The sequence below is a fragment of the Desulfobacterales bacterium genome (genome assembly GCA_034520365.1).
Classification (GTDB): Bacteria; Desulfobacterota; Desulfobacteria; order Desulfobacterales; family Desulfosalsimonadaceae; genus M55B175.
The window spans coordinates 746974-804644 of the sequence record JAXHNP010000003.1; the positions used below are offsets into that span (position 1 = coordinate 746974).

A 57671-nucleotide genomic window follows, 5' to 3' on the forward strand; every position below is an offset into this window, starting at 1 on the left:
ACGGCGGCGGTTAGGTTGGCTTCCTGGATCAGTCCTTTTTCGCTTAAAGTATAATAACCCACCGGGGCCAGGTCATAGAGGTCGAAATAGCGCGCCCGCGATTCTTCGATCTCCGCCTGTGCCTTGCGAAGCTCTTCATTCTGCATCTCCAGCTCGATCTGGTGCACCCGCAGTTCGTGAAGCGTTTCACGGATTTCTTCAGGCGAGAGGGCCGCGATGTCTTGTAGTGTCCGGTCGGTCCGTTTCCGGGCAAGTGCTTCGGCCTCCTGTCGTAGATCCGCAGCGCCTTTGGGGCGGTTCTCCTTGTTTGTCATGGGTTATCCCCTTCATTTGAAGATGGCAAAGTCCCGTTTGTTCCGGAATCCGTCCGCTCCCCGCCCTGTTGCCCGGAAACATCCAGCTGGGCGCAGGTGATCCCGACCACGGCGCCGGCGGCATCGTGCAGTGGTTCGACGGTCAGGTCATAGTCAACAGTCTTGCCTGCAATGGTAAGCCGGACGTTTTGCCGCGTGCCTTTTCCGCTTTCCAGCACCTTTTGCTTGATAGCCGTCAGTGCGGCGGCATCCTGTTCCCCCAGAAGGTCGGCGTCGGTCTTGCCGATAATCTCTTCCGCTGCAAATCCCAAATTCGGGTTTTGAATCCAAGTGTAGCTAAGGCGTACGTCCTGAGTGAAAACACAAATGGAAGCAACGCTGAGGGCGACCCGCAGCCGCTCCTTGTTTGCCCGCAACACCTCGCGAAGCTTTCGCGACTCCGTGATATCCACAAAGGTGAGTACCGCGCCCTCGATGACGTTATTCAGGGTGCGGTAAGGCTGAATGTGCATGCGGTACCAAAACCCCTCGGCGGTCTGAACCTCGGCCTCCTTGGGAACCAGGGTGTCGAGCACTTCCTGCGTGTCTTCCTTCAGGTTGCTGTAGCCGGGCAGGTTGGAGACGATGTGGGATACCGGCCTGCCGATGTCGCTCTGGATCAGGTTGATAATCTTGGTGGCGGAGGGGGTAAAACGCAGGATGCGAAGTTGGTGATCCACAAAGACGGTGGCTATGCCGGTGCCGGCCAGCAGATTGTTCATGTCGTTGTTGGCCAGTGACAGGGCAGCCACCTTGGCCTCCAGCTCGGAGTTGACCGTAGACAGTTCCTCGTTCACCGATTGCAGCTCCTCTTTGGAGGTTTCAAGCTCCTCGTTGGTGGACTGCAGTTCTTCGTTTATGGACTGCATCTCTTCGTTGGAGGATTTTAACTCTTCATTGGAGGTCTCCAGTTCTTCGGTGGTGGACTGGAGATACTCCTCCTTGGCCCGCAGCTCCTGCTTGAGTTCGGCGATACGGGTGTCGGCATTTTCACTGTCTGTTTCTGATGACGGTTTGTTCTCCTGTCCATCAGGCAATGATAATTTATCACTGACCAGGGGCTCCTGATTCTGCGCCAGAATAACCAGATACAAGGAGGGATCGGGCGAGGCGGCAGGAGCGGCGGCCACGGGTCGGACAGTCAGGTTGACGGTGGTAACGTCGCCGTTGGTCTTGACCCGCAGTCCCGGGCAGCGAACGGTTGCCCCGGTCCCCGCGGCTTTGCGCAGTGTGATAGCCAGGTCGCGATGCAGCCCTTCCCGGGCCATCTTCAAAATATTGTAGATCCCGCTCTCCCCGGGGGCAGGTTCCAGGTACAGGCCGGTGCGGCCGTGGAGGTAGAGAATATCGCCCTGGGCGTTGACCAGAGCCCCTGCCTGGACGATCTCCTGCAGCAGGGTTTGTTCGGTCAGCTCCCGCAGCGATAGTTTCCCGGTATGGGCGGTCTTTTCGGCGGTACGCGGGGATTTTGTATCCGGGGCCGTCATGGGCGGCAAAAATTGATCCGGTCCCGGGCGCTGGGCGCTTGCGAGATCGTCCTTGCGCCGATACAGTTTCCGCTTGCGGTCCAGCGTGGAAAAAAGGTTCTGAAATTCGCCCACGGTTTCAGAGGTGCCAAGAAAAAGAAACCCGCCCGGGTTCAAAGCATAGTGAAAGAGGGGAATGAGCTTTTTCTGCAGTTCCCCGCCCATGTAGATGAGCAGGTTGCGGCAACTGATCAGGTCCAGCCTGGAGAAAGGCGGGTCCTTGATCACGTCCTGCTCGGAGAAGACCAGCATGTCGCGGATGCTCTTTTGGATGCGAAATGAGCTGTCTCCGGGTTCGGGCGAAAAGAACCGCGCCAGCCGTTCCGGCGTTAGATCAGTGGCGATGGAGGCCGGATAAATGCCGGCACGGGCTGTGGCAATGGCATGACTGTCAATGTCCGTGGCAAAGATCTGCACCTTGAAATTCTGCTTCAGGGCCTCCTGGCGCTCGGCCAGCAGGATGGCAAGGGAATAGGCCTCGTCGCCGGTAGAGCACCCGGGCACCCAGATCCGAATTTCGGCATCCGCGTGACTGGCGGCAAAGAGCTTGGGGATGATCTGCTCTTCCAGGGCGCTGAAGGCTTCGGGGTCGCGGAAAAAACTGGTCACGCCGATCAGCATATCGCGAAACAGCGCATCCACCTCCTGGGGTGCCTGCTGGATGAACTTGACATAACCGTCCATGCTTTCGATTTGATGCACGGCCATGCGCCGTTCGATGCGGCGTTGGATTGTCGAGGGCTTATACTGAGAAAAATCGTGGCCGGTCTGGGTGCGCAGCAGAACCAATATCTTTTTCAGGGCATTCTCGGCCTTGGGCGTCGGGGTCACTGGCCGGGGGGGCTTGCCGAAGGCATGGGTTACATAGACGACGAGTTGGGCTGGCATTTCGGCCGGGGGCAGTTCGTAATCCACGAGCCCCGTGCTGATGGCGCTGCGCGGCATACCGTCGTGTTCGGCGGACTCAGGGTTCTGGACCATTACCATGCCGCCCTCGCCTTTGATGGCCCGCACCCCCAGACTGCCGTCGCTGCCGGTGCCCGAAAGCACAACGCCGATGGCCCGCTCATGCTGGTCATCGGCCAGGGACCGGAAAAAGAAATCAATGGGCAGACGCCGGCCACGCGGTTCAGCCGGCTCCAGCAGTTGCAGCGCACCGTTCATTAACGACATGTCGCGGCCCGGTGGGATGATATAAGCACAATTAGGCTGAACCTCCATACCGTCCTCGACCTCAAAGACCTGCATACGCGTGTATCGCCGGATCAGATCGGTCAGGATGCTCTTATGGTCCGGTGCCAGGTGCTGGACCAGCACAAAGGCCATGCCGGGATCAACGTCCGCGGGCATGCCGGAAAAGAAGGCCTCAAACGCCGCCAGCCCCCCGGCCGAAGCGCCGATGCCCACGATGGGGAAGCTGCCGGCTGTCTGGTCCGTCGCTGTCCGGTCCGTCTTTGACTGCTCGTCAACGGCGCTGCCGGAGTGCTCCGGCGGCGTGAAGGTTTTTGTTTTCCCCTGGTGCGTTACGGCCGGCTTGTTCCTGTCTTTTTTTCTCTCTGTCATGGCAATCTCTTCCATTTGAATGGGCAGGGTCTTTTCTGACACCAAAGATAATTGGGAATGCAGACTACGGCTATGCCCCGGCAGTATTGTGAATTTCAGCCCGGAGCACATTGGTGGTTTCAATGTACATATTTCAAGATGCCCGGGGATACTGCATTTGCAGGCAAGAAGTCTACACTCGTACCCCATGATAGGTCATATGCCTACTCCTGCTCAATCGCCTCCCTCACTTTAACCGCAAGATCATTGAACGAGAATGGCTTCTAAATGAATTGAACTCCTTCATCAAGAACCCCGTGATGGACGATCACATTTGCGGTGTAGCCGGATATGAACAACACCTTGATATCTGAATGGTTACGGATGCTTTTTGGTTTTTCGTGGCCAATACGGTTTGGCAGCCAGCACCGCAGGAGCACAGCCACGACACCGAGTGCCGTCGGAGGTCAGCCTGCGGCGGGCAGGATAAACCAGAAGATGCTGCCTTTACCGACCTCGCTGTCCACGCCGATCCGCCCGCCTTGGGCCTCGACTGCGAGTTTGCAGAACGTCAATCCAAGCCCAGTGGAATACTTGTGCCCTTCCTTGCTTGTCGTCATCTGACCGAACTTGTCAAAGATGCGTTCGTAATACTCCGGGGGGATGCCCGGGCCGTTGTCGCAGAACGTGACCCCGACGCCCTCCGATATGCGATTCAGGTCGATACGCACTTCGCCGCCGCTTCCGGTGAACTTGACGGCGTTGGCGATCAGATTGCCAACGACCCGCCGGACGACCTCGGGATCACAGACGGCAACCACTGCGTCAGCTGGCCGCTCGAACAGGACTGTCGAATCGTTGACGAGCGCGCCCAGCGAGATTATGGCGCTGGCAACGATTTCGCGAAGGTCGCACGCCTCCTTTTCCAGAGGCATCTCATTGGATTCCATGCGACTGATGTCGAGCAACGTCGTGACCATGTCCCGCAGGCTACCGCCCGTTGCCAAAATTTCCCCGGCATATGTCGCCAGTTCGTCATGCCCCAGATTCTTCAGTTCCTCCACCAGAAGTTCAGCGTATCCGAGAACCCCCATCAGTGGTGAACGCATATCATGCACGATCATGTGGACCAGATTGTCGCGCAGTTCTTCGAGTTCGCGCAGGCGGTCGTAGTCCTCCTGAATCTGCCTCTTCTGCACTTCGACCTGCAACTGCTGCCGGCGAAGATCAAGGTGGGTCTTAACCCGCGCCAGCACCTCTTCTTCCTGGAAGGGCTTGGTCACGTAATCCAGGCCGCCCGCGGAAAAGGCCTTGATTTTATCGTTGGGACCGTCCAACGCACTGATGAAAAGCACCGGGATGTCCTTCAGGCTCTCATCGGACTTGAGCCGCCGGCAGACCTCAAACCCGTCCATCTCGGGCATCAGGATGTCCAGCAGAATCAAATCCGGCGGATTTTGGGCCGCGGCCTTCAGTGCCATGGCACCGCGCGGGAACTGCACTACGCGGTAGCCCCGACTCTGAAGCATCTCATCCAGTAGCTTGAGGTTGGCCGGGGTGTCATCAACCACCATGATGGTAGTGGTTGAATTCTCGTTATTCATCGGGTTTCCCTTCTGCTTCATTTTGATTTATCAATATCTGTGATAGCGTTTCATAGTCGTACCGGTCGGCCAGGTTCCTCAGCTTGCGTGCCGCTTCAGCGTCTTTCTCGTCGATCTGGGCGATCAGCGCGTGCAGTCCGGCCATATCCCCCTCATTAACGGCTTGGCGCATGGCCTGCCGCAACGACTCCGGCAGTGCCGCCAGATCCTCGCGGGTGAGGGGCTGAACGCCGGCCTGTTCCGGGGCTTGCCCGGCAGTTTCGGCATAGACATAGCGCAGCCCGAGGCATTCCCCCAGCACGGCGAAAATCTCCTCCGTCCTGAAGGGCTTGCGCACATAACCGTCCACGCCCCTGGCCAGAACCTCTTTTTCGGCATCACCAAAGACGCTGGCCGTCACCGCGATGACCGGGGTGGTGCGGCCTTGTTCGGTGGCCTTGATCCGCCGTGTGGCCTCGTAGCCGTCCATCACCGGCATAACTATGTCCATGAGTACCGCATGGGGCGACCAGGCCTCAAAGACGTCTATCGCCTCCTGCCCGTTGACCGCCTCCCTGATCTCGAAATCCAGAGGCGCCAGCAGGGCGGCAAGCAGGTCGCGGTTATCTTTCTGGTCGTCCACAATGAGGATGCGCAAGGGGCCTGCGCCCGGCTCCAGTCCGACCACCTGCCACGCCTTTTGCTCCTTCTCTTGCGGCGCCCCCTCGACCGGCGTCACAAGCACGTCGAAGCGGAAGCAGGAGCCCTTGCCCACCCGGCTCTTCACCGTGAGGCTGCCGTCCATCAGTTTCACAAGATGCTGGCTCAAGGCCAGGCCCAGGCCCGTACCGCCGGCCTCCCGCCCCACTTCCGATTGCCGGAAGGGCTCGAAAATGCGGTCCAAATCCTCCTCGGCAATCCCGGGACCGCTGTCCTCCACCTCCACCACCAGACGAACCCCATTCGCATCACCAACGGAGCTGCCCGTAGCCGTTTCGCCCCGGACCCGCACAGCCACACCGCCGGTCTTGGTGAACTTGACGGCATTGCCCAGCAGATTGATCAACACCTGCCGCAGCTTGCTTTCATCGGTGTTTACGTAATGCGGGACACTGCTATGCCGTTCGACCGAGAGCGACAACTGCTTGGCGACAGTGGCGGAACGGAACATCATCTCCAGATCATCCAGCAGATCGTAGAGACTGAAGTCCCTCGGGCTCAATTCGAGCCTGCCAGCCTCGATCTTGGACATATCCAGAATGTCGTTGATCAGATTCAACAGATGTTGTCCGCTGCGCGCAATGGTGTGGAGCATTCCGATCTGGCGTGGGGTGAGGGATGCATCGCGCTCCAGAATCTGGGCAAATCCGAGCACCGCGTTGAGGGGTGTGCGTATCTCATGGCTCATGTTGGCCAGGAAGATGCTTTTGGCCCGATTGGCCTCCTCCGCCGCCTTCTGGGTGAGCACCAGTTCCCGCGTACGTTCCTCGACCCGTTGTTCCAGCTCCTCGTTGAGTTTGCGCAAGGTTTCCTCGCCCCGCTTGCGCTCGGAGATATCGCGCTCGGTGGAGGCAATGCCAATGGATTCCCCGGCATCGTCCACCAGTTTTGTGACGGTCATCCAGACATCGAGAACGCGGCCGTCTTTGGTCACCCGCCGGGTCTCAAGCGAGGTGATCGATTCGCCCGCCAACAACCGACGGACAAAATCCTTTTGCTCTTGAACCTTGCCGGAAGCCGTGAGGCGCTCAATGCTCATCTGCAGGGCCTCTGCCTCGGTATAGCCATACATACGTTCAGCGCCGCGGTTCCAGGCGGTGATCCGTCCCTCGGAGTCCTGAATCGTGATTGCATCGTTCGAGTCGCGTACCACCGTCACCATGCGGCTGGCCTCTTCTGCCGCCCGCTTGCGCTCGGTGATGTCGATCAACACCACGTGGCAGACGGGCGCGCCGTCTTTCGCTTGAGCGGCGGTTTCCGTCAGATGGCCCCAGAAGAATCTGCCGTCTGGTTTGAGCAGACGCAGTTCGTATTCCTGCGGTTCGCCCGTCTCAAAAAGTTTCTTGTGGTGCCGGTAGTAGATGTCCTGGTCCTCTTTGAGGATGAAGCGGCTAATCGGCTGCTTGACCAGAGCGGCGCGGTTTACACCCAGCAGGGTGGTAGCGGTGAGGTTGGCTTCCTGGATCAGTCCTTTTTCGCTTAAAGTACAATAACCCACCGGAGCCAGGTCGTAGAGGTCGAAATAGCGCGCCCGCAATTCTTCGATTTCCTCCTGGGCCGTGCGAAGCTCCTCGTTCTGCATCTCCAGTTCGATCTGGTGCACCCGCAATTCGTGGAGCGTTTGTCGCATTTCCTCAGGCGAGAGGGCCGCGCTGTCTTCCGGCGACCGGGAGGCCTGTTCCATGACAAGCGCTTCAGCCTTTTGCCGCAAATCATCAGCGGCTTTGGAGCTATTATCATCGTTTGTCATAGGTTGCCTTCCTTATTTTCAGATGTCGAAGTCCTGTTTGTTCCGGAATCCGTCCGCTCCCGGAGCACATTGGCGGATTCAAAGTGCAAAAAATCAGCAGGTCCGGAAATTCTGTATTTGCTGGCAAGCATGGTGGACTCGTAACCATGCCAGGTCATATGCCTATTCCTGCTCAAGAACCTCCCGCACTTTCACCGCCAGATCTTTCAACGAGAATGGTTTCTGAATGAATTGCAACCCTTCATCAAGCATCCCGTGATGAGCGATCACATTGGCCGTATAACCCGACATGAAAAGGGTTTTAAGGCCAGGATGGTTTTTGGCCAATTGGGATGATAAATCCCAACCGTTCATTTCGGGCATGACCACGTCGGTTATGAGCAGGTCGATTGAGCCATGATAATCTTTTGAAAGTTGCAATGCCTCTGACGGGTTTCCAGCGATCAGAACGGTGTATCCCAGCCCTTCGATCATCCGCCTGGACAGTTGCAGTATCGCCTTTTCATCTTCGACAATCAGGATGGTCTCCGTCCCCATTGGTGCTTGCATAGTGGATTTTTTCGCGGAGTGCACACCGGATTTTTCCGCCTCCTCCTGGGAAGGAAGATATATTTTAAAGGTCGTTCCCTCTCCGGGCTCGCTGTATACGTTGATGAAACCTTCGTTCTGCTTGACAATGCCGTAAACCGTGGGCAAACCTAAGCCGGTTCCTTTTCCGATTTCCTTGGTTGTAAAAAACGGCTCAAACAGTTGGCCCATGACCTCTGTTTCTATTCCGCATCCATCATCGCTGACTGCCAGCATTACGTATCGCCCCGGAATGGCCTCCGGGTTGCTCTTGCAGTACTCTTCATCAACTGTTGTATTTTTCGTCTCTATGGTCAATTTGCCGACATCGGATATGGCATCCCGGGAATTTACAGCGAGATTCGCCATAACCTGGTCCACCTGGCCCGGGTCGATTTTAACCGGCCACAGGTTGCTTCCGGGGTGCCATGCAAGATCAATGTTCTCGCCAATCAGTCGCTGCAACATTTTCAGCATGCTGGAAATGGTGTTGTTTAGATCAAGCAGCACCGGACTGATGGTCTGTTGCCGGGCAAAAGCAAGCAACTGCCGGACGATTAAGGCGGATTGATTTCCTGCGGTGTGGATTTCCTGAATGGTTTTGCGGAGGGGATCTGATGGGTCCATCATGTCGATGGCCAGTTCGGCGTAACCGTTGATGATGGTAAGCTTGTTGTTGAAATCATGGGCCACGCCGCCGGCCAGCCGGCCTATGGATTCCATTTTCTGGGCCTGGGTAAACTGGGCCTGGAGGTTCTGGCGCTCCTCCTCCATCCGCTTGCGCTCGGCAATCTCCTGCTGCAGGGCCTCCAAGGAATGCCTCAATTCTTCTGTCCTGCTGCTTACCATGGCTTCCAGCTTTATCTGATAATCACGCATCAAGTCATTATAGGCTTTGACCTGCAGCAGGGACCGGACACGGGCAAAGAGTTCCATCTTATCAAGCGGCTTTGAAAGAAAATCATCACAACCGGCTTCAATCCCCTTCACCCGGTCTTCCGTTTCCTGCAACGCGGTAATCAGGATGATCGGAATCAGTCGATGTGCAGTATCTCGTCTGATCCTGCGGGTCACCTCAAAGCCGTCCATGCCCGGTGGCATCAATACGTCCATCAGAATCAGCTCGATTTGATTACCGGATAGCTTCTCCAGCGCTTCTTCCCCGCTGGCCGCTTTGACAATTTCATAGCCCTGCGGAACCAGATGTGCTTCAAGAAGTTCAACATCCTGGGGCTGATCATCAACAATCAAGATTACCGGCTTGTCTTTCATTCCCTATCTCCCTTGACGTCACAACATATATAAAAACACACCACTCACCTGATAAACTGACTGACGTCTTTTGCAAAAGTGCGTGTATTGATCGGTTTGCCGATGAAGCCACTGTTCGTTATGTTTTTTAACTCTTCTCTGCCTTCTTCCATGACAGAAGCAGTCACAAAAACAATGGGAATATCAAGTGTCTCTTTGTCTTGGCGCAATATCCGGGCGGCTTCGGAACCGCGCATTTTCGGCATCCGCACATCCATAATGATGATATCCGGTTTTTCTCTTTTGGCCATGGCAATTCCATCGGAAGCGTTCTCAGCTTCAAATACCTCAAAGCCAGCCACCTCCAAAAGGTCTTTTTCCAGCATCAGATTGTTTTTATCATCATCGACAACCAATACTTTCTTCCTCATCTGAACCCATCCTCCTGGATTTCATAGGCAAAACAAACCGGACTGCGACGCCTCTATTGAGTCCCTCTGATTCTAAAGAAAGCTTCCCGCCGTGAAGCTCAACCAGCTTTCTGGAGAGCGGTAATCCAAGTCCGGTACCCTCGGTTACCTGAGAATAGGGGGTGTTGACACGAAAAAAACCTCCAAATATTTTCTCCATATTTTCAGGTGCGACACCAACCCCCGTATCCCAGACCACTATTTCTACCCCGGAATCCGCTTTTTTTGCCCGCAAGCCAATTTTGCCGCCTTCGGGGGTAAATTTAACTGCGTTTGAAATCAGGTTGTAAAGTATTTGTTTAACCTTGAGCTCATCGGCTTCAATAGAGGGGAGGTCTTCGGCTATTTCCAGCGACATTTTCAACTTTTTTTTGCTGACCATATCCAAGACCAGCAGGGAGATCTCATCTAAAAGGTTTTTCATCGGCAAGAAAGATACTGCCAGCTGCATCTTTCCGGCTTCCACTTTTGCCATATCCAGTATCTGATTGATCAGTAAGAGCAGGTGCTTTCCGCTGGCTGAAACATTGTTGACATATTGCTTCTGCTTCTCATTAAGGGGCCCGAACGTTTCATCGTATAATACTTCAGAAAAGCCGATAATGGAGTTTAGCGGGGTCCTGAGTTCATGCGACATGTTGGCAAGAAAATCAGACTTCACCCGAGCGGTGCGTTCTAACTCGGCGGCTAGCACCTCTAAGTCTTCATACGCTTTTGCCAGACCTTTTTCTATCTCCCTACGCTCAGTGATGTCTTCAATGGCCAGCAGGATTATCCGTTCTTTGCCAAACACCCTGTGAATCTGCCGGGCATTCAAAAGCATTGTGCGCCTGCCGATGGTGGCAAAATCGTGCTCAACCTCGTAGTTGTCAAAGGTGGTCTTTTGGGGAAGAATGTTTTCCAGCAGTTCTCGCAGCTTGGGGATGTCCCATTGTTTATTGCCCAGGTCATAAATAAGCTGCCCCACGGTCTCTTTGGGGTTTACCTTAAAGACGCCATAGAAAGAGCGGCTGACGGAAATCACCCGTAAATCATGATCCAGAACGATTAAAGGCTCACGCACGGTGTTGATGATACTCTCGGCGTATTGAAGGAGGCCATCATTGGATGTTTTAGACTCTGCCATTTTTTCCTTTAAATTTTCTCCTGTTTGCCCCCAACCGTTTTTACGTGGGGCTATCCTTTAGATCCTCAGTCCGAGAGTTGAGAGCATGACAAAACCATAAGCATTTTTTTTAAAAATAACAAAGAATAAAGTTCCGAATGCCGGACCCGGTTGAGCAGACCGGAAAGCTTAATCCTTTTTTAAGATGCCGAAGATAAGCGAGCTCTAATGAAAAAGTGTTTTTAATTTCCCTTCAGTCTTATTCCAAAATCTTTTGAAATCCATAAAAAATTATTTGCAAGTTGCAAATAATTATGGTTTACTCCTGCCATCCGCTAATTTTTCAGGAATCAGATCATGCTCCCCATCCCCAGACAAGAACTGGATGAAGTGTTATTTGACGCCCTTCGGGCGATCTACCGGTTCGAACAGATAAAGGTGGCCCGGTTTTCCCTCAATTTTGACGCCGTCTACCTCCTGCAGTTTCTCCGCCGCCACGGCCCCGCCCGGATTCAGCAGATCGCCGATGAAATGCACATTCCCGTATCATCGGGCACGCGCCTGGTGGACCGCCTGGAAAAAATGGAACTGGTCAATCGGGAAAAGGGGCGGAAAGACAAGCGCCAGATCTGGGTCTCTTTAACTGAAAAAGGCGAGGAAAAGGTCCATGCGGTGGATGAGCACTCCTATACGGTTTTGATAAACAACCTGGCCAAACACGAATTCAACACCGAAGAGATTGAATCCTTCGTTCAAACCGCTGAAAAGCTCAACCACCTGCTGGATGTATCTGATCAGCTATGAAACACAGGCTATGCCGAGGTGAAGATGGACTATGATGCTGCGGAAACGCATTTAACTCAAAAACCCGGGATTTTCATGCCATGTCAAGTCCATACTGGATCAAAACGCTGATCAACAAAACCTTTTCCACGCGATTTTTCATGTCCAGGCTGACCCATTTCCGCCCGATCGGGCGGATCGTGGATCAAATGCTTTTTAAAAACGACGATATTATGTATCTGCCCAAGGATCAGGTCGTTGAAAAAAAACATGTGATTGACGTGGGCGAGGCGGTTGAAGAACCGGAAAGCCTGGCCGTCCCTTCAAAGGTGGTGGAGCACTTTATCCGAAACGCCGGCACCCACTGGATCATGGATTTCTGTATCTGCCGGGATTCCGCCCGGTGCAAGGATTATCCGATCGAATACGGCTGCATTTTTTTGGGGGATGCGGCCAATGACATCAACCCCAAGTTCGGCCGCCGGGTTGGCATGGAAGAAGCCCTGGCCCACGCCAAAAGATGCCGCGAGGCGGGGCTCGTGCACCTGATCGGCCGCAACAAGCTGGATACCGTGTGGTTAAATATTGGGCCGCCGGAAAAGCTCATGACCATCTGCAACTGCTGTCCATGCTGCTGTCTGTGGAAGATGCTGCCGGCGATTACGCCCCTCATCAGCTCAAAAGTATCCCGCATGCCCGGCGTTCACATGGAGGTCACCGATCAGTGCGCGGGCTGCGGCACCTGCACAAAGGGCGCCTGTTTTGTGGATGCCATACATCTCTCGGGCGAGCAGGCGGTGATTGATCAAGACGCGTGCCGCGGCTGCGGCCGGTGTGCAGCGGTCTGCCCCAAGGGGGCGATTCAGGTGGTGATCGAGGATGAAGCCTATATTGACCATACCATCCAACACATCTCCGAAACGGTGGATGTGTCGTGATTGACGCCTGATTAACGGAGGCAGGCCTGTTTATGAGAAACATTCTGATTACCGGCAGCACCGGCTATCTCGGCCGCCGTCTGGCAGCGGCTTTACGGCAGAACGACCAAATCGGTGAAATCGTGGGCATTGACATCCAGCCGCCGACGAACCCGGCGGAAGGGGTGACGTTTTATAAAAAGGATATCCGCGACCCGGATATCGGCGGCATTTTATCCAGGCACCGGATTGACACCCTCTTTCACCTGGCATTTGTGGTACAGCCCGTCCATGATATCCGGCGGATGCATGACATTGATGTAAACGGCAGCCAAAATATTCTGGAAAGCGCGCGCACCGCCGGGGTTTCCCATGTGCTTGTGACCAGCAGCACCCTGGCCTACGGCGCCCATCCGGACAATCCGCCCCTGCTTTCAGAGACCCACCCCTTGCGGGGCAACCGGACATTTCCCTATGGGTATTACAAGGCAGTTACAGATGAGATGATCCAGCGGTTTGCCGGGGCGAACCCGCAGCTTACCGTCACCATTCTCCGGCCCTGCACGGTTTTCGGCCCGAGCATTGACAACTACATCTCCCGCATGCTTTTTATGCCGGCCACGGTTCGCGTGGCCGGATACAACCCGCCGGTACAGTTTGTCCATGAGGATGATTTTGTCGCCGCCTGTCTGGCGGCCATGAGCGCAGAAATGGGCGGCGCATTCAATATCACCGGGGACGGCACGGTCACGGTGGATGAAATTGCGGGCATTATCGGCACCCGGGTCCTGCCCGTGCCGGCCTGGATCCTTTACCCGGTGATAGAAGCGTTGTGGCGCCTGCATTGCCCCGGCATTGAGGTCAACAGGGGCTATTTGGACTATGTGCGATATCCGTTTGTCACCTCCAACCAAAAGACAAAAGAGCAGCTGGGGGTTTATCCCGGATATTCTTCAAGAGAAACAGTGGCGGCAACAGCAGGGAGGCATATCAATGCTCAAAGCCCGGCGAAAAGCCAGACTTAAACGGTTTTCATTTAAAGACAACTATCTGAGCGTACTTTTGCTGGCAGGGCTGTTCGCCTGCGGATTTATCATCTCCCTTGCCTACGGGTGGCCCGGGATTGTGGTATATCTGGCCCTGTGGGCGCTTTCCTACGGCATCATCTATGCCGGCACCTGCCGGCATTGCGCCTATTACGGCGAAAAATGCCCCATTCCCCTGGAAGGCAGCTGCGTGCCCCGCTTTTTTGAGAAAAAAGACAGCGGCTTCGGCTTTATGCCGCTTGTCTGGGCCACCCTGGTTTACGGACTGCGGGTGATTCTGCCGGTATACATCATTTTTGAACAATCGATGGTATTTGCGGGAGTGATTTACCTGCTTCTTTTTCTTGCCTTCTGGATGGTGCATCTCCGGTTTTCCGGATGCCCCAACTGTATTAATACCGACTGCCCTTTGAATCCCGATTACCCGGAGATTCATCCTTAAACGCGATTTATATCTCCCGGCCGGTCAGCTCCCTGAATATCATTTCCGCTGTGGCAATGCCCCCGGCGATGCCGGGGCTGTTTTTGGCGGCTGAGACATTAAACAGATTTACGGGGGCGTGTTTTTCCTTAATCGGCCCCTTTAAAACCTCGTCCACGGACAGGCGGCGGCCGTAGGCATTTCCCAGTTCCCCGCCGGTATCCGCAAAAGGATTTAAAGGTATCAAATACCGCCTGCCGCCGCCCGCTGGCAGATCTCTTCCGCGGATTCAAAGCGGTGGGTCAAATAAATGGCCAGCCGGGCCTCCTCAGGCGCGAAGAGCCTTTCTAATATCCGCAATTCAACGCCGGAACGGGTAGCGGGATAGCCCACCGGCATTTTGTCCAGATGCTTTTGAAGTGTTTGATAAATCGCTTTTTGATGATACATTAGGGTCGTATACTAAACATGAAAACAGGTTCCCTGCAAGGTTGAAAATCGCTCAATGTAGGTTGAAATACATAGAAGCCGGAGGCAAACAATGCTGAAATTTCTGCCCGCACCCGTCCGCGGGGTCATTGCCCTGATGCTCTATACGCTAAACACCTTAGGGTGCTTTATCACCATGTTTCCCTTCATCCTCGTCAAAGCGATCATTCCATTGGACCGGGTACGGCTTTTCCTCACAAAAGTCCTGATGGTCCTTACCATGGCCTGGATCAACATCAACAGCCTGATCCTGATGATGACCCAGAAAATCGAATGGGATGTTAAGGGGCTTTCCGGGCTGAATCCCAAAACCTCCTATCTGGTGATCAGCAATCACCAGTCCTGGGCCGACATTCTTGTCCTCCAGCATCTTTTCAAACACCGGATCCCGTTTTTAAAATTTTTCCTGAAAAAGGAGCTGATCTGGGTGCCGTTTCTGGGCCTCGCCTGGTGGGCACTGGAATTTCCGTTTATGAAGCGCTATTCCAGGGAGTTTATCCAAAAGCACCCGGAGCTTAGGGGAAAGGACATTGAAACCACCCGAAAGTACTGTGAAAAGTTTAAAAAATCCCCCATTTCGGTGATCAACTTTTTAGAAGGCACCCGGTTTGATGTGTCCAAGCGGCAAAAGCAAAAGTCCCCCTACCAGCACCTGCTGCTGCCCAAAGCCGGCGGGGCGGCCATTGTGCTGTCCGCCATGGGCGACTGCCTGGACCAGATCATTGACTTCACCATCGCCTATCCGAAGAATGAAACCGCCCCGTCTTTCTGGGAATTTTTAAAAGGCGAGATCCCCAGGGTGGCCGTCCGGATCCGTTGCCTTTCGATCCCCGAGGAATTTATCGGCAGAAATTATGAACAGGATAAGGCGTTTCAGGAAGCATTCAAGCAGTGGGTTAATGCCCTGTGGCAGGAAAAGGATAAAACCATCGCAGGGGTTTTGGAGGCGTACGGGAAAGAATGAGTATCAATCTCGTAAAAAGCGGTTTATGCCGCCGCGACCACATTTTTGCCGAAAGTAGCTCAAAAAGGCGCTCAAAATCCGTCCATACTGTCATTTCGAGCGGCAGCGAGAAATCTTTGCAATAAGATTCCTCGTCACTATCGTTCCTCGGAATGACAGTGGCGGAAGGTTCTGGAATAACGCCAGAGCTGATATTTGCGGACTTGGGCGTAGCTGCCAAGGGCGCGCTCAGCGGTTTCATAAAAGGGGATGCCGGCCTGGCAGAAGGCGGCCGCAAATTCCTTTTCAAACCCCGGGATATTGACCATCAGAAACGGACAGCCCGTATCCCGATAGACCCGGATAATCGAATTCGTATACGTCTCATTCAGCTCCCGGCTAAGCCCCGCGCCGATTGAAACCACCGCATCCACGCCCGGATCATCGGCAAGGGCGCGGGCGGCTTTAATATATATATCGATATCAAACGAGGCGCCAAGGCCCACGTCCACCGGGTTGGCCAGGCTGGTGCCGGTTTGGGGCACGAATTCAGAAAGCTTTGTGCGCGTGTCAGCGGATAGCTCGGCCAGTTTAAGGCCCTCATCCCCGCAGGCCTCGGCCGCGCCCACGGCCATACCGCCCGGACCGGATAAAATGGCGATGCGGTCACCCAGCCCGTCCGGCAGCAGGGAAAAACTCATCAAGGCATCGGTTAACCAGTCAAAGCCTTTGACCGGCACCGCCCCGCTTTGGCTGACCACCGCCTGCCAGATCCGCCGTCGGCTGGCCATCGCCCCCGTATGGGAGTTGGCGGCTTTTTGTCCTTCGGGATTGAGCCCCACCTTCCACAGGATTACGGGTTTTTTAAGGGATGCGGCTTTAAGCGCATTTAAAAACCCCGGCCCGTCCCCGATACTCTCGAGATAGCCGCCGATAACAGCCGTTTTCGGGTCTTTGGCCAGGTAATTCAATATATCCGTTCCGGTGACATCGCATTCATTGCCCAGGCTGACCGCCTTGCTGAAGTAGATCCCCTTATCCGCCGCAATCCGGCCCAGAATATTGGCGAGCGAGCCGCTGTGCGAGATAAACCCGACGGGTCCGGGCTTCTTTGACAGCCCGGGGAAAAAGGAAAGACCCGATTCCGGCACATAAAGCCCCATGCAGTTAGGGCCGAAAAGCCGCATCCCGGATTCCTTTGCCACCCGGGCAAGCTCGGCCTCCAGATGCCGGCCCGCCTCGGTGCCGGTTTCCTTGTATCCGGCGGTAAAAAGCACCGCCCCCTTGACGCCTTTCTCCACACACTCGTAAATTACCGGCAGGGCATGCTCATGCGGCACCAGGATGATGGCCAGATCCACGGCATCCGGAATCGCGGAAATGCTCGGATAGGCTTTCAGGCCGTCAATCTCTTCGGCCGTGGGATGCACCGGATAAATGGCGCCGGAAAATGATTGATCCAGCAGGGCCATTAAAAAAACCTTGCCGGTTTTAAGGCCCCGGGGCAAACCGACAATGGCCACGGATTGCGGATAAAAAATCTGATCCAGTTGTTTTGTCCATACATCCCCGCCTGCCATAAACTATTCCTGAGACCCTTCTTTTATCGCAAGCCCGATCATCGCATCCACCGCCACCGGCTTGCCGTTGAAGATAATCAGCGGATTAATGTCAATCTCTTTTATTTCCGGATGGTCAAGCCCTATGAGGCCGATGGCCACCAGGATGTCGGCAAGCGCCCCCCGATCCGCGGCCTCCATGCCGCGCACCGCATCCAGGATCCGGCTTCCGCGGATCTCATCCATCATCTCCAGGGCGTCAGCCCGCTCAATGGGGGCAATACGGAAAACCAAGTCATTTAAAATCTCGGTCAGTATCCCGCCCAGGCCGAACATCACGGACGGACCGAACCCAGGGTCGCGAATCATACCCGCCACCAGCTCCCGCCGGCCGCCCAGATACTCCTGCACCAGCACATCGCCCGCCCCGCCTGCCGCCATGGCATCGCAAATTTCTGCATACGCCGATTCGGCCTCGGCTTCATTTCGGATATCCACGCGGACAACGCCTTTTTCGGATTTATGGGCCAGTTCCGCGTCACAGCCCTTTAGTACGACAGGATAGCCGATGCGTGCTGCGGCATCCCGCATTTCGGTTTCATTTTTTGCCAGATATTCCCGGGTGACGGCAATCCCATAGGAGGCCAATACCTGCTTGGATTCATATTCAGAAAGGCTGCGTTTGCGGTTTTTATAGGCGTTTTGCAGGATGTCCATTTTTCTGCACTATTTTTTTTATGAAATCATTTACTATTTATCCCTCAACATCTCCAGGGCCACGATGATGCTGACCTCTTCGCCGATAACCCCCATTTCGGCAAATTTCCCATTGCCCACGGTGTAATCCAGCCGGTTGATGGTAAATTCCCCCTCGAATCCGGCCACCTGCTCGCCCTTCTTAAGCGGGTTATCCCGGATGCCGAAATAGGTGAACGGCACGGCGATTTCCCTGGTCACATCCTTGATGGTGAAATCGCCTTCTACCATGTATTGGTTATCCGATACATGCTTAACGTTCGTGCTCTTAAAAGTCATTAAAGGATGTTTGGAGGCATTGAAAAAATCCCCGGACCGCAGGTGATTGTCCCGCTTGACGATATTGGTATCAATGCTTGCCGTATCGACTTCAAACTCAACACGGCCGGCATCCTTGTTCTCCGGATCAAACTGGATATTGCCCCTGAAACCTTTAAACATACCCCGCACGGTGACATAGGTGTGGCGCACATCAAAATAAATGCTGGAGTGGTTCTTATCGATCTTCCATTTCTGCTCCTCCCCAGAGGCAAAGCCTGCCAGGAAAAGTACAAGTAAAACAACGGTAAGGGTGATCTGAAGTTTGCTTTTCATCTCCTGTCTCCTTTTTCAATAGATGTTATCCGTGCCGTGCGGTAAAACGCTCCGGTCTTTTGCCGGATTTGACGCGGCGCAGCAGCTGCTCAAAGGCCCGGTTCAACTTGATAAAGGTCTCATGATCCCCCCCTTTATCCGGATGATACTTACGGGCCATCTGCCAGTACTGGCGGGTCAGCGTTTTAACGGTCATTCCGGCAACCGACTGCTCATTTATTCCCATAAGGGAGACCGCCTCTTCCTCCTTCATCCGGTGCTGCGGCGCCGGCTGCCGGGCTCTCCGCTTTCGGGCTATCCACTCCCAGATCATATCCTCCAGATAACGACTCTCGCCGAAATCGTTATCAAAAAACCAGCACACATAGCGGATCATGTAATCATTCAACCGATCGGTGCAGCCCAGGTCCCCCCAAAAATCCGCATCCGCATTCAGCCGGCAGACCTCTTCCAGAAAACAGGCATCCACCTTTTCCTGATCCAGCGCCTGGGGATACTCGCGCGAAATCATGCTGGTAAAGTGACCGGCCACATTGAAGATAACGTATGGGTAGGCTTTTTTCTCCTTGGCCCCCAAAACCTTATTCTCCATTTCCATGAGGTATTGTTCGATCTCGTCCCGGGATTTATCAAGCAGATCCCGGTAGATCTTTTTGGGCGCCCGTTCGATGCCCGACTGATCCATTTCAACAAAGCGCAGATAATGCATCCTTCGCCTGTCAAAAAGGTGAAAATCCGTTTTTTCCGCCCGTGTCACATGCTCCCGCAGGCGCTGCTGATCCCTGCGGGTCATGCCCGCATGGGCGAACCCCTCGATCACCCGCTGGGTTTCCGGATCCAGGTACGGAAAAAAGACCCGCTCCAGTTCATCATTGTCCGGTTCCACCCCGATTTCCGAAAGCCCGTCGCACATATCCTCATGAAAATAAAAGGCATGGCCGTCATCCGGGTAAACCACATAGTCCGCCGGATCACGGCCCAGGTAAAAAAGATCCCGGCTTTTTAAACCTCCGCCGTCATCAAAGCTTTGCCGAAGATAATAGTGAGTATGGCCTTTGATGCGTTTTCTTGCAATATACATAGAAAATTCGTGTCCCTGGTTTTTGACATATGGGTAATAAAAGTAAGATAATACCATTTGCAGAAACGGCAAACACGCGCCGATGGGGGAGCTATCCCGAGAGCGGGGTGTAGGATAAAAAGATTTGAAACCTCGCCAGGTGGTTTTTCAAATCCCGGACAAGGCCTAAATTGAGATCTTGCGGGTGAATGGCGATGCGTAAGGGGCCGCGGAAAACATACTGATTGATGAGATTGGTAGTCCTTATTGCCTTTACCCGGAAACGGGTATCGGCCATGTAGCCGGTCACCGGCAGGTAAAGCATCCGGTCAGCCGCCGCGTTATAGACGCCGGCCTGGGTTTCATAAAGCCGAAAAGGCAGGGTTTTTAGTTTTTTCTTTCCTATGCGCCCCATGGCCCAGGCAGGCGGCACATAGAGGATGGGCGCCGCCAGGCTGTTCTGACGAAACCAGGAATAAGAGTCGGTAATAATATGAATAATTTCATCTTCAGAAAGGGATAGGTGCTCGGCCTCATTTCTGGAAATGACCATCCCGTGCAGCCGATGCCACGCGGAGGCAATCCTTTTGGCCCGGTGCTGCCAGCCATGGCCGGCCAGTTCATAACCGGATGCCTGAAGCGACTTTAACTGGTTAATATCATTTTTCGACCACTGGCAGCCGGGCACCACCAGCAGGGTTACCGGAAAAACCGCCCGCGCCTCAAGAAACCGGAGGATGGCCAAAACCTGCGGCAGGTTTTTTGGCATCACATCATGGATTGAAACCAGGGCGGCGCGCTTACGGAAATGTCCGAGTTCGGGCGTCATTTCAGGGCTTCGCCGGCAATACGGGCGAGCAAGTCCACCCACTGGCGCACGGTTTGATGATTAAATCGGGCGGCTGCCTGATGGCCGGTTTCCGCCTTCTCAAGCCGCTCGGAAAGGCTTTTTCTTGAAATCCGGAAAATGGCATCAAACAAATCCTCATCAGGCGCCATGGCATAAACCCCGGGGGCCAGATCCGGCCAGTTTAAAATTCCGCAGTTCTCTGATACCAGGACCAGGCGCCGCCGGGCCATGGCCTCAAGGGCAATGGTGCCGAAGGCCTCCACTTTTGACGGCAGCAGCAGCATCTCAGCGCTGTCAATCACCTGCTTGACCCCGTCCCTGGATACCCAGCCGACGTATTCAATATTGGGCGCGGTGTCAGCCGCTTTTTCCACTTCCGCCCGGAGCGGTCCGTCGCCTGCGATGGTAAACCGGATATGCGGGAACCGTCGGGCGGCCTCAAGTATGTCCCGGATATTTTTTTCAAGCGCCAGCCGGCCGGCGTAACAGACAGAAGCAAATTTCGAAGACATGGGCGAAAAAGGGGGCTCCAAAAACGGTTTGGCAATAGGGGTACCCACCATTTCCGTGTTCTGCGCCCCGTCCGCCAATGCACCGGCAATCATTTCCCCGCTGTTTCCCACCACAACGGCGCTGGATTTAAAAAACATCCAGTTCAGGGACTTCATGTAAAACCGGCTGAAACCGCTGAATACAGAAGTCCAATAAATATCGGTCAGCTTATCATACTGAGTGTGGTAGCCGGCACACAAAGGAATACTCAGATACCTGGCAATGGCCAATCCGATGAGCCCATAGGGGCCGGGCGTGGGAATGACGATCACATCCGGGCAAACCGATTTGATCCGCTGCCAGATCCAGCCGACCTTTGGCAGATACAGCCGCTGGGTCGGGTCGCCGGGCAGCGGAAATGTGAGCTCATGGGCATAGGCCTCGGGAGCGGCGCCTGGGCTCAATAGCTCGGCATGATCGATATAGTCGGCCAGATGATCGACCAGATCCGCATAATACGATCCCACGCCGTTGCGGCTCGCTATGGCATCTGATAAAAACAGCACCCGGAGCCGTTTTTCGTCGATTTCCGCCATATCCGCATCGCCTGTGGCGTCTTTAAAAGAAGGCATACAACTCCTTAATTTGGCTTTTCCGCTGCGCGCGCGTCCGGCTAATTTTCCGTGGCGGTATCAGGCTCAGGCGGATTATAGCCGAACTCGTCAAACACATCTGAAAACTGTTCATAAATCATGGCGTCTGTGAGGTCGTATGCGGACATATCATACTTGTGGCCGCTTTGGTACTTTTTCTGGCGCGCATCCTGATTTTGGATATAGGCCGCAAATGCCGGCGCCATCCCATACCCCAGGCGATCATAAATGGTTCGGACCACACTTTCCAGCCGGTCCTTAAGATCCTCCATCCGGACGATCATCTGCCGGTCTTCGGGCATTGCGGCCAGCCGCTCCATCATATGGGTATACGCGTAGCGCTGGACCGCAATCATCTGATCCCGGAATTCATGGCCCCGTGTATCATTGTCGAAAATCTCCGCCCCCGCCATCATGGAGCTGATATGGGACGGGATGGCGGCTAAGGGGCTGCGCACCGTGCCGATGATCCGGCTGTCCGGAAAGGTTTGCTTGAGCGCATCAACCATAGGAGAGAATGAAACGTTCTTAGAAAAAAAAATTTTATCCGTCCCCCGTGCGTATAAGTGCCGCTTGAGGCAGGATTTGTAAAACGCCATGATCCGGTCTTTATCCGCATCAGTGGCCTTGTCATCAAAAAAGGCCAGATACCCCAATTCCTCCGGAAACGGAAATGGCAGGATCATTATAAAACAAGCGTATATGGGAACCAGCGCAAAATAATCCTCCTCCGGGTCAGAGAGCGAAATCTGATGGATATTATCCAGGCTCGCGAACACCCGGCGCTCCAGCCATTTGATGAGGCGCGCAAACGGCGCGCCGATCCATTGATCCATGCGGCCGAGGCCCAGCCAGAATTTGCGCTCAGTAACCGACGGCGCGAGGATAAGCTCCCATAGGGTCAGCGTGGTGAAGCGTTCACTGTCATTGGCCAGTACCCGGTGGAGAAACGTGGTGCCGCTCCGCGGCACGCCAACGATAAATACCGGTTCCCGAACCTCGACAGACCGATATTTCCGAAACAGAATGTCATCCAGGATAAATCCGATCCAGTGCATCGTCTGGACAAAAAAAAGTAAAGGAAAAAACCCGGCCATCACTAAAAATCGCCGGACCGTCAACCGCGCCTGGGTATCCCGGCTTCTGAAAAATGTTTTCCAGAACAGCCGGAAAAATGTTTTGTAACTGATAAGCAGATTTTTGAGTAAAACAGAAGGTGCCATGATCCGACCCTTATCCATGCCAATCGCGATTTATATCATCCCGGTGTATTCTTGCACTATGCGAGACATCATTTGACACAGTCGATGCGGTGAAATTGGAAATCCGGCCAGGCCTTACATCTCCTCGACTTCGTAATACAGAGTATACCGAGCGAGAATCTCGGCGATCTTATCCTTGATGGCCGCCAGGTCATGGCCGGCCGCGGGTTTTACCCGGATCTTGACTTTTGTGCCATGCACCTTGTCTTCGCCGACTTCCACGTTAACAGATTCGACCATATCCCCCAGGGCTTCAAGCTCCTGCTCATAGGCGCGCTTGGTGGCATCCCACCGAAGCGCCGGCTTGAATATCTTGCCCACCGGCGTCAATGGGATTTGGGGGGTAATCACCACCTCTTTAGGCACCGCCGCCCGCTCGCCGACATTTTCCCTGGCCCACTGCATGATTTTTTCTTCGTCAATTTCTGCGCCCTCGGCCACTTCCACATAGGCCACCGGCACTTCACCGGCATGCGGGTCCGGCCGGCTCACCGCGGCCACCATTTTGATATTTGGCATCTTGTAAATCGGCTCCTCGATCATGGCCGGATCAATATTATGGCCGCCCCGGATGATCAGCTCCTTTTTCCGGCCGGTGAGAAAGACATAGCCATCCGCATCCATCCGGCCCAGATCGCCGGTATTGAAATAGTCGCCCGGCAGCCAGATCCCCTGATTATGGACCTCTTCGACATAGCCTTTAAAAATCGTGGGGCCTTTGATAGCCACCACCCCGATCTCATTGGTCTCGGCATCGCGGACATAATTGCCCTCATCATCCAAAACAGCGATCTTTAACGACTGATAAGGCATCCGGATCCCGATGCTGCCGACTTTTCGCTCGCCATCCTTGGGGTTGATGGCCGAGGCCACCGCCCCCTCGGTCAAGCCATAGCCCTCCAGGATCTTGATGCCGGTATGCGATTCAAAGCGCTTGAAGAGCTCCACACTTAAAGGAGCAGCCCCGCAAATCACATATTTCAGAGAAGATATATCCACCCCCTCTGTGGGGAGATCCAGCAGCACGGAAAGGATGGTCGGCACACAGGAGAAGGTCTCCGCGCGGTATTTTTCAACAATTTTATAAAAATTCTTCATAATGCTCTGATCCCGGTAGCCCATGGGCGATAGCATCACCACATGCCCGCCATAGGAAAAGGGAGCAAGCCCTGTCACCAGAGTGCCGTTGCAGTGAAACAGGGGTAGACCGCACATCAGGGTCGTCTCCTCGGTCAGCCCGCCCATCACCATCAGATCCCACGACATGGCCACCTCGTTGTAATGGCTTCGGCGGGCCAGCTTCGGCGTGCCGGTGGTGCCGCCCGTATGGTATAGCGAGGCGATGTCATCCGGATCGATGCGGCGGTCGAATGTATACTTGTCAGATGGGTATTTTTCGATGGCCTCGTCAAAGTTGATGATATTTTCCGCCTCATTGGCCTCGCCCATAATCTGGATGACATACTCCAGGGTGGGAATCTCCTTGCGGATGGAATCGATCTTCGGCCACATATCAATGCCCTGCACGTTGCCCATGGTCACCAGCACCCTGGTCTGGGCCGCCCTGCAGATATCCCGGATGGTGCCCGCCTCCAGGAGGGGATTTATGGGGTTGGCAATGCCGGCGGCCTCCGCCCCCCAGAGCACATAGTGGGTCTGCGGCAGATTGGGCAGCACATAGGTAACCACATCCGTGGGGCCCACCCCCAGGTCATGGAACATATTGGCTGCCTGGCGAATCCGGCCGATCAGGGTCTGATAGGGAATCTCAATGGGCTGATCATAGGAATCGCCGTTTAACAAAAAACTGATCGCGGTCTTGCCCGGATTTTTGGCCGCCCCCTTTTCCAGGATTTCGATGGTGCTTTTTTCCGGAATTCGTTCGGAATAAGGGATTTTCTCAAGCTCTCGGATGTCTTCCAGGCCGCGGATAATAAATTCTTCACTCATGCCCCCCTCCTTTTCTGAATGGGTATAATTAGATTTTTAAATTGAATGCAATTCAGTTTAAAAACTTTATTATATTTTGGACCTCAATGCAACCGCTAATTTTTATTTAAAAATCAGGATGAAAAATCCCCCTAAATCCCCCTTTTGGCAAAGGGGGACTTAAAGGAAATTGCCTTTTTTATAAGCATTTTCCAAAGGCAAAGGCATTGAATCTTTTAAACCGTGAACCGTGAACCGTGAACTGTGAAGGGAAGTTACATGGAATGGCATCCGGTTGTCAGGCAGTGGAAAGCATTTGCGGCAAGGCCTGATCACCTGACAACCGGACAGAGACAGGGGCTTTGAATATTAATTAAACTGATCCCGCAGAATCCGCTTCAAGATTTTGCCGGTGGGCGTGCGCGGGACTTGATCGGTGAACACTACCTTTTTGGGGATTTTGAATTTGCCGATTTTGCCCTGGCACCACTCGATGAGTTCCTGCTCGGTCAGGGCTTCACCTTCCTTGATCATGACCACTGCCTTGATGGATTCCCCCCATTTCTCATCTTCAAACCCGATCACCGCCACATCCCCGATTTTGGGGTGACTGAGCAGCACATCCTCGATTTCAGCCGGATAGATATTCTCGCCCCCGGAGATGATCATATCTTTTTTGCGGTCCATGATATAGAGGAATCCGTCTTCGTCCATTTTCCCCATATCACCGGAGAACAGCCATCCGTCCTTCAGGGTTTCCGCTGTGGCCTCCGGCTTGTTCCAGTAGCCCTTCATCAGGTTGGTCCCGGCGATCAGCACCTCGCCCATTTCATCGGGGGCCACGTCATTTCCCGCCATATCCACCACCCGGATCTCATTATGAAAAAAGGGCGGCCCGCAGGAGCCGGCTTTTTCAATGGCATTTTCGCTGTCAATAACCGTGGCCGGCCCCGTACATTCGGTCATCCCGTAAAGCTGGCGGATCTCGATGCCCGAGGCGGCATACTCCTTGATCAACGACACCGGCACAGGCGCGGCATAGACAAGGGCCATTTTCACCGTATGCCAGTCATACTTGTCAAAATCCGGAATCTGGCGCAGAAACATGAGGATTGCCGGCACTGACCCGAACCAGGTTATCTTTTCCCGACCCATCAGCTCAAGAAAATTCTTGGGCTCAAACGCGCGCTGAAACACCATCTTCATGCCGAAATGCACGCACATGGGCACAGGGGCAAGTCCGCCGATGTGAAAAAGCGGCAGGGGCATCAAAAGCACCTCCCCGATATCCCCGAAGGTGGCACGCAGGGTGACGGACGTTCCGAAATAGCCGTTATGCGTAAGCTCCGCTCCTTTGGGCCGGCCGGTGGTGCCGGAGGTATAAAGAATGGTTAGGGTATCCTCATCACCGCAGGTGATTTCAGGCTCCTTGTCAGAGGCGCCGGCGGTCAGCTTCTGATAAGAGCTGGCGTATTCGGGCGGGCTTTCCATGAGGGCCACCAGATGCTCGCAGGGGATCTCGTCTTTTATGGCCTCAACCACGGAAGCAAACTCCTGGCTGAATATCAGCACTTTGGCCCCGCAGTCGTTTAGGATATACTGGATTTCCGGCCCGGCCAACCGATGATTGAGGGGCACCATAATGGCGCCGATTTTTCCCAGCCCGAAATAGAGGTCAAAAAACTCGGGCTCGTTTAACGCCAGCATCGCCACCCGGTCCCCGGAGCCAACGCCCAGCTGCCCGATGGAGTTCACGAACCGGTTGCAGCGCTGATTGAGCTGCTGGTAATTCAGGCGCACATCCCCCAATACCAGCGCCTCTTTTTTAGGGCTCAGAACCGCCCGCTTGGTTAAAAAACCGCCGATATTCATCTTCATAAGGCCTGCCTCCTATTTTAAAGCATTTAACAGCACGTATCCGCCAAACCTGGTTAGCTCTCCATTTACCACCGTGCATTGGGCGGCATCCGACCCCACCAGGCGCTCCACCCGTATGCGGGCTTCTTCGCTTTCCGGCACCCAGGCCACCGGCACCCCGTTTGGCGAGTTTACGGTATCACCGTCTGATACCACGGTATACTCCGAACCAACGGGCACTCCGGTCACTTTACCCGCATTGATGTATACACGGTTCTCTTTGACGGAAAACACCCGGCAGTGCGGAGGCATCACCCCAGCCTTGCGCCGGGCGTAATCAAAGACCTCGGCCATGGCATGCTGAAAAAAGGCCCCAGCCTGCTCGCGACCCTCAATCCGGTCGGTGATTTCAATTTCCGGATACTGATACATAAGGGCCGCATCCCACAGGGTTAACCGCACCGCCGCCTGCCCGGGGAATGTTTCGGGCAGCCGGGCTTGGTTAACCGTCAAAAGCATCCGCACCCCCGGATACAGCGCGGCATTCTCCGCTATACAGGCGATATCGGTTACCGCTTCGCAGTCCGTGGATGCAACTGCTTCCCGCATGCCGGTATCGTTAACCAGCAGCATATTTTCATCTGCCGCCTGATTGGCCGCCTGCATCAGGCGGCCGGCCGCTGTAGCAGAGAATCCGTCCTTTTTAAGCAATACGCCGATTTTCAGCGGGTATGCGCGCAAATTCGGCGAAGCAGCCGGGGCGGCGGCCATTTTTGGGGGTTGATCCGACTTTTCTTCTTCGCTTTCAAGTAAAACGTCATCTGTTGCCGCGCTCTGGCTGTCCTCAATCCCCCGGGTTCTGAAGTAATCCCCTGACATCAAATGCGGCTGATCCACTGTTATCCGCCGGATTTCGGCGTTGGAATAAGTCTCGCCCGACGCCTTTTCCCCTGATACGATATCCGGCTTCGGCCCGATAAGTGAACAGCCGCAAATAAATATCAAAAAAATCGCGGCGCCCATCCATTTCAAAAATCGCGGATGATGGTGCAATGTGCACTCCTTCTAAGTAACTTAATCGTACTCAGTCCCGCGCGAGCGGGACGGTTCTCGTACTCGTGCTCGTACTCGAAAAAATCAAAAGCCGATTACGAGTACGAGTACGAGCACGAGTACGAGTACGAATCAGCAGAGATTGAATTTTTAACAAGGTCGGCACGGTGGCCGACCCTACGATGAATCGGGTTTTTCCCCATTCGTAGGGCGGGCCACCGTGCCCGCCTGAAAAATAGATAGAACAAATTTACCGTGCCTCAGTGCCTTTAAAGTTATTATAGGCTCGGTCCCGGGCGACAGCCCGGGGGGAATACTGCCAAGAAAAAGAATGGCGGCCCCCGCCGTTAAAGAGCCGCCATTTCCGCTTTTTTTAGAAATTCCAGATAAACTCCATGCCCAGCCGAATCGCGGTATCATCGCTTTGCTTGCCAGGGCCCAGGGGGGTCGTGGTCAATGCACTGGTCACATCTTCAATCACTTCGCCGGGGAAGAAGAAAGAAAAATGGGTCTTAATAAATGATTGCCGGCTGGTCGCCAAAGTAATCTCATTATCCCATTCGGTGCCGGTGTAGCCGGCATCCACTTTTGTAGGGGTTGCGCCATCAACAAAACTGACCACATTAATATCCTCATTCCACCAGAAGGAATTCACGTTTGACTTAAGAATAAGGAAACGTTTCGGGGTCACGGTGATACCAGCACTGGCCATGGTCATACCGGGATTGTCGCCGCGGCCGTTTCCGGCGCCGGCGAAATTTTCCAGGCCGCCGGTAAATACCGGGGTGCCGTTGCCGTAGAGTTCCGGAATGTAGCCGTAGAGGACGCTTCCCAAGGCAAAGTTGGTATCGCCGATAATGGTGTTTTCACCGCCCCAGTACTGGGAAAACCGCTGGGCGCTTTCAACGCCGGTATAGCCGCTCAGCTCGTCATCGGTCGGGTCATCATCACCGGAGGTATACATGACTCCCAAATGCGGTTTAAACCCGAATCCAACCTGCTCTTTCAAATCCACAGCCGCATCACCGGCCAAAGCATAGGCCGAGATATCATAATCATTATGAAACGCCGGATTGATCGCATTTAAACGCGTATCTTCCGCCTCCCCGAACTGATAAACCCCTTCAAGGAACAGTTCCAGGGGACCTAATTTTCCGGTGTAATAAGCGCCGATGTGGTGGGAGTTGATATCCGGCGTCGCCCTTTCGTAAGGCAGCTGTCCGGCACCGTCCAGCAATGCCTCCAAAAGGCTTCCGTTCGGCACATCCCGGATACGGTCAAACACATAGAACGGCTGAATTTTTTGCCCTTCTGCCGGCGTAAAGGTGAGATAACCGCCGTAGAGATCGCGGTCGTCATTTTTGCCGCCGAAATCATTGAAATCAAAACCAGCGCCGGATGCAAGGACGCTTTTGTCGAAAAAGTTGTTTTCCGACAGCTTGAAATAGCCCACATTAAAACTTACATTGTCATAATCGCCGGTCAGCCAGAAACCGGGGTTGTCGTCGCCGTAGACCAGGCCGCCGCCGTCAATTACATCCACCCCCCAGATATCAAAACCGGCATGAAACCGCATATTCCAGGGCAGCTGATAGGTGCCATGGAGCCGCTCCAGGCCGAAGTTGCTTGAGGCGAATGTTTTGCCGCCCCGTTCATCCACAGAGGCAGTCTCCAGCGGCCGGTCAAACTCCAATGCGGCGTAAAAGCTCCATTTTCGATCCTTGGGCAGGGCATTGAAGTGGAGTTTAACTTCGCTGCGGATGTAGTTATAATTGACGGCACCAGACTCGTTCACATGGGTTTTGAAAAAATCATCCGGCAAATTGCCGCCCAAAAACCCATTTATAGGGACAGACTCAAAATGGGGCACCGTATCATCCATGCCAAAGTCAAAATCGGTTTCCATGACCGGAATAATCCGGGCGGTGGCCCCGAAACTCATCATGATATTCTTGTTGGTTGAAATGCTGATACTGCCAGGACCGGCTATGACACTCTCCGTAATATCTGTCGCCGGGTCTTCAGCAGCCAGCGCCCCGCTGGTTAAAAAAATGACCGATAATAAACCAATAGCAATTCTTAAAAGCAAAGTTTTCATGCGCCCCTCCATTTTTTAATAAAAGTTTCCCTAATCATCCGTAAACGGTTTCAGCTTCATGGGTTCGTGCTTTCCAGGCGTCACCTCCTTATGTGAAAATCGTTTTTTCCTTACCCCTATAAATTTCAAAAAAACGGTTTATGCCGCCTCGACGACATTTTTGCCGAAATTAACGCAAAAAGGCGCCCAATATCCGTCCATACTGTCATTTCGGGCGGCAGCGGGAAATCTTATATTGAAAATTTTTTGTCGCCCGCGCACCTCGGAATGACAACGGCAAAGATTCTGTGAAGGATAAAGACAGGATACTCGTAAATTTGTCAAAAAAACAAATACACAACTAATTGATTGGAAATTCGAAATGCGCCTTCTTGCCAAAGCTCTATGTTTGATAGCTGACCCCTTATTAAGCAAGAAGTGGATTTTATCGTTAACAGCGATTTTTATTTTAAACGCTGATTAAATTCACATTTAAAATCTTTTTTCTCGGCTGTCAAGCTTTTGCTAACTAGAACCGCCTTTTTTTCTCTCATTATACCAGACAATCCGGGCCTCCAATGCCGAATCCGCTCTAAGAATTAAAGGCAATAAGGCAAGTAGGCACTTAGTTTTTAAAAAAAGCTTGACATTTTACTGAATCAGATTTTAAAAATTGAATCAGATTTTGTTTGTGAATTATTTTTTAAAATAATGTCTTTGTTTGACCATTTTCACCTGAATAACAGGAGAGACTGATGGACTTTGCCTTCACCAAAGAACAACAGATGTTTAAAAAGGAAATCATCCGGTTCGCCAAAAAAGAGATTGTCCCGCGGGTGCAGGAGTTTGATCTAAAAGAAGCATTCGATTTTGAGTCTTTCAAAAAACTCGGTGACTTCGGAATCCTTGGGCTTCATTTTCCGGAAGCATACGGCGGCTCCGGCGCGGATGTGGTCACCACGGTTTTGGCAGGTGAAGCCCTGGGCGAAGCCGGCGTGGACGGCGGCCTAACCCTGGCCTACGGGGCCCATTCATTCCTGTGCGCGGATACCATTTACCGGCATGCCACCGAAGAGCAGCGGAAAAAATACCTGCCCAAGCTGATCAGCGGCGAGTGGATCGGATGCATGGGGCTGACTGAACCGGACGCGGGCTCGGATGTGGCCTCTATGAAAACCACGGCCGAGAAAAAAGGCGATAAATACGTCTTAAACGGCAGCAAAATTTTCATCACCAACGGCCCGATTGCCGATGTCGCAGTGGTCTACGCCAAAACCGATCCCAGCCAGAAGCATGCCGGCATCTCGGCCTTTATCGTTGAAAAAGGCACCAAGGGGTTTTCCGCGGGTGCGCCGCTTATCAAAATGGGGGTCCGCACTTCGCAGACCTCGGAACTTTTTTTCAGCAACTGCGAGATTCCGGCGGAGAATCTGCTCGGCCAGGAGGGCGAGGGATTTAACATGTCGCTTCAGACCGTGGAATGGGACCGGAGTGCCCTTTTGGCCCCGTTTGTGGGCGCGGCCAAATACATGCTCAATGAGTGTGCGGATTACGCCAAAAAGCGCGAACAGTTCGGCCGCCCGATCGGGAAATTCCAGGCCATAAAGCATAAGCTGGCCAATATCCGCATTTTTGCCGAAGCCTCCCGGAGCCTGGCCTATAAAATCGCCTGGTGCAAAGACCAGGGGCGGCCGTTAAACCATCTGGAGGCGGCCGTGGCCAAGCTCTTTGTGGGTGACTGGTCCATGGGCCCGGCCAATGACGCCATGATAGTATTCGGGGGTTACGGGTTCTGCCATGAATACAACATGGAACGGATTTTCCGGGATTCCCGCCTGGCGCCCATCGGCGGCGGTACCTCGGATATCCAGAAAATGATTATTTCCAAACTCATCTAGCCAATCCGGATTTCTTATAGATCGAGGAGACCCAAATGAATTACGATTTTTCAGAACAAGAATTCACCCTGTTTGTCGATATCCAGGAAAAATTAGCCGCTCTGGCGGAAATCCTGCCGCTTGACCGGCGAGAATCCGCCAAAACCCGCGAAAATATCGACCAGGTGCTTTCCCTGCTGGCCGAATCCCCCTATCTCAAGCTGGGGATCCAGCCGGTGGACGGCTACCAGGGCCAGCTTACCCTGATGGGGGCCATGGAGGTGCTGGCTTCGGTCTCCCCTTCCGCCTACCTTTCCGTGGAAGCCAGCATGCGGCTCTTCGGCCGCGCGGTGGCTGAGTGGGGAACCGATGCCCAAAAGGCCGAATGGCTGTCCCCTTTGCTTGACGGCAAGCGCATCGGCGCCCTGGCCTTGTCTGAAACATGCTTAAATATCGAAAATGACCCGTTAACCACGCACGGCGGAAAAGACGGTGACTCAGTGGTCATCAACGGCGCCAAGCAATACGTGATCAACGCCCCGATGGCCGATTGCATTGCGGTGGCCGGCGTGCTGGAAGATGCGCATGCCCTATTTCTGGTTGAAAAGGAAACATCCGGTTTAACCATTGATCCGGCCATGGAAACCCTGGGCTATGAGGGGACCCCAATTTCGGGCATTCGACTGGAAAACTGCCGCATCCCGATGGACCAGGTAATTTTTCCGCCGGCCAAAACGGATATGCCGCAAGCCCTCCGAATGTGGGAAAACCAGATCCTTCTGGGCGCAAGCCTGGGGCTCTGCAAAACCGCGTTTGAATCCGCCCGGGATCATGCCAAATCCCATAGAAGTGGCGGCAAACCCATTATTGCGTACCAGGAAGTCGGGTTTAAGCTGGCCGAAATGCTGACCCTTTTCCAGACATCCCAGCTGCTGGCCTACCGGACAGCCTGGACCGCTGAAACTTCTCCGAAAGAAGCGGCTGAACTCACTCTTTGCGCCAAAGTTTTCTGCGCTGAATCCGCGGAGCAGGTTTCAAGCGAGGCATTAAAAATATTAGGCGGCGCCGGTTATACGGCCGGAAATCCGGTGGAGCGCGCCTACCGCTGCGCCAAATACGCCCAGATCGCCGGCACCTCAACGGAAATCGCCCGGGTTAAAATCGGTGATGCGGCGCTCGGCTATCGGAACTAGAAAGGACACCCATGCCAGGCACAAAACCCAATAACAGCAAAGACAACCTGTCCAAATCCGCGCTTCGACGGCAGCGGGAGCGGGAACAGCGCTACCAGACCATTCTCCAGGCGGCTGAGACCCTGTTTGCCAACGAAGGCTTTCATAAGGCCAGCATGGAGCAGATCGCGGATGCCGCCGAGGTCTCCGTGGGGGCGGTCTATTTTTACTTCAAGAATAAAGAGGATCTCCTGGTCCAGATGATGGCGGAGATCGGCTACCTCATGCGCTCCATCCTAGGCACTGAATTTAAAAAACACGGGGCCACCATGGAAGGCTTCAAATATGCGGGATACGCCTTTTTTGAGGACTTCTGCGTCAACTACCCGGAGCGGGCCGCCATCATTTTCCGCGAATCCGTGGGCAAAAGCGCCCAGGTGGAGCAGCACCGCAAGGAGCTCTTTGATAAATGCACGGGAGATGTGTTAAGCGCGCTCACCGCCGTCAGTGAAAACCAGGGCGGCACCTTCAAAGGCCGGTTTGCGGCGGAAGTCATCGCGGTGAGCGTCATGGGCATCTATGAGCGGGTCGCCTATCACTACCTCCTCTGGCAGAACAATACCGAAGACTTAAAGGATATCGGCCGCGATGCCGTGGCGTTCATTCTGGGCGGGGTGAATAATCTGTTTGAAGGAACATCATGCACTTAAAAGGCGCTTTACACGTTCATACCACCTGCTCGGACGGGGAACTCAAAATCGAGGAAGTGGTCAAGGTGTATACGGATCTGGGCTTTGATTTCATCGCACTGACCGATCACGACTTTCTCATGCGGCCCGGCTGCTATGACCGCGTCAACCGCCTGCGGACCGATCTGATCATATTCACGGGTATTGAGATGACCGTTTTCGAAAAAGGCTATGTGCATGTCAATAAAATTCGGGGAGATGAGGATGTGCTGCATATTTTTAACCACCCCTCGGAGATGGATCTGCCCATGGACAAAGCCATGGCCCGCATCAACGCGGTCGGCGGGCGCCTGCCGCTGGATGCGGTGGAAATCACGTCAAAAGGATTCCGCACACCGGAATTTGAAATACCTGAGATCCCCTATGTCAAGGTGGCTACCGATGATTCCCACACCCGCATCGGCTGCGGCCGGGCCTGGATTGAAATGGACTGCCTGCGGGATAAGGACAAAATCATCCGCGCCGTGCGGCACGGGGATTTCTGGAACTGTTTTGCCGAAAATCATCATGTCAATCATTTTAACGTCAGACTTCAGGGGGCTTGAAAAATGGCAAGACGCGTTGGGATTTGCGCTGTCGCGCAAACGACGATTGAACAGAACAAATGGTACGAGCGCTTTCAGGGCATGGCCCTGGAGGTTCTGGAGAAGCTGCGGGAACAGGTACCGGTGGAATTTTCCCGCCACACCGGAAAGCCCGGCATCGACATGGCGATCAGCGTATCCGACGATGTGTTTGACGCCCGGACGATCTCCGACAATGCCATGACCGATGTGCTGGGCGCCCATTTCGGATGTGAGGAAAAGGTTGCCCAGGAGGGCATCCAGGCCATCTATTACGGGCTGGCCGCCATCCAGTCGGGCCACTGCGACCAGGTCTTGATTATGGGCCACTGCAAGGAGTCCCAGGCCAAGAGCCGGAACATGGTGACCCATGTGGCCTTTGACCCGTTTTTCACCCGGCCGGTGGGGCTTGACTTCTGCGCGGCCGCGGGGCTTCAGGCCCAGGCTTACGGGGAGAAAACCGGCATCTCGGATGAGCAGCTCGCCAAGGTGGTGGTGCGGGCCCGGGAATACGGCACCAAAAATCCGCAACTTCCGGAGGTCTCTGCGGTATCGGCCGAAGACGTTATGGCTTCCGAAATGCTGGCCGATCCCATCCGCGCCCTGCACGCCTATCCAGTATCCGACGGAGCGGTAGGGATGGTGCTGGCCGCGGAGGACGTGGCCAAAAAAATGACGGATAAACCCGTCTGGATTACCGGCGTGGGCAACTGCATGGACAGCTTTTTCTTCGGCGACCGGGACCTGGCCTCAAACTTTGCCCTGAAAAAGGCGGCGGAACGCGCCTATAAACGGGCCGGCATCACCGATCCCCGAAAAGCCTTTAATGTGATCGAAATATCGGATCAGTACGCCTATCAGCATCCCATGTGGATGGAGGGCTTGGGACTCTGCGATGAAGGCAGGGGCGGCGCCTGGATCGACGCCGACGGGCCGAACAAGGCCCGCGTCAATCTATCCGGCGGCATGCTGGCCGGAAACCCCATGATCCTTGGCGGGCTTTTCCGGGCGGCGGAAGCGGCCCTGCAGCTGCGGCAGGATGCCGGGGCGCATCAAATCGAGGCCGCCAAAACGGCCCTGGCCCACGGCGTCATGGGGCCGGCCGGCCAGTTTCATTCTGTTGTCACCCTGGAACGGGGTTAGGAGGCGAATTATGAATAAAAATCGAAATGTTGGCATTATCGGCGTCGGACAGTCCGAATATTCAAGCCACCGGGAAGATGTGAACCAGCCGGAAATGATCCATGAGGCGATTCGGGAGGCATTGGACCATGCCGGCATGACCATCGATGATGTGGACTGCATTGTCCACGGTAATATGGAGCTTTTTGAAATGGTCCATCAACCGGATCTCTGGCATACACTGGGCTCCGGCGCCTACGGCAAGGAAAGCCTTCGGGTGACCACGGGCGGCACCACCGGTGCCACCCTGTGCTGTGCGGCGGATCAACTGGTGGCTTCCGGTATGCATGATGTGGTGCTGGCCGTCGGGTTTGAGAAACTCCAGGAAGGCCACACCACCGGGGGCATCACCAATATGGCCGATCCCCTGTGGGCCCGCCAGCTCCAGACCGGGGCCCTGACCGGCATGACCGCCGAGCAGGTCATCAACGAGTTCGGCGAGGAACGGGCCAAAAAGGCGTCCATGAAATACCGGATCATCATGGACCAGCATGCCATGAAAAACCATAAGGCCCATCGCCGGTTTGACCTTCAGTGGGACCAGGCCGAAGACCTCATGTATACCTCCCCGGCCCTTGTGGGTGAACTCCGGATGATCCATATGTGCTCGCAAAGCGACGGGGCGTGCGCCATGATTTTCGCCTCTGAGGAAAAAGCCAAACAATTCTGCCCGAAGCCCGCCTGGATGAAGGATCATATTACGGTGCACCGCGAGGAATGCTTCCATATATTCGGCGATGCCCCGGTGCTGATGAGCCATCGCTATGCGGCGGAGAAGCTCTTTGGACGAAACGGGATCAAAGATCCGAAAAAAGAGATCGATGTGTTTGAAATGTATGATCCCTCCAGCTGGTGGGGCCTGGACTGGCTCCGGGAGTTTCTGCTGTTTGAGGGCGACGAGCATCTGAAGATGGTGGAAAACGATGAAATCTGTATTGACGGGGAATTCCCCATCAACCCGTCCGGCGGGGTGATCGCATCCAACCCCATCGGCGCCACTGCCATGATCCGCGTGGCCGAAGCCGCGCTGCAAATCATGGGCGACGCCGGCGATCACCAGGTGCCCAAAACCGTCAATCAGGCCCTGGCCTCCGGGTTCGGCGGCACCATGTGGACGGTCTTATTTTTAATGACCCGGGAGATTCCCTGGTAGCGAAAACTCATATCCATATCACAGGAGGCACTAATGAATGTCGGTCAATATATTGATGACGCCGTCAAGCGGTTCAAGGACTACCCCTACCTCCAGTATTACGATGATACTTACACCTATGGGGAATTCCTGCAGAAGGTCCATATCCTGGCCAATGCCTTAAAAAAGCAGGGATTCAAAAAAGGCGATTTCATCCATGTCTGGGTGCAGAACAGCCCGGAAACATTAATCGCCTATTACGCCATCGTTAAAATCGGCGCCGTGGCCGGTCCGATCAACGGCTGGTGGAAGGGCGCCGAGGTCGAATACCTGTTAAACGACTCCCAGGGCAGCGGCCTGATTGTGGAGGACCAGTACCTGGAAATATTCAACGAGATCAAAGACAACTGCCCGCATCTCGAAACCATCATAGAAGTCGGTCCGGAAAAATCCGGCAGCTATTTGGCATTCGAGGACCTGATGGCGGAAGGCGACGACACGCCGGTGGCCTGCGACGCGGATCCGGAGGATATCGCCTTTATCTTCTACACCTCCGGCACCACGGGAAACCCCAAGGGGGTTCTGCTCTCCCACAAAAATGTCGTGGCAGACGCCGACATGATCAACGAGGCCTTAAAAACCGGGGAAAACCGAAACTTTATGTGCTTTCTGCCGCTTTTTCACGTCAATGCCCTCTTGACCTGTATCTCCTGCCTGGGCAAGGGCCATCAGGTAGTACTCAGAAAAGGTTTCAGCGCCAGTGACTTCTGGGAAGTGGTGGAAAAGCATAAAATCAACTTCTGGTCCGCCGTGCCCGCGGTCTACCAGATTCTCCTGACCGACCCGGGCCGGCAGAAGTACGACCTTTCCTCCATGGAATTCGGCATCTGCGGCGCGGCGCCGATGACCAAAGAGGTCATGCAGAAATTCGAGGAAACTTTCGGCGTAAAGATTCTGGAAGGATACGGCCTCACCGAGGGCACCTGCGTGAGCACCATCAACCCCATGGACGGCGAGCGTAAAGTGGGCTCCATCGGCCTGCCGCTTCCTGATCAGGAAGTGCTGATCGTGGATGAGCACGGCAATGAACAGGCGCCCCATGAACCCGGCGAAATCTTGATCCGCGGGGACAACGTCATGAAGGGCTATTACAACAAGCCCGGGGAGACCGCCAAAACCATCGATCAGAACGGGTTTCTCCGCACCGGGGATATGGGGATCAAGGACGAGGACGGCTACATCTATATCGTGGACCGGATGAAGGACATGATCATCCGCGGCGGGGAGAATATTTACCCCAAGGAAATCGACAATGTGCTCTCCTCGCATCCGAAGATTCTCGAAGCGGCCACGGTCGGGGTGCCGGATGATACCATGGGCGAGGAAGGCAAAGTATTTATCGTGCCCCAGGATTCAACGCTTACCGAAGAGGAGGTGATCGAGTACGCCAGGAAAAACCTGGCGGACTTCAAAGTGCCCAAGTACGTGGAGATCCTTGAGGTGGACCTGCCCAGAAATCCCATTGGGAAGGTGCTGAAAAAGACCCTGCGGGATTGGGCGGTTGACGGTGCGCCCAAGCGGGAAAAAGGGCCGCAGGTATCGGTGGCCGATATTTTCGGCACCATGGAGGAGCGCGCCATTCCGGAGAACCTTAAAGGCGTTGTCGCCAATTACGGCTACCGCATCACCGGCGAAGGCGGCGGCGAGTGGACGGTCTGCGCAAACGACGGCGAGGTCCAGGTGGTGGAAGGCATAAAAGATCCGGATGTCACCACCACATGCGATGCCCAGGACTGGATTGACATCACCCTGGGCAAACTGGACGGCATGTCCGCCTTTACCTCCGGCAAACTCAAGGTCGAGGGAGATCTGAACCTCCTGACCAAGGCCACCCAGTTCTTCAAAAAATATCAGCCGCCCGTCGAACCCGAAGTCACCGTGGCCGACATTTTCGGCACCATGGAAGACCGCGCCATTCCGGAAAACTTAAAGGGCATTGTCGCCAACTACGGCTACCGCATCACCGGCGAAGGCGGCGGCGAATGGACCGTCTGCGTAAACGACGGCGAAGTCCAGGTGGTGGAAGGCATAAAAGATCCGGATGTCACCACCACATGCGCCGCCCAGGACTGGATCGATATCACCCTGGGCAAACTGGACGGCATGTCCGCCTTTACCTCCGGCAAACTCAAGGTGGAGGGCGATCTGGGGCTCCTGACCAAGGCGACCCAGTTCTTCAAAAAATACACGCCGCCCGCAGGCGCTGCTATGGAGGAAGAACGCGAGGAGCTTTTGTCCAAAAAGAAGATCCTCTCCATTCCGCAGCGTTTTTCCACCGGCCCGGTGATGGGTAAATTTTTGAATGCCTTCAAGGACAAAAAAATTCTGGCCAATAAATGCCCGTCCTGCGGCCGCCTACAGCTCCCGCCCCGGGAGACCTGTGCGGAATGCGTGGTCCGGGCGGATGAATGGGTGGAAGTCGGGCCGGAAGGCAAAATCACCATCATGGATATCACCTACTACGCCAGCCCCGACCCCCTAACCGGGGACAGCCGGGAGACGCCCTATGTGGCGGCCCACTTTCTCTTAGACGGCTGCAAGGGCCATGAGACACTTTGGCATGAGCTAAAGCCATCGGATCATGACCGGGCCAAAAAAGGCGCCCGCGTCCGGCCGGTCTGGAACCCGGACCGCAAAGGCGCGATTACGGATATCCTGTACTTTGAGCTGATTGAATAAAGGTTTCAGTGTTCAGTGTTCAGTGTTCAGGTTTCAGGAACAAGGCGTACTTCCCCTGAAACCTGAAACCTAATACCCAAGAGCTAATACCTAAAACCTGCTATAGGAGATAACCATGAGCACACCGAGTCCTGACAGTTTCGTCGTAGAAGGCAAGCTGGCCCTTCCCTACCAGTATTTTGCCGGGCGCACCGGGAGCCGGTTTCTGACCACCCTCCGGGATGAGCAGAAAATCAAGGGCCTGAAGTGCAAAAAATGCAACAAGGTGTTTGTGCCCCCCCGGCAGACCTGTGAACGCTGCTTTGAAGATATATCCGAAAACTGGGTGGATGTCGAAAATACCGGCACGGTTACCGGGTTTACCATTATCCGGTACGCGGAGCCGCACCAGCCGTTTAAGCCGCCCTATATCCTGGCCCAGATCAAACTTGACGGCGCGGATACCGCGCTGACCCATATTGTCAAGGGCGTGGCCCTCTCAAAGATGCAAACCGGATTCAAGGTCCAGGCCAAATTCGCCAAGAACACCACCAGCAGCATCATGGACATCGACCATTTCCGGCCGGTAAAGCCCAAATTTGAACTGGGCTACTCCTATGATGAGCTGGAAATCGGGATGTCCGCCTCATTTACCAAAACGGTCTCGGAATCCGATGTCTACCAGTTTGCCGGCATTTCCGGGGACTTCAACCCCATGCATTTAAACGAGGAATTCGCCAAGATGACCCCGTTCGGCACCCGGATCGCCCACGGGGCGCTGCCCCAGAGCCTGATCGCACCGGTGCTCGGCATGAAGCTGCCCGGCTTGGGCACGGTGATTCCGGAAATCACGGTGCGCTTCCGAAAACCCACCTATTTCGGGGATACGGTTACAGCCACCGCCGAAGTGGTGGAATTTCTGGAAGAGCGGCGATGGGTGAAACTGGAACTCACCTGGACCAACCAGCGGGATGAACTTGTGGCCGAAGGCCACGCCATTGCCATTCCCCCGACACCGATGGACTAGCAACTGGAGACTTGAGACTGGAAACTCAATGTCATTAACTTTAGCATTCCGCCCCTGTCATTTCGAGGAACGACAGTGACGAGAAATCCTGAAAAATCAGGCAATTGTAAGATTTCTCGCTGCCGCTCGAAATGACCACCGAGCCTATTTCTGCTCTTAAGTTAATGCATTGACTGGAAACTAGAAATAAAGGCTCAGGTAAATGCCCATACCTTAACTCTGGGGGCTTTTAGGAACTGAATATGGACTTTAACACCGAATCGACCTATCAGGAATACTTTTCCAAAGCCCATGACATGGTCAGAAAGTCCGTGCGGGACTTTATCCGAAAAGAGGTGCGGCCCTATATCGAGGACTGGGAGGAGGCGGGCGAATTTCCCCGGGAAGTCTATAAAAAAGCCGCGGATGTGGGGATCTTGGGCATGGGCTACCCGGAGGCCTACGGCGGCACCCCGGGGGATGTGTTCTTCCAGATCGCGGTCAGCGAAGAGCTCATGCGGTCCACCTCCGGCGGTTTCTGCGCGGGCCTGGGCTCCTTAAACATCGCCATTCCGCCGATTCTGAATCTGGGCACCGAAGAGCAGAAAAACAGATTTGTTCCACCGGTCCTGGCCGGTGAAAAAATCGCCGCTTTAGGTATTACGGAACCCGGCGGGGGATCGGATGTGGCGAGCATCCAGACGACAGCTGAACGCGATGGCGAGCATTATATCATAAACGGCAGCAAAGCCTTTATCACCAGCGGCTGCCGCGCAGATCAGCTCACCTGCGCGGTCCGCACGGGGGGAGAGGGGGCGCACGGGATCAGCCTGATGGTGATCGACGCCGGCACCCCGGGGTATTCAACCTCTGAAAAGCTCAAAAAAACCGGCTGGTGGGCCTCGGACACGGCGGAAATATTTTTTAACAACTGCCGGGTGCCGGCGGCCAACCTGCTCGGCGAGGAAAACCAGGGGTTTTACGGCATCATGATGAATTTTCAGGCCGAGCGCCTCTCCCTTGCTGTAATGGCCAATATGACCGCGCGCATGGCCCTGGAAGAGGCCATCAAATACGCAAAAGAGCGCAAGGCATTCGGCAAAACACTGACCGGATTCCAGGTAAACCGCCACAAACTGGCGGATATGGCCACCCTGGTGGAGGCCAGCACGGAGTTCACCTACCGGGTGGCCGCCAAAATCGGGGCGGGCGTGGATCAGATCAAGGAGGTATCCATGGCCAAAAATTTCGCCTGCGATGTCAGCGACAAGGTCACCTATGATGCGGTCCAGCTTTTCGGCGGCTACGGGTACATGCGCGGCTACCCGGTGGAACGCCTTTATCGGGATAACCGGATCCTATCCATCGGCGGCGGCACGCGGGAGATCATGAATGAGATTATCTCGCGGCTGATGATTTAATGCACGCACCACCAGCTTTTTTAAAGCACGATTACGAGTACGAGCACGAATCAGCAGAGATTGAATTTTTAACAAGGTCGGCACGGTGGCCGACCCTACGATGAATCGGGTTTTTCCCCATTCGTAGGGCGGGCCACCGTGCCCGCCTGAAAAATAGATAGAACAAATTTACCGTGCCTCAGTGCCTTTAAAGTTATTATAGGCTCGGTCCCGGGCGCACGGCCCGGGGGGGAATACTTTTAAGGGATTAACCATTTAAAAAGGGACGGCCATGGAACAGACGATCAATGCGGTTTTCAAGAATCGGGTGGAAAGATACGGGGATCGGCTGGCGGTTGAAAAAAAACGCGCCGGCGCATGGGAACCCGCGACATGGAACCAGTACTACGAGCGGGCCCGCGCCGCCGGTCTGGGGCTATACCAATTGGGCGTGGAAAAAGGCGACCGGATCGGCATCCTGTCAGAGAATTGCCTGGAATGGGTGTATACCGACATGGGGGCACTTGGCATCGGCGCCGCAGTGGTCCCCGTCTACACCACCCTGGTGGCGGAAGAAGTCCGCTACATCGCGGAGAATTCGGAATTAAAGGTCCTGTTTGTGGAAAATCAGGAGCAGCTGGACAAGGCCACCGAATTTATCGATGAAATAAAAAGCCTCTCCAGCATCGTCTGTTTTAATGAGGCCCAGACCGCCGGCCATGACGCCGTAATCTCGTTTGAAAGCCTGATGGAAAAAGGCCGGGCGCAGCATCAAAGCGAGTCCGGCCTGTTTGATGAGCTCTCAACTGCGGTCGCACCCGGGGATCTGGCCACGATTGTCTATACCTCCGGCACCACCGGGGTGCCCAAAGGGGCCATGATTAACCATAAAAACATCATGGCGGTGATTGACGCCCTGGACCGGATCAAACCCAAATTCGCCTATGACTCGGACCAGACCGTGCCGTTTCTCCCCTTGAGCCACGTATTTGAGCGGGTGGCCGGGCATTTTTACGGGATGTATGTGGGGCTTACCGCCTCCTATGCGGAAAGCCTCGACACCTTTGCCCAGGATGTGAAGGAGCGGCGGCCCACCGTGGTCCTGGCCGTGCCCCGGGTCTGCGAGAAGGTCTACCAGCGCATCCTCTCCCAGGTGGAAGAGCAGCCCGCGTGGAAGCAGAAAATCTTTCACTGGGGCCATGCCGTCGGCACCGAGATCAGCGCCCTGCGCGAGCAGAAAAAGCCGATCCCCCCGCTCTTGAACCTGAAATTCAAGGTCGCCTATAAAATGATCTTCAAGAATCTGGCCGATGCGCTGGGCGGCCGGGTGCGCTGGATGACCGCCTCGGGCGCCCCGACCTCCCGGGATATCGTTCTTTTTTTCAATGCCGCGGGCATTACGGTCATCGAAGGCTACGGCATGACCGAGACCTGTGCGCCGGCCACCATGAGCAGCCTGGATGATTACAAGATCGGAACCGTGGGAAAGCCCCTGCCCGGCGTGGATGTCCAAATCGCAGAAGACGGGGAAATTCTGGTTAAAGGCGACAATTTGTTCGCGGGCTACTGGAAGATGCCGGAGGAGACAAAGAACTCCTTTGACGATTACGGCTATTTTATGAGCGGGGATATCGGCAAATTTGACGAAGACGGATTTTTAATGATCACGGACCGGAAAAAGGATCTGATCATCACCTCGGGCGGCAAAAATGTCGCCCCCCAGAAGATCGAGGGCGTGTTCAAATTCGATCCCCTTTTCGCCCATTTCCTGGTAGTCGGGGACCGCCGGAAATTCTTAAGCGCGCTTATCAATATCAACCTGGAGCAGGCCGAGCGGATTGCCCAGCAGCAGGCAATCCCCTATGACAAACCCGAGGACCTTCTGGATAACAAAGATTTCCTGAACATCGTAGATCAACGCGTGGCGGAAAAGAACAAGCAGCTTGCCCGGTACGAGGGCATTAAAAAATACCGGATCATCAGGCAGGAGTTCTCACAGGAGGGCGGGGAGCTGACGCCATCGCTTAAAATGAAAAAAAATGTCATATACGATAAATACAACGATATGATCGAAGATATTTACACCGATTGAAAGGAGACCCTATGAGTCGCAGAGTTGCGGTCTGCGCGACCGCGCAGATTAAAAATGAACCGGATATCTGGTACCAGCGGTTCCAGGGCATGCTGCTGGACTGCTTTGAATCGATTCTCAGCCAGACCGGTGTCACCTTTGATATGGAAAAGGGCATCCGGAACGTGGTGACCTGCTCGGATGACGTGTTTGACGCCCGGACCATTTCCGACAATGGTATGACCGATGTGGTAGGCGCCCATTTCCGGGGGGAGGAAAAAACCGCCCAGAACGGCATCAACGCGCTGGGCTATGCCATGGCCGCCATCCTTTCCGGACACGACGATCTGGTGCTTGTGATGGGCCACGGCAAGGAATCCCAGCCGGAAAGCCGGCAGATGTGCACCAACCTGGCTTTCGACCCCTTTTACTGCCGGCCCCTGGGCCTTGATTATCTGAATGCGAGCGCCTTTCAGGCCCGGGCGTATATGGAAAAAGCGGGAATTACGGAAGAACAGCTGGCCAAAGTCGTGGTCCGCTCCCGCCGGATGGGGGCCAAAAACCCCTATGCCCGGGAAAACGATTTGGTTTCGGAAGAAGCGGTAATGCAATCGCCCCTGATGAGCGATCCCATCCGCGAGCTTCATACCTATCCCCTGACCGACTGGGCGGTGGGAATGCTTCTCTGCTGCGAGGAGCGGGCCCATGAATTCACCGACAACCCGGTATGGATATCCGGGTTCGGTTCCTGCATGGACAGCTACTTTCTGGGCGACCGGGACCTCTCCGACAACTTTGCGCTGAAGCAGGCCGCCGCCCGGGCATATCAAATGGCCGGCATAAAGGACCCCAAAACCGCATTTGACGTGGTGGAGCTAAACGACGCCTATGCATATCAATTGCCCATGTGGGCCGAAGGCATCGGCCTGGTAGATGCCGGCAGCGGCGGCCGATGGATTGATGACGGCGGTTTGGAGGCGGATCACGTGAACACCTCCGGCGGCATGCTAAACGGCAACCCCATCATGCTGGGCGGTCTGGCCCGGGCCCTTGAAGGTGTGCATCAACTGCAGGGAAGCGCCGGCGACCGACAGGTTGAAGGTGCCAAAAAGGCCCTTGCCCACGGCACCACCGGCGCGGCAGGCCAGCACCATGGGGTTCTAATCCTGGAAAAGTAAGAAGGGGGGAGTATATATATGGGCTATCGAAAAAAGAACAGACATGTGGGCATCGTCGGGGTCGGGGAGACCAAGTTCTCCAGCCACCGGGAGGATGTCAACCAGCCGGAGATGATCCATGAAGCCGTCCGGCAGGCGTTGGATGATGCAGGTATCACTATGAATGACGTGGACTGTGTGGTGCACGGCAATATGGAGCTTTTTGAAATGGTTCACCAGCCGGACCTCTGGCATACCCTGGGTTCGGGCGCATACGGCAAAACTTCCTACCGGCTGACCACGGGGGGCACCACCGGCGGCACCCTGGCCTGTGCCGGTGACAACCTGGCCGCCTCCGGCATGTATGACGTGGTCATGAGCATTGGGTTTGAAAAACTCCAGGAGGGGCATACCACGGGCGGGATCACCAACATGGCCGATCCGCTGTGGGCGAGAAAACTCCAGTCCGGCGCCCTTACCGCCGCCACGGCCCTCAAGCTGATCGAGGAATTCGGTCCGGAGCGGGCCCGAAATGCGGCCATGATCTACCGGATCATCATGGACAAGCACGCCTGCTTAAACCCCAATTCGCACCGGGCCTTCGGCCTTGACTGGGACCAGATGGCGGACTTGATGGAAAACTCGCCCCCGCTTATCGGGGATCTGCGCCTGATCCACATGTGCTCCCAATCCGACGGCGCCTGTGTGGTCATATTTGCCGCAGAGAAAAAGGCCAAGCAGATTACCGACAAACCGGTATGGGTGCGCGATCATATCACCGTGCACCGGGAGGAGACCTTAAATCTCTGCAACAACTATTATCCCACGGACACCACCCACAAGTTTGCCGCGGAAAAACTCTATGAGCGAAACGGGATCACGAATCCGCTCGACTATTTTGACGTGTTTGAAATGTATGATCCGTCCGCCTGGTGGGGAACGGACTGGCTGCGGGAGTTTTTCCTGTTAGACGGCGATGAGCATTTAAAGCTCGTGGAGAACAAGGAGATCATGATCGACGGCAAAATGCCCATCAACCCGTCCGGCGGGGTGATCGCCGCCAACCCCATAGGCGCCACCGCCCTTGTGCGCGTGGCGGAGGCGGCCAAGCAGATCCGGGGCGATGCCGGCCCGCATCAGATCCAGAAGCCGGTCAACCATGCGCTGGCCTCGGCTTTCGGCGGCACCATGTGGACGATCCTCATGATGCTTGAAAAAGAACTCAACTGGTAGGGGGAGTTATGAGCGAATACCACGGCGTCAACATTGAAGATATATTCGATTCCATGCCGGAGCGGTTCCGCCCGGAAGGGGCGAAAGGGGTGAACCACACCTTCGGCTATGAGATCTCCGGGGAAGGCAAATGGAAACTCACCGTCGCAAACGGGGCTATGGAGCTTGAAAAAACCGATGACCTGTCCGGCTGCGATGTTATCATGGAAACCGACGGGGAGACCTTTGTGGGCTTAAATATCGGCAAAGTCGACGGCATGTCGGCATTAACCGCCGGAAAACTGAAAGTCCGCGGCGATGTCAACACCTTCGGGATCACCAGCCAGATTTTTCAGAAATTCGTGCCCCCAGGGGCGGAGACCCCCCAGGAGCAGGAGCTGATTGCGCTGAAGCGAACCATTTCCGTGAACCAGCGATTTGCCACCGGCCCGGTAATGGGGAAATTCCTGCAGGGGCTTAAAAACAAAACCATCCTGGCCATTAAATGCCCCGTCTGCGGCCGGCTGCAGTCCCCGCCACGGGAGGTCTGCGCCATATGCCGCGTCAGGAACGACGAATGGGCGGAAATCGGGCCCAGGGGCGAGATGCGGATGATGGAATACTGCTACTATGCCAGCCCCGACCCCTTAACCGGGGAAACCCGGGAGACCCCATACGGCGCCATCGGCATTCTGCTGGACGGCTGCAAGGGCGAGGAGGTATTCTGGCACCAGCTTAAGCCGGATCAGCTGGACCAGGTCCAGATGGGGATCGTCATGGGCGACAAAGTCCGGAACGGCTCCCGGCTGCGGCCGGTCTGGGCGGAGAACCGGACGGGAAGCGTGTTTGATATCAAGTACTTTGAAATAGACGAGTAAAGGAGCCATACAATGCAGAAAACCGTTGATAGCGCAGACGCCTATGTGATTGAGGGCAAGCTCGCGCTGCCTTACACCTATTTTGCCGGCCGCGTGGGCAGTACCTTTATTACCACCCTGCGGGATGAAAAACAGATACTCGGCGTTCGGTGCGATACCTGCAGCAAGGTTTTTGTGCCGCCCCGGCAGACCTGTGAGCGCTGCATGGCCGACATCCGGGAAAACTGGGTGCCGCTTGAAAACACGGGCGAGGTGATGAATTTTACTGTGGTCAGATACAGCGACAAGCATCTGCCGCGGAAGGTGCCGTATATTCTGGCCCTGATCAAGCTCGACGGGGCGGACACCCCCATGGTGCATATCCTGGATGAAGTGGACAGCGATGCGGTCAAGGCCGGCTTGCGGGTGGAAGCCGTATTCAGCGAAAACCCCACCAGCACCATCCTGGATATCGATCACTTCAAACCGGTTAGTTAGAAGTATTCCCCCGGGCCGTTTGCCCGGGACCGAGCCTATAATAACTTTAAAGGCACTGAGGCACGGTAAATTTGTTCTATCTATTTTTCAGGCGGGCACGGTGGCCCGCCCTACGAATGGGGAAAAACCCGATTCATCGTAGGGTCGGCCACCGTGCCGACCTTGTTAAAAATTCAATCTCTGTTGATTCGTACTCGTACTCGTGCTCGTACTCATAATCGGCTTTTGATTTTTTCGAGTACGAGTACGAGTACGAGAACCGTCCCGCTCGCGCGGGACTGAGTACGATTAAGTTACTTAGAAGGAATAGCATATGGGTCTGATTTATGAAAAAAAGAACGGGATTGCCTATCTAACCCTGAACCGGCCGGAAGCCCACAATGCCATTGACCCGGAGACGGTGATCGAACTCGTGGATGCCTGGACCGACTACCGGGACGACGATGACATGCGGTGCGCCATCATCACCGGCGCCGGGGACAAGATTTTCTCCTCGGGCGCGGATCTGGGCCGGCTCATTCCCCTGTTTACCGGCGCCCGGCAGCCGGAGACGGAGGCGGACCAAAAGGTGCAGCAGCAGCCGGATCTGCCCCAAAAAGCCATGCTGCGCGATTTTGAGCTTTATAAACCCGTGATCGCGGCAATTAACGGCAAAGCCATTGCCGGGGGCATGGAAATCCTCTATTCCGCAGATATCCGGATTGCGGCCGAGGGCACGCAGTTCGGCCTGCAGGAGGTCAAATGGGGAGTGTTTCCGCTGATGGGCTCGACCGTTAAGCTCCCCCGGCAGATGCCCTATGCCCGGGCCATGGAAATCCTTTTGACCGGCGAATTGATGGATGCGGAAGAAGCCTACCAATTCGGATTTATTAACCGCATCGTCGCCCCGGACCAGCTTATGGCCGAGGCGGAACGGTTTGCCAAAATCATTGCGGCAAACGGCCCGCTGGCGGTTAAATCCGTTAAGCAGTCCGTTTTGACCGGCATCGGCAAACCCCTTGCCGAGGGCCTGGCCAAGGAGATGGATTTCGGCATTCCGGTCTTTTTAAGTGAAGACGCCAGGGAAGGGCCCCGGGCGTTTAAAGAAAAACGAAAGCCAAATTATAAGGGCAAATAGGAGTACCGGTTATGGCCACGCAATACAAAGGATATGCCGGCAAAGTTCTGGATGTCAACTTAACGGACGGCACCATCGGCGAGTATCCATTGACCGATGCGGACCGGGAAAAATTTCTGGGCGGCCGGTTCCTTAGCACCAAGATTCTTTGGGATCAATTGTCGCCCGGAATCGACCCGCTCTCCGCGGACAACCTGTTTGTGGTCATGACCTCGCCCATGACCGGCACCGGCGCGCCCTCTTCGAGCCGCTACGATATCTCCGCCAAAAGCCCGCAGACAGGCGCTATCGGCCACTCAAACAGCGGCGGGCATTTCGGCATGCACTTAAAACGCGCCGGCTGGGACGGTATTGTGGTGCGCGGCAGATCGGATGCGCCAGTCTACATAGATATCAACGAAGATGACGTGCAGATAAAATCCGCAGACCATTTATGGGGCAAAAACACGGAAGAAACGCAGGAACAGCTCGGCAAGGGCGGTAAAATGGTGATCGGCCCGGCCGGCGAGAATCTCGTCAAATACGCGGTGGTGGTCTCCCAGGAGCGGGTTCACGGCCGAACCGGCATGGGCGCGGTGATGGGGGCCAAAAATCTCAAGGCCATCGTGGCTAACGGCAAAAAGAAAATCGAGCTGGCCCAGCCCGAGAAATTCCGGGCGGGGGTTAAAAAATGGGTTAAAATGCTCCAGAAGCACCCGGCCACCGGCGATTTATCCCCCAAATACGGCACCGCCCAGTTCGTCAATATCCTGTCCGCAAAAAACGCCCTGCCCACCCGCAACTTCTCCCGGGGCAGCTTTGACGGTGCCTATAACATCAGCGGCGAAAAAATGGCGAGCGATTACCTCACCAAAAACTACGGCTGCCCCTCCTGCCCCATCCGCTGCGGCCGCCGGGTGGAACTCGACGGAAAGGATATCAAGGGACCGGAATATGAAACCCTCTGCCTCATGGGCTCAAACCTTGAAATCGATGACATGCCGGCGATCATCCGCTGGAACTATGAGATGGATCTTTTGGGCATTGACACCATCACCGCCGGCAATACCATCGGATTTGCCGCGGAGTTAAATGAAAAAGGATTCTGGCAAAACGGCATTGAATTCGGCAAAAAGGATAATATTTCCGAGATTATTCGAAACATCGCCTATCGCCAGGACATCGGCGACGACCTGGCCGAAGGGGTGCGCTTTCTGTCGAAAAAATACGGGGGCGAGGATTTCGCCGCCCATGTGAAGGGCCTTGAAATCGCCGGCTACTCACCCAGAGCCGCCGTTGGGCATGCCCTGGGCTATGCCACATCCAACCGGGGGGCCTGCCACCTGGATGGGGGTTACATGGCGTATTTCGAGGTCAACGGGCCCATGACCTTAGATCCCCACCACTACCGGTCCAAACCCTCGTGGACCATTCTGGATCAGAATCTTCTGGCCGCCATCAGCGCGGGCGGAAACTGCCTGTTTACGGCCTGGACCTTTGTGCCGGCATTTGCATTCAAGCTGCCCGGGCATAAAATCGCCGCCTGGACGGTCTCCAAGGTCCTCACCTATACCTGGTTTCTGATCTCCATGCTGTTGATGCTGCCGCCGGCAGTCATGAAAATCAATCTGCCGGTGCTGCCGCACTCCAAACTCATCAGGCTGGCCACCGGCATGAAAATGGATTTCGGCCGGTTTCTAAAGGCCGGGGCCCGGGGGTATAACCTGGAGCGGCTGTTTAATATCCGCGAGGGGATCGCCGGCGCCCAGGACACTTTGCCCCAACGGTTTACGGATGAACCGCTGATCAAAGGACAACCCAAAACCAAAGTGCCGCTTTCAAAGATGCTGCCTGCCTACTACCGACTGCGCGGCTGGGATGCCAACGGCATTCCCACGGCAAAGACGCTTAAAAAGCTGGACCTTAACTTTATCGACCGGAACCGGCTGAAAGCATAGGTACTGAAGTTTTCGGATTCGGGTTTCAGGGGCCTGCTACTTATAAGTAACTTAACGGGGTTTAGGTTTTGGGTATTAGGTACTAAATTAAGGAACCAAATAATATATGCTGTTATTTTAAATATTTCCGCCACTGTCATTCCGAGGAACGTCAGTGACGAGGAATCTTGCTCGTAAAAGATTTCTCGCTCTCGCTCGAAATGACAGCATGGACGGATTTTGAAAAGCTTTTTGAGTCACTTTCTAAAAAAAAATTCAACCCTGGCTAAACAAACCGCTGAAAACGTCAGGGCGTTAATTTTCCAGCACGACCACCTGATCCGGATGCGCAATCCGGGCCCCCAATCGATCGCCGCATAGCGTTCTTGCTTCAACCCGGACGGGCCCGCTGTATTCGCCCAGGCCGAATATTACGGCGGTGTCATCCTGGCTGCCGGTCCCCCGGCCGCAAATCACTTCCCGCACCTGTTGTTTTCCGTCATAGAACACCCGGATGCGGCTGCCGATCCCGTATCGGTTGCATTGGCTGTCATTAATTGCCACCTTCACCCAGTGATTGTCATTGCCGTTGTTTTTAAGCAGGGTGACCCCGTCGCTGCTCGCGACCAGTAAGTCAATAAACCCGTCATTATTAAAATCCGCAAAAGCGGCGCCCCAGGTATTTTTCAAACGGGTGCCGGAGAGCCAGGTGATATCCGTAAACCGGCCGGTGCCGTCGTTTAAGTACAAATGCGCATTTCGGCCGCTGTATATGGATGTGATATACAAATCCAGATCCCCGTCATTGTCCACATCGGCCAGTGCCGGATCCGAATGGGTCTCTTCAAAGGCGATGCCGGAACTGTCAAACCGGTTGACAAACTCAAATGACGGCGCGCCCGTGCTCATCAGCACCATGGTTTTATCCGAATACTGGATATAGCGGGGATGGGCCAGGTTAGTAATAATAAGATCAAGGTCCTTGTCATTGTCCAGATCCCCGCTTGCCGGCCCGATGGAGTGGCCGAACGCGCCGTCCGTCATATTGCCCCGGATATTAAAGGTTTCGGCCTTATCCGTAAAACCGCCGTTCTGATCGTTTAGCCACAAAAAATTGGGATCCAGCCGGTAATTGGCCACCACGATATCCTGATAGCCGTCTGCATTGACATCGCTCCAGGTCACGCCGCGGCCGCACATGGCTTCCCCGGAATAAACCCCGGCGGAAAAACTGACCTCCGCAAACGTGCCATCCCCCTTGTTGTCATAGAGCCGGTCATGTGTGCCAAGTCCCCGCATCACGCCCCTTCGCTCATAATTGGCGATATAGAGATCCAGAAACCCGTCGTTGTCCATATCCCCAAAGGCCGCGGCCTCCGTTCGGTTTTTGGGCAGCGGGCCGTCAAATGCCATATCCGTGACATCTTCAAATTTGCCTGCGCCCCTGTTTTCCAATAAATAGTTTTCAGCATGGCTGGTCACATAAATATCCAAATCCCCGTCATTGTCATAATCCGCCCATATGCCGCCCCTTGATCGTTTAACCTGATCCAATCCGGCCGCTTTTGATATATCGGTAAAAGTCCCGTCCCGGTTGTTTCTAAACAGCATTCTGCCGTTAAGCAGCAGATCAGCAAACCCGTCGCCGTTAAAATCGCCCCAGGCCGCCTGTTTTGCCTGGATATCCGCCAGACCGGCCGATTCTGTTACATCGGTAAAAGTAATGGTGTCAGTCTGTTCACTGAAGTAATGCGCCGGCTCGCCCGTATAATCCCGGTGGGCCGCCAGAAGATCGGACAGATGATCTTCCGTATCTTCCTGGCGGTCATCGATTTCAAGGGCCCGGCGGTAATCGGCAATGGCTTGATCATAACTTCCGCGCAATTCGGCAATACGGCCCAGGTAGTGATAGACCCCGCTCCAGTGCCTGTTTTCCCCGGCCACATACCGCAATTCGGCAGCTGCCTGATCCATTTGACCTGCATTGAAATACGCCCGCCCCAAAAGATAATGCATGTAATCCGTTTCTTTTTTCTGCTCCGCCTGCCAAAGGGCGTTATCAAAAAACGGGGGGATTTCTTCAGGCTGCGTATGGGCGATTTCAATGCTTTCACTTAGCAGTTCGACGGCTTTATCCGGCATCTTATCCTGCTCGATCAGCCACAGGGCAATACCCACATTGACCCGCTTGCCCCTGGCTGCGTCCGGCAGCGCGGACTGCACAAAAGCCATTGGTCCGGGATGCGCCTCAGCGGCTTCCCATTCGGTTTCGAGCAGGCTGTTGATGAGATATTCAACAAACCGCCGTTTGGGGAAGTGCTTAATATAGGCCCGCATCAATTGGGTTTGCCGGGGTTTGTCATCCCTTGCCTGAATAATCTGCTCAAAAAGGTTGGCGGCGATCTGCTCCCGCACCACTGCCGATTCAGATGCTGCAAGCGGGACAATCCTTAGGATCAGCTCCTGCTGGGCGGGTTCATCGTCCAACCATTCATAGCCCCGATACGCCGCCAAAAGCGCCTCTGGCGAATCCGCCGCGGTTTCAAGCAATTTTTGGATCTCACTTCGCACCTTCTGCCGGGTTTTTTCGGAAACCTCCCCTTCTTCCAGCCGGGCCGCCCACCCAAGCGCCATGGCATCATAATATTGCGGATCGACTTTCAGTGCCTTTTGGCAGGCTTTAGCCGATTCCTTAAACCGGTCCATGGCAAAAAGTGCCCGGCCCGACTCATACAGCCATTCCGGATGACCGGGCTTGACACCGCCGGCTTTTTCAAGAATTTTAAGGGCGTTTAAATGCTGCCGGTCATTGATTAAATGATGGGCCCGGTCAATCAAATGGTCATACCCCCCCACGCCGCCGGGTTTATCCGCAGGCCCGGGATTGAAAACCGAACAGGCCGTCAAAAAAACCATGCCTGAAAACAAAATACCGAATCGAATCCAAAACCAATGATGCAGCTGCATGTCTTTTCCTGATGGAAAATAATTTGGGTGTATCAATTTAACACAATAAAATCAGTTAGCTGGAATAAAACCCGCGCTACTGTCATTTCAAGCGGCAGCGAAAAATCTTAAAATTCCTCGTCACTATCGTTCCTCGACAATGACAGTGGCGAAAAAGTCCGGAATAACGACATATTTTATTTAGTTCCTTGGACGATTTCAGGATGGCAAAGAAAAAGTGCAATATCAATCCATATCATTTTAAACCGCTCAATTTAGATGGACTCGTAAAAAGTCGATTCCGGGACGGCAAAGAAAAAAGTTCAAGATCGCGGCGCGCAAATCCCGAGGAATGCAGTGTACTGACGCGTACGTGAAATTCCAAGGGATGCAGCGCAACAAAGATATTGGACTTTTTGCGAAGCCGTCAATTTGGGTCACATATGATCAGTGGTCATATATGATCGGCGGCGTTGAACCGACCCGGCCCGCCCCGTACACGCCTACTCAATCAGATAATCCCGTTAAATCAGCTTAATATGACTAAAATGCCGGCCCCAACAATTCCGGCACGAATTTTGATTAGTTAGTGACCGGATAGAAAAGAAAAACTTGGCAGGCATTGGCGGAGTGCGGACGCCATGCAGTCCATCGCTGACGTTTCTGCCAGAACTGACAAGCACACAGTGATTGAAATTTTATAATAACCCTTAAAATCGGCATTTGCCGGAAAGTGGCTGCCATGATCGTCGTCCGAATCACCATGCATGTGCTGCCCGAAAAACAGAAAGAGGTGGTGCAAACACTTTTATCACTGATGCCCCCCATGGAACATGAGGCGGGCTGTCTCAGCTATGTGCTACTCTTTGATATGAAAGACAAAAACAGGCTTTATGTGCTCGAGGAGTGGGAAAATCGGGAAAAACTGGATCACCATCTCAAGTCAGACCTTTTCGGTGTCTTGCTGGGAACAAAAAGCCTTTTGAAGCAAGCACACGGCATCCATATCTACACTGTCCAAAAAACCGAAGGGATAGATGCTGTTCTCGCTGCCCGTCAAAAAAGAGAGAACAGCGATCGATCCATAAATTAAGGAGAAGTCCGATGACTGAATGGAATCAACCCCCAGGGGGATCAGCGCCGTCTTTGGAAGAGGTGCTGGAGAAAATTCGACAGGAGTTTAAAAAATTCAAAGGCGGTACGCTACTGATCCTTGCCGCCGTTGTGGTGGTGGCTGTTTTCTGGACCGCCTGGTTTACCGTCCAGCCGGAAGAGACGGGGATCGTCCAGCGCTTCGGAAAAGTTCAGCGAACAGCCGGCCCGGGTCTGCATTTCAAACTGCCGTTCGGTGTTGAAAAGGTGCGCCTGCTGCCCACGGCCCGCGTACTCAAAGAAGAGTTCGGCTTTCGGACAGTGGCCTCCGTTCCCGGTGAAAAAACCCGCTACGATCCGAGCGGCAGTTACAAGGACGAATCGCTGATGCTCACCGGGGACTTAAACGTCATCGATGTGCAGTGGATCATTCAGTACCGCATCGAAGACCCGATCCGCTACCTGTTTCAGGTGCGCGACACACCGAAAACGATCCGCGATACCACCGAGGCGATCATGCGCCGGGCAGTGGGCAACCGCCTGGGCAGTGATGTACTGACAACCGGCCGGGTGGGGGTTGCCAGCGAAGCCAAAGATGAAATCCAGAAAGTCCTGACGTCCTATGAAGCCGGTGTGCGCCTGGTTACCGTGGAGCTTCAGGATGTAACCCCGCCGGATGCCGTAAAACCGGCCTTCAATGAAGTCAACGAGTCGCGCCAGGACAAAGAACAGACGATCAACAAGGCCCAGGAGCAGGCCAACCGGGAAATTCCCAAGGCCAGGGGGGTCGCTGTGCAGCAAATCAGCGAGGCCGAAGGCTACGCCATTGAACGCGTCAACCGGGCCAAAGGCGAAGCCAACCGTTTTGAGGCCATCTTAGGCCAATACGAGGGCGCACCGCAGGTCACGCGCCGGCGTCTGTACCTGGAGGCCATGACCGGTTTACTGGCTGAGATGAAGGCGCTCTATATTGTGGATCAGGATCAACAGGCAATGGTGCCCTGGGTCTCAATGGAGTCCGGTGCACAGCCATCAATAAAAGGGAGGCAACCATGAAATTCACCTTGAAAGCTGCAGCCATCGGCCTGTCGCTGGTGATCATTATCGTACTCTATAGTGCGCTTTACACGCTGGAAGAGGGCCAGCAAGCCATTGTCGTGCAGTTTGGCAAGCCCATCGGGGAAACGATCACCGAGGCGGGGCTGCACGTTAAACTGCCCTTTGTGCAGGAAGTCCGGCGATTCGAAAAACGTCTGCTCGTCTGGGATGGCGATCCGAACCAGATTCCCACCAAAGGCAGAGAGTTCATCTGGGTGGATACCACCGCCAGATGGCGGATTGCGGATGCGAAAAAATTTTTGGAAAACGTAGCCAGCGAAGAGGGCGCCCAGTCCCGCTTAAACGATATTCTTGATTCGGTAGTCCGCGACCAGGTATCAGGCAGCGAGCTCGTCGAACTCGTACGCAGCGCCTCATGGGAAGTCCCGGAAGACGAGGTGCTCAAGGAAGTCCCGAAGGAGCGGGAAGAAGAACTTAAAAGAAAAATTGCCAGCGGAAGAGAAGAGATCACCCGAACAATACTGGCGGAAGCGAGAAAGATCATTCCGCAGTACGGCATTGAATTGGTGGATTTGCGGATCAAGCGCCTTGATTACGTGGAAAGCGTGCGGAGAAAGGTCTATGAGCGCATGATCTCCGAGCGCAAACGCATCGCCGCGCAGTTCCGCTCCGAGGGAGAAGGCCGCAGCGCCGAGATCTTGGGGACCATGGAAAAAGAACTGCGTGATATCCGCTCCACAGCCTATCGCCGGGTGCAGGAGGTCCAGGGCAAAGCCGACGCCGACGCCACAAAAATATATGGTCAGGCTTACAATAAAAATCCGGAGTTCTATGCTTTTTTGCGCACCCTTGAAAGCTATAAAGAGAAAACCAATGAAAATGCCGTCATGATCCTCACCACGGACAGCGACTTTTATCGATTCGTCAAACAAGCGAGTCCCGACCGGATAGAGACATCATCGGCGCTGGATTAACAAGGGGGCCGGCCGTCAGCACAAGCGGCCGGCTTCTGAAACAGAAAGGAACCGCCATGTTAAAGAATTTAGAATGCAGGAATATCGAACAATTACCGGCAGAGGCCGATGCGTTCACACATAGGAAAATATAAATGCCGCCCAAGGATAAAGATCCGATCGGAAACCTGAAGGACAAACTGCGCGACTTTTTCGGCGCCAGCGATCCGAAAGATAAAACCGCCCTACCCGGCAGGACGCGTTTAAGCATCTGGTATCTGGTGCTGGCCATCTTCTTTACTTCTTATCTGTACCAGTCCATGTCTTCATCAAAAACAGAGACGATTGCCTACAGCCAGTTTAAACAGTACGTCGACCAGGGGATGGTAAGCGAACTGGTGATCGGACCGGATAATATCCAAGGCATGCTGGCGGGAACGCCGAAAAGAGAATTCACCACCGTCAGGGTAAATGATCCGGACCTGGTCGCCGACCTGGACAAACACAAACTCAGTTATTCCGGCCGGCTTGAAAATAAATTACTGGCCAGCCTGCTTTCCTGGGTTCTGCCGCTTGGCTTCTTTTTTTTGATCTGGTGGTTTGTCATGAAAAAGATGGGCTCCGGCATGGGGGTTATGTCTTTCTCCAAGAGCAAGGCCAAAATTTTTGCGGAAAGCGACACCAAGGTCTCTTTTGCCGATGTGGCAGGCATTGATGAGTCAAAGGAAGAACTTGAGGAGGTGGTTGAATTTCTCAAGACACCTGAAAAATTTCAGAAACTGGGAGGCAGGATTCCCAAGGGGGTACTGCTGGTCGGCCCGCCCGGAACCGGTAAAACCTTACTGGCCAGAGCCGTTGCCGGGGAAGCCCAGGTGCCTTTTTTTTCCATCAGCGGGTCCGAATTCGTGGAGATGTTTGTGGGCGTTGGCGCAGCACGGGTCCGGGATCTGTTCTCCCAGGCAGCAGCGCAGGCGCCATGCATCATCTTCATTGATGAACTCGATGCCCTGGGCAAAGCCCGGGGAATGAATGTGATGGGCGGCCATGACGAGCGCGAACAAACCTTAAACCAGCTTTTGGTGGAGATGGATGGCTTTGAAACCAATAAAGGGGTCATCATCATGGCCGCCACCAACCGGCCGGAAATACTGGATCCCGCCTTGCTGCGCCCCGGGCGCCTGGACCGGCAGGTCCTGGTGGATCGCCCGGATATCAACGGCCGTGAAGCCATTTTAAAAATTCACGCCAGGGACGTGGCATTGAGTCCAGAAGTCGATCTGCGCAAGATCGCCGGCCGCACTCCGGGGTTTGTGGGCGCGGACCTGGCCAACATCATTAATGAAGCCGCTCTGCTTGCAGCCAGAAACGACAAGGAAACGGTCGAGC

47 protein-coding genes (2 of these 47 only partly in view) are annotated in these 57671 nt (G+C 54.6%); 25 read left to right on the forward strand and 22 right to left on the reverse strand.

What is annotated here, in order from left to right; genetic code table 11:
- From U5L07_06735 to U5L07_06770, 8 genes are all read right to left on the reverse strand, one after another.
- On the reverse strand, window positions 1-314 hold the 5' end (the start) of the coding sequence (locus tag U5L07_06735; GenBank protein MDZ7831429.1) for an ATP-binding protein. Its footprint begins 1435 nt before the window's first position; 314 of the gene's 1749 nt are visible here — the first part of the coding sequence; it begins with the start codon at window positions 312-314; the stop codon falls past the left edge of the window.
- Complete coding sequence (locus U5L07_06740) at window positions 311-3442, reverse strand: chemotaxis protein CheB (GenBank protein ID MDZ7831430.1); 3132 nt, start codon at window positions 3440-3442, stop codon at window positions 311-313. The genes U5L07_06735 and U5L07_06740 overlap by 4 nt, the downstream gene beginning before the upstream one ends.
- Window positions 3443-3888: 446 nt before the next feature.
- On the reverse strand, window positions 3889-5025 hold the full coding sequence (locus U5L07_06745; GenBank protein ID MDZ7831431.1) for a response regulator: 1137 nt from the start codon (window positions 5023-5025) through the stop codon (window positions 3889-3891).
- On the reverse strand, window positions 5018-7474 hold the full coding sequence (locus U5L07_06750; GenBank protein ID MDZ7831432.1) for a PAS domain S-box protein: 2457 nt from the start codon (window positions 7472-7474) through the stop codon (window positions 5018-5020). The genes U5L07_06745 and U5L07_06750 overlap by 8 nt, the downstream gene beginning before the upstream one ends.
- Complete coding sequence (locus U5L07_06755; protein MDZ7831433.1) at window positions 7471-7632, reverse strand: hypothetical protein; 162 nt, start codon at window positions 7630-7632, stop codon at window positions 7471-7473. The genes U5L07_06750 and U5L07_06755 overlap by 4 nt, the downstream gene beginning before the upstream one ends.
- Window positions 7633-7636: 4 nt before the next feature.
- Window positions 7637-9313 carry a response regulator gene (locus tag U5L07_06760; protein MDZ7831434.1) on the reverse strand — a complete coding sequence of 559 codons (1677 nt, stop codon included), beginning with the start codon at window positions 9311-9313 and terminating at the stop codon, window positions 7637-7639.
- Window positions 9314-9357: 44 nt separating this feature from the next.
- Window positions 9358-9723, reverse strand: coding sequence for a response regulator (locus U5L07_06765; protein MDZ7831435.1), 366 nt, complete (start codon window positions 9721-9723; stop codon window positions 9358-9360).
- The gene (locus U5L07_06770) at window positions 9695-10888 is read right to left on the reverse strand and encodes an ATP-binding protein (GenBank protein ID MDZ7831436.1); all 1194 of its coding nucleotides are present in this window, start codon (window positions 10886-10888) and stop codon (window positions 9695-9697) included. The genes U5L07_06765 and U5L07_06770 overlap by 29 nt, the downstream gene beginning before the upstream one ends.
- Before the next feature lie 336 nt (window positions 10889-11224).
- Here U5L07_06770 and U5L07_06775 point away from each other — a divergent pair, with 336 nt between their 5' ends.
- The 4 genes from U5L07_06775 (at window position 11225) to U5L07_06790 (ending at window position 14055) form a co-directional block, all read left to right on the forward strand.
- On the forward strand, window positions 11225-11671 hold the full coding sequence (locus U5L07_06775; GenBank protein ID MDZ7831437.1) for a MarR family transcriptional regulator: 447 nt from the start codon (window positions 11225-11227) through the stop codon (window positions 11669-11671).
- Between the two features lie 80 nt (window positions 11672-11751).
- Window positions 11752-12588, forward strand: coding sequence for a 4Fe-4S binding protein (locus U5L07_06780; GenBank protein MDZ7831438.1), 837 nt, complete (start codon window positions 11752-11754; stop codon window positions 12586-12588).
- 32 nt (window positions 12589-12620) lie between these two features.
- On the forward strand, window positions 12621-13592 hold the full coding sequence (locus U5L07_06785) for an NAD-dependent epimerase/dehydratase family protein (protein ID MDZ7831439.1): 972 nt from the start codon (window positions 12621-12623) through the stop codon (window positions 13590-13592).
- The gene (locus tag U5L07_06790; protein MDZ7831440.1) at window positions 13561-14055 is read left to right on the forward strand and encodes a hypothetical protein; all 495 of its coding nucleotides are present in this window, start codon (window positions 13561-13563) and stop codon (window positions 14053-14055) included. The genes U5L07_06785 and U5L07_06790 overlap by 32 nt, the downstream gene beginning before the upstream one ends.
- A 7-nt stretch (window positions 14056-14062) precedes the next feature.
- Here U5L07_06790 and U5L07_06795 read toward each other — a convergent pair whose 3' ends face one another.
- Together U5L07_06795 and U5L07_06800 are read right to left on the reverse strand one after the other, a co-directional pair.
- On the reverse strand, window positions 14063-14281 hold the full coding sequence (locus U5L07_06795; protein MDZ7831441.1) for a hypothetical protein: 219 nt from the start codon (window positions 14279-14281) through the stop codon (window positions 14063-14065).
- A complete protein-coding gene (locus U5L07_06800) occupies window positions 14278-14484 on the reverse strand; it encodes a hypothetical protein (protein ID MDZ7831442.1) in 207 nt (68 codons plus the stop codon). The genes U5L07_06795 and U5L07_06800 overlap by 4 nt, the downstream gene beginning before the upstream one ends.
- A 91-nt stretch (window positions 14485-14575) precedes the next feature.
- Between U5L07_06800 and U5L07_06805 the strand changes: the two genes are divergently transcribed.
- Window positions 14576-15487, forward strand: coding sequence for an acyltransferase (locus U5L07_06805; protein ID MDZ7831443.1), 912 nt, complete (start codon window positions 14576-14578; stop codon window positions 15485-15487).
- A gap of 137 nt (window positions 15488-15624) precedes the next feature.
- Here the strand turns inward: U5L07_06805 and U5L07_06810 are convergent, their stop codons facing one another.
- From U5L07_06810 to U5L07_06860, 11 genes are all read right to left on the reverse strand, one after another.
- Window positions 15625-17046, reverse strand: coding sequence for a CoA-binding protein (locus U5L07_06810; protein MDZ7831444.1), 1422 nt, complete (start codon window positions 17044-17046; stop codon window positions 15625-15627).
- A 3-nt stretch (window positions 17047-17049) separates the two neighbouring features.
- The gene (locus tag U5L07_06815; GenBank protein ID MDZ7831445.1) at window positions 17050-17742 is read right to left on the reverse strand and encodes an acetate--CoA ligase family protein; all 693 of its coding nucleotides are present in this window, start codon (window positions 17740-17742) and stop codon (window positions 17050-17052) included.
- Between the two features lie 33 nt (window positions 17743-17775).
- Window positions 17776-18375 (reverse strand): YceI family protein, encoded by a 600-nt coding sequence (locus U5L07_06820; GenBank protein MDZ7831446.1) that lies wholly within the window; start codon window positions 18373-18375, stop codon window positions 17776-17778.
- 25 nt (window positions 18376-18400) lie between these two features.
- Window positions 18401-19456 (reverse strand): J domain-containing protein, encoded by a 1056-nt coding sequence (locus tag U5L07_06825; protein MDZ7831447.1) that lies wholly within the window; start codon window positions 19454-19456, stop codon window positions 18401-18403.
- Between the two features lie 91 nt (window positions 19457-19547).
- Complete coding sequence (locus tag U5L07_06830) at window positions 19548-20264, reverse strand: polysaccharide deacetylase family protein (GenBank protein MDZ7831448.1); 717 nt, start codon at window positions 20262-20264, stop codon at window positions 19548-19550.
- Window positions 20261-21409, reverse strand: coding sequence for a glycosyltransferase (locus U5L07_06835; protein ID MDZ7831449.1), 1149 nt, complete (start codon window positions 21407-21409; stop codon window positions 20261-20263). Before U5L07_06835 ends, U5L07_06830 begins: the two co-directional genes overlap by 4 nt.
- 41 nt (window positions 21410-21450) lie before the next feature.
- Window positions 21451-22653 (reverse strand): sulfotransferase, encoded by a 1203-nt coding sequence (locus tag U5L07_06840; protein MDZ7831450.1) that lies wholly within the window; start codon window positions 22651-22653, stop codon window positions 21451-21453.
- A 114-nt stretch (window positions 22654-22767) separates the two neighbouring features.
- Window positions 22768-24642 (reverse strand): acyl-CoA synthetase, encoded by a 1875-nt coding sequence (locus U5L07_06845; protein ID MDZ7831451.1) that lies wholly within the window; start codon window positions 24640-24642, stop codon window positions 22768-22770.
- A 348-nt stretch (window positions 24643-24990) separates the two neighbouring features.
- Complete coding sequence (locus U5L07_06850) at window positions 24991-26499, reverse strand: long-chain-fatty-acid--CoA ligase (GenBank protein ID MDZ7831452.1); 1509 nt, start codon at window positions 26497-26499, stop codon at window positions 24991-24993.
- 12 nt (window positions 26500-26511) lie between these two features.
- Window positions 26512-27531: a hypothetical protein gene (locus U5L07_06855; GenBank protein ID MDZ7831453.1), complete on the reverse strand. Its 1020-nt coding sequence runs from the start codon at window positions 27529-27531 to the stop codon at window positions 26512-26514.
- A gap of 373 nt (window positions 27532-27904) precedes the next feature.
- Window positions 27905-29629 (reverse strand): hypothetical protein, encoded by a 1725-nt coding sequence (locus tag U5L07_06860; GenBank protein MDZ7831454.1) that lies wholly within the window; start codon window positions 29627-29629, stop codon window positions 27905-27907.
- Window positions 29630-30363: 734 nt separating this feature from the next.
- Here U5L07_06860 and U5L07_06865 point away from each other — a divergent pair.
- The 16 genes from U5L07_06865 to U5L07_06940 all read left to right on the forward strand — a co-directional run bounded on the left by U5L07_06865 (window position 30364) and on the right by U5L07_06940 (window position 50256).
- Complete coding sequence (locus U5L07_06865) at window positions 30364-31506, forward strand: acyl-CoA dehydrogenase family protein (protein MDZ7831455.1); 1143 nt, start codon at window positions 30364-30366, stop codon at window positions 31504-31506.
- A 35-nt stretch (window positions 31507-31541) separates the two neighbouring features.
- Window positions 31542-32678 carry an acyl-CoA dehydrogenase gene (locus U5L07_06870; protein MDZ7831456.1) on the forward strand — a complete coding sequence of 379 codons (1137 nt, stop codon included), beginning with the start codon at window positions 31542-31544 and terminating at the stop codon, window positions 32676-32678.
- 11 nt (window positions 32679-32689) lie between these two features.
- Complete coding sequence (locus tag U5L07_06875; GenBank protein MDZ7831457.1) at window positions 32690-33367, forward strand: TetR/AcrR family transcriptional regulator; 678 nt, start codon at window positions 32690-32692, stop codon at window positions 33365-33367.
- Complete coding sequence (locus U5L07_06880) at window positions 33358-33951, forward strand: PHP domain-containing protein (protein MDZ7831458.1); 594 nt, start codon at window positions 33358-33360, stop codon at window positions 33949-33951. Before U5L07_06875 ends, U5L07_06880 begins: the two co-directional genes overlap by 10 nt.
- A 3-nt stretch (window positions 33952-33954) precedes the next feature.
- Window positions 33955-35112: a hypothetical protein gene (locus U5L07_06885; protein ID MDZ7831459.1), complete on the forward strand. Its 1158-nt coding sequence runs from the start codon at window positions 33955-33957 to the stop codon at window positions 35110-35112.
- 10 nt (window positions 35113-35122) lie between these two features.
- Window positions 35123-36304, forward strand: a complete 1182-nt coding sequence (locus tag U5L07_06890; GenBank protein ID MDZ7831460.1) for a hypothetical protein — start codon at window positions 35123-35125, stop codon at window positions 36302-36304.
- A gap of 15 nt (window positions 36305-36319) precedes the next feature.
- Window positions 36320-39022 (forward strand): long-chain-fatty-acid--CoA ligase, encoded by a 2703-nt coding sequence (locus U5L07_06895; protein MDZ7831461.1) that lies wholly within the window; start codon window positions 36320-36322, stop codon window positions 39020-39022.
- A 115-nt stretch (window positions 39023-39137) separates the two neighbouring features.
- Window positions 39138-40028, forward strand: a complete 891-nt coding sequence (locus tag U5L07_06900) for a MaoC/PaaZ C-terminal domain-containing protein (GenBank protein ID MDZ7831462.1) — start codon at window positions 39138-39140, stop codon at window positions 40026-40028.
- Between the two features lie 242 nt (window positions 40029-40270).
- Window positions 40271-41428: an acyl-CoA dehydrogenase family protein gene (locus tag U5L07_06905; GenBank protein MDZ7831463.1), complete on the forward strand. Its 1158-nt coding sequence runs from the start codon at window positions 40271-40273 to the stop codon at window positions 41426-41428.
- 271 nt (window positions 41429-41699) lie between these two features.
- The gene (locus tag U5L07_06910) at window positions 41700-43499 is read left to right on the forward strand and encodes a long-chain fatty acid--CoA ligase (protein ID MDZ7831464.1); all 1800 of its coding nucleotides are present in this window, start codon (window positions 41700-41702) and stop codon (window positions 43497-43499) included.
- Between the two features lie 11 nt (window positions 43500-43510).
- Complete coding sequence (locus tag U5L07_06915) at window positions 43511-44656, forward strand: thiolase family protein (protein MDZ7831465.1); 1146 nt, start codon at window positions 43511-43513, stop codon at window positions 44654-44656.
- 18 nt (window positions 44657-44674) lie between these two features.
- On the forward strand, window positions 44675-45868 hold the full coding sequence (locus tag U5L07_06920) for a hypothetical protein (GenBank protein MDZ7831466.1): 1194 nt from the start codon (window positions 44675-44677) through the stop codon (window positions 45866-45868).
- 8 nt (window positions 45869-45876) lie between these two features.
- Window positions 45877-46725 (forward strand): SCP2 sterol-binding domain-containing protein, encoded by an 849-nt coding sequence (locus tag U5L07_06925; protein ID MDZ7831467.1) that lies wholly within the window; start codon window positions 45877-45879, stop codon window positions 46723-46725.
- 12 nt (window positions 46726-46737) lie between these two features.
- Window positions 46738-47202, forward strand: coding sequence for a Zn-ribbon domain-containing OB-fold protein (locus U5L07_06930; protein MDZ7831468.1), 465 nt, complete (start codon window positions 46738-46740; stop codon window positions 47200-47202).
- 313 nt (window positions 47203-47515) lie between these two features.
- The gene (locus tag U5L07_06935; protein ID MDZ7831469.1) at window positions 47516-48319 is read left to right on the forward strand and encodes an enoyl-CoA hydratase-related protein; all 804 of its coding nucleotides are present in this window, start codon (window positions 47516-47518) and stop codon (window positions 48317-48319) included.
- 11 nt (window positions 48320-48330) lie between these two features.
- Complete coding sequence (locus tag U5L07_06940) at window positions 48331-50256, forward strand: aldehyde ferredoxin oxidoreductase family protein (GenBank protein ID MDZ7831470.1); 1926 nt, start codon at window positions 48331-48333, stop codon at window positions 50254-50256.
- 294 nt (window positions 50257-50550) lie between these two features.
- Here U5L07_06940 and U5L07_06945 read toward each other — a convergent pair whose 3' ends face one another.
- The gene (locus U5L07_06945; protein MDZ7831471.1) at window positions 50551-53202 is read right to left on the reverse strand and encodes an FG-GAP-like repeat-containing protein; all 2652 of its coding nucleotides are present in this window, start codon (window positions 53200-53202) and stop codon (window positions 50551-50553) included.
- Between the two features lie 721 nt (window positions 53203-53923).
- Here U5L07_06945 and U5L07_06950 point away from each other — a divergent pair.
- The 4 genes from U5L07_06950 to ftsH form a co-directional block, all read left to right on the forward strand.
- Window positions 53924-54274, forward strand: coding sequence for an antibiotic biosynthesis monooxygenase family protein (locus U5L07_06950; GenBank protein MDZ7831472.1), 351 nt, complete (start codon window positions 53924-53926; stop codon window positions 54272-54274).
- Between the two features lie 11 nt (window positions 54275-54285).
- Window positions 54286-55329 (forward strand): FtsH protease activity modulator HflK, encoded by a 1044-nt coding sequence (hflK, locus tag U5L07_06955; GenBank protein ID MDZ7831473.1) that lies wholly within the window; start codon window positions 54286-54288, stop codon window positions 55327-55329.
- Window positions 55326-56306 carry a protease modulator HflC gene (gene hflC, locus U5L07_06960; protein ID MDZ7831474.1) on the forward strand — a complete coding sequence of 327 codons (981 nt, stop codon included), beginning with the start codon at window positions 55326-55328 and terminating at the stop codon, window positions 56304-56306. Before hflK ends, hflC begins: the two co-directional genes overlap by 4 nt.
- A 134-nt stretch (window positions 56307-56440) precedes the next feature.
- On the forward strand, window positions 56441-57671 hold the 5' portion of the coding sequence (gene ftsH, locus U5L07_06965) for an ATP-dependent zinc metalloprotease FtsH (protein MDZ7831475.1). Its footprint extends 722 nt past the window's final position; only the first 1231 of its 1953 coding nucleotides appear in the window; its start codon is at window positions 56441-56443; the stop codon falls past the right edge of the window.

Excerpts from the sequence above, each read along its gene's own strand:
- U5L07_06765 (MDZ7831435.1), bottom strand. The coding sequence starts at position 9,723 with ATGAGGAAGAAAGTATTGGTTGTCGATGATGATAAAAACAATCTGATG.
- U5L07_06830 (MDZ7831448.1), bottom strand. The coding sequence starts at position 20,264 with ATGACGCCCGAACTCGGACATTTCCGTAAGCGCGCCGCCCTGGTTTCA.
- U5L07_06835 (MDZ7831449.1), bottom strand. The coding sequence starts at position 21,409 with ATGCCTTCTTTTAAAGACGCCACAGGCGATGCGGATATGGCGGAAATC.
- U5L07_06805 (MDZ7831443.1), top strand. The coding sequence starts at position 14,576 with ATGCTGAAATTTCTGCCCGCACCCGTCCGCGGGGTCATTGCCCTGATG.
- U5L07_06850 (MDZ7831452.1), bottom strand. The coding sequence starts at position 26,499 with ATGAAGATGAATATCGGCGGTTTTTTAACCAAGCGGGCGGTTCTGAGC.
- U5L07_06800 (MDZ7831442.1), bottom strand. The coding sequence starts at position 14,484 with ATGTATCATCAAAAAGCGATTTATCAAACACTTCAAAAGCATCTGGAC.
- U5L07_06870 (MDZ7831456.1), top strand. The coding sequence starts at position 31,542 with ATGAATTACGATTTTTCAGAACAAGAATTCACCCTGTTTGTCGATATC.
- U5L07_06740 (MDZ7831430.1), bottom strand. The coding sequence starts at position 3,442 with ATGACAGAGAGAAAAAAAGACAGGAACAAGCCGGCCGTAACGCACCAG.
- U5L07_06950 (MDZ7831472.1), top strand. The coding sequence starts at position 53,924 with ATGATCGTCGTCCGAATCACCATGCATGTGCTGCCCGAAAAACAGAAA.
- U5L07_06915 (MDZ7831465.1), top strand. The coding sequence starts at position 43,511 with ATGAGTCGCAGAGTTGCGGTCTGCGCGACCGCGCAGATTAAAAATGAA.
- U5L07_06745 (MDZ7831431.1), bottom strand. The coding sequence starts at position 5,025 with ATGAATAACGAGAATTCAACCACTACCATCATGGTGGTTGATGACACC.
- U5L07_06900 (MDZ7831462.1), top strand. The coding sequence starts at position 39,138 with ATGAGCACACCGAGTCCTGACAGTTTCGTCGTAGAAGGCAAGCTGGCC.
- U5L07_06755 (MDZ7831433.1), bottom strand. The coding sequence starts at position 7,632 with ATGACCTGGCATGGTTACGAGTCCACCATGCTTGCCAGCAAATACAGA.
- U5L07_06905 (MDZ7831463.1), top strand. The coding sequence starts at position 40,271 with ATGGACTTTAACACCGAATCGACCTATCAGGAATACTTTTCCAAAGCC.
- U5L07_06925 (MDZ7831467.1), top strand. The coding sequence starts at position 45,877 with ATGAGCGAATACCACGGCGTCAACATTGAAGATATATTCGATTCCATG.
- U5L07_06860 (MDZ7831454.1), bottom strand. The coding sequence starts at position 29,629 with ATGAAAACTTTGCTTTTAAGAATTGCTATTGGTTTATTATCGGTCATT.
- U5L07_06785 (MDZ7831439.1), top strand. The coding sequence starts at position 12,621 with ATGAGAAACATTCTGATTACCGGCAGCACCGGCTATCTCGGCCGCCGT.
- U5L07_06875 (MDZ7831457.1), top strand. The coding sequence starts at position 32,690 with ATGCCAGGCACAAAACCCAATAACAGCAAAGACAACCTGTCCAAATCC.
- U5L07_06945 (MDZ7831471.1), bottom strand. The coding sequence starts at position 53,202 with ATGCAGCTGCATCATTGGTTTTGGATTCGATTCGGTATTTTGTTTTCA.
- hflC (MDZ7831474.1), top strand. The coding sequence starts at position 55,326 with ATGAAATTCACCTTGAAAGCTGCAGCCATCGGCCTGTCGCTGGTGATC.
- U5L07_06815 (MDZ7831445.1), bottom strand. The coding sequence starts at position 17,742 with ATGGACATCCTGCAAAACGCCTATAAAAACCGCAAACGCAGCCTTTCT.
- U5L07_06810 (MDZ7831444.1), bottom strand. The coding sequence starts at position 17,046 with ATGGCAGGCGGGGATGTATGGACAAAACAACTGGATCAGATTTTTTAT.
- U5L07_06865 (MDZ7831455.1), top strand. The coding sequence starts at position 30,364 with ATGGACTTTGCCTTCACCAAAGAACAACAGATGTTTAAAAAGGAAATC.
- U5L07_06935 (MDZ7831469.1), top strand. The coding sequence starts at position 47,516 with ATGGGTCTGATTTATGAAAAAAAGAACGGGATTGCCTATCTAACCCTG.
- U5L07_06930 (MDZ7831468.1), top strand. The coding sequence starts at position 46,738 with ATGCAGAAAACCGTTGATAGCGCAGACGCCTATGTGATTGAGGGCAAG.
- U5L07_06940 (MDZ7831470.1), top strand. The coding sequence starts at position 48,331 with ATGGCCACGCAATACAAAGGATATGCCGGCAAAGTTCTGGATGTCAAC.
- U5L07_06885 (MDZ7831459.1), top strand. The coding sequence starts at position 33,955 with ATGGCAAGACGCGTTGGGATTTGCGCTGTCGCGCAAACGACGATTGAA.
- U5L07_06775 (MDZ7831437.1), top strand. The coding sequence starts at position 11,225 with ATGCTCCCCATCCCCAGACAAGAACTGGATGAAGTGTTATTTGACGCC.
- U5L07_06910 (MDZ7831464.1), top strand. The coding sequence starts at position 41,700 with ATGGAACAGACGATCAATGCGGTTTTCAAGAATCGGGTGGAAAGATAC.
- U5L07_06750 (MDZ7831432.1), bottom strand. The coding sequence starts at position 7,474 with ATGACAAACGATGATAATAGCTCCAAAGCCGCTGATGATTTGCGGCAA.
- U5L07_06770 (MDZ7831436.1), bottom strand. The coding sequence starts at position 10,888 with ATGGCAGAGTCTAAAACATCCAATGATGGCCTCCTTCAATACGCCGAG.
- U5L07_06760 (MDZ7831434.1), bottom strand. The coding sequence starts at position 9,313 with ATGAAAGACAAGCCGGTAATCTTGATTGTTGATGATCAGCCCCAGGAT.
- U5L07_06820 (MDZ7831446.1), bottom strand. The coding sequence starts at position 18,375 with ATGAAAAGCAAACTTCAGATCACCCTTACCGTTGTTTTACTTGTACTT.
- U5L07_06790 (MDZ7831440.1), top strand. The coding sequence starts at position 13,561 with ATGCTCAAAGCCCGGCGAAAAGCCAGACTTAAACGGTTTTCATTTAAA.
- U5L07_06780 (MDZ7831438.1), top strand. The coding sequence starts at position 11,752 with ATGTCAAGTCCATACTGGATCAAAACGCTGATCAACAAAACCTTTTCC.
- U5L07_06890 (MDZ7831460.1), top strand. The coding sequence starts at position 35,123 with ATGAATAAAAATCGAAATGTTGGCATTATCGGCGTCGGACAGTCCGAA.
- U5L07_06825 (MDZ7831447.1), bottom strand. The coding sequence starts at position 19,456 with ATGTATATTGCAAGAAAACGCATCAAAGGCCATACTCACTATTATCTT.
- U5L07_06920 (MDZ7831466.1), top strand. The coding sequence starts at position 44,675 with ATGGGCTATCGAAAAAAGAACAGACATGTGGGCATCGTCGGGGTCGGG.
- hflK (MDZ7831473.1), top strand. The coding sequence starts at position 54,286 with ATGACTGAATGGAATCAACCCCCAGGGGGATCAGCGCCGTCTTTGGAA.
- U5L07_06845 (MDZ7831451.1), bottom strand. The coding sequence starts at position 24,642 with ATGAGTGAAGAATTTATTATCCGCGGCCTGGAAGACATCCGAGAGCTT.
- U5L07_06880 (MDZ7831458.1), top strand. The coding sequence starts at position 33,358 with ATGCACTTAAAAGGCGCTTTACACGTTCATACCACCTGCTCGGACGGG.
- U5L07_06840 (MDZ7831450.1), bottom strand. The coding sequence starts at position 22,653 with ATGGCACCTTCTGTTTTACTCAAAAATCTGCTTATCAGTTACAAAACA.